Source organism: Microbacterium sp. UCD-TDU (genome assembly GCF_000340625.1).
In the GTDB taxonomy this organism is placed as follows: Bacteria; Actinomycetota; Actinomycetes; order Actinomycetales; family Microbacteriaceae; genus Microbacterium; species Microbacterium maritypicum.
In genome coordinates, this window is the sequence record NZ_AOSO01000005.1 from 56,540 (window position 1) to 111,603 (window position 55,064).

Genomic DNA, 55,064 nt, shown 5'->3' on the forward strand with positions numbered 1-55,064 from the left:
TATTTCGACTTCTCTGCCGAGCAGGAGCGCTTCCTCGAGGAGTTCGGCATCGTCAGCGGCACGTCGACCCACGAGGACCGACTGGCGACCATCCGCTCGGTGTACGAGACGACCGGTGAGGTCATCGACCCGCACACGGCCGACGGCGTCAAGGTCGCGCGCGAGTACGTCGAGCCGGGCGTACCGATGCTGGTGCTCGAGACCGCCAAGCCGGAGAAGTTCGCCGAGACCATCCACGAGGCCATCGGCGTCGAGCTCGGCTATGCGCCGGAGCTGCAGGAGATGCTCGATGCCCCGCAGCACGTGACCGAGATGGCCGACGACGAGCACGCGCTCCGCGCCTTCATCCAGACGAACGCGCTGCACTGATTCTGCGGTCGCCAGACCCACGCTTCGAATCGAGACCCACTCCCGCCGGCGTCGGCGCGAGTGGGTCTCGTCGTAGAACGTGGGTCTCAACGTCGACCGTGGGATTCGATGTAGGCGGCCAGCGGAGGAGGGAGAGGGTGAAGGGTGTGCGATCTGCACATCTACGGGGGATTCTCGTGCGATATGCACATGTCGGCTGCGCGGGAAGCGTCGCTACTGTGGCGCACAACCCGTTCCCTCCTCCCGAAGGATCCTCATGGCACGTACGGCGCACGCAGACGACTTCGCGCTCTCGCGAGTGACTCCCGAGGCCCGAAAGCCCTGGTTCGGAATCGCCGTGCAGCGATTCGGGCAGGTCTCGGCCCTCTCGCAGTTCCTCCTCGGCGCGACCCTCGGCTACAGCATGACTTTCGGCGAGGCCGTCCTCGCCTTCCTCTTCGGTTCGCTCATCCTCGAGGTGATCATGTGCGTGGTCGGCTTCATCGGGCAGCGGGAGGGGCTCAACACCGCCCTTCTGGCCCGCTGGACCGGCTTCGGCGAGATCGGAGCCTCGCTGGTCGGGCTCGCGATCGGCATCAGCCTGATCGGCTGGTTCGGAATCCAGTCGGCGATCTCCGCGCAGTCGCTGGACGCCCTCATGCCCGGTGCGCTGCCCGTGTGGGCCTGGAGTCTCATCTTCGGCCTCGCGGTCACGGCGATCGTGGCCTTCGGATTCGTCGGGATGCAGTGGCTCGCGAACATCACCGTGCCGCTGTTCCTGATCCTGGTCGGTTGGTCGGTCATCACCGAGCTGAGCCGGCACGACATCGGTGAGCTGCTCACGGGGCCCGCGCCCGGTCCGACCATGAGCGTGTGGGCTGGAACCGGCATCGTCGCCGGCGGCCTCATCGTCGGTGCGATCATCACGGGTGACATGACCCGCTTCAACCGCTCGCGCGCCGACGTCGTCAAGCAGACCGTGCTCGGTGTCTCGCTCGGCGAATTCGTGATCGGACTCGCCGGCGTACTGTTGGCCCACGCTGCCGCTACCGGAGACATCGTCGCGATCGTCACGTCGTCGGTCGGCTTCATCGGCTTGTTCATCGTGCTCACGGGCACGCTGAAGATCAACGACTGGAATCTGTACTCCTCGACCTTGGGCCTGGTGAACTTCATCTCCACCGCATTCGGCAAGAACCTGCACCGCGTCACCACGACGATCGTGCTGGGCGTCGTCGGATCCGTCCTCGCCGCGGTCGGCATCCTCGGACAGTTCACCGAGTTCCTGATCGTGCTGAGCGTCGCGTTCCCGCCGATCGCCGGCATCATGGTCGCCGAGTACTACGTGGTACGCCGCTGGCGTCCTGATCTGGACGCCACCCGCGAGGTCGGCACTCTCCCGGCGACCGCGCCGCGCATCGTCCCCGCGACGATCGTCGTCTGGCTGGTCTCCGCGCTGGTCGGCTACTTCGTCACCTGGGGCATCCCTTCGCTGCTCAGCCTCTTCCTGTCGATGGTGCTGTACATCGTGGCAGGAAAGCTCGGTTGGGTCCGCGGCGTCGGAGTGGCGACAACGCGGCAGGCGACCCCGGTCGAAGAAGCAGCGACGGCCTGAGCCGCCCGCGATACACATCCCTCCCAGGAAAGCGAGAATCATGCACATCGGTATCGACGTCGGCGGCACCAACACCGACGCAGTCCTCATGGACGGCACCCGCACTCTGGCGGGGGTGAAGCACTCGACCACCCCCGACGTCACCAGCGGCATCATCCAGGCGATCGAGGATCTGCGCACCGGTCACTCCTTCGAAGGCGCAGACATCGATGCCGTCATGATCGGCACGACGCACTTCATCAACGCGCTCGTGCAGGCGAGCCGACTCGCACCCGTCGCCGCCCTGCGGCTCGGCCTGCCCGCAACGCGGGCTCTGCCTCCGCTGATCGACTGGCCTGAGGTGCTCGTCGAGGCCACGCAGGCCCGCAGCTACCTCGCGCATGGCGGCTATGAGTTCGACGGCCGACCGATCTCTCCCCTCGACCCCGAGGAGATCCGGGCGCACGCCGAGGACATGAAGGTGCATGGCATCCGCTCGGTCGCCATCTCCTCGGTCTTCAGCCCGGTCAACCACGACCTCGAGGTGCGGGCGGCGGAGATCGTCGCCGAGGTGCTGGGGGCGGATGTCGCCATCTCGCTGTCCCACGAGATCGGACGCATCGGGCTCCTCGAGCGCGAGAACGCGACGATCATCAACGCCGCGCTGCGCGAACTCGCGTCCGAGATCGTCGACGGGCTCACCTCGGCCGTGCGCGCCCAGGGCATCGAGGCGCCGATCTTCCTCAGCCAGAACGACGGCACGCTCATGGACGAGGAGTACGTACGCCGTTATCCGGTTGCGACCTTCGCCTCGGGGCCGACGAACTCGATGCGCGGGGCCGCCGCCACGAGCGGCCTCGACGATTGCGCCGTGATCGACGTTGGCGGCACCACGGCCGACATCGGCCTGCTGATCAACGGCTTCCCGCGTGAGACGGCGAACGAGGTGAAGGTCGCGGGCATCCGCACGAACTTCCGGATGCCTGATGTGCTCTCGCTCGGCATCGGCGGCGGCAGCATCGTCGATGAGGAGACGGCCGAGGTCGGGCCGGCATCCGTCGGCTACAAGCTGAACACGGAGGCTCTGGTCTTCGGCGGATCGACCCTGACCGCCACCGACATCGCGGTTGCGGCAGGACGCGCACAGGTGGGAGATGCGAGCAAGGTCGCACACCTCGACCCGGTGTTCGTGGAGCGTGTGCTCGCCCGCATCGCTGAGCGCGTATCCGAAGCCGTCGACCGCATGCGGACCTCGCCCGAACCCATCGCAGTGGTCGCGGTCGGCGGCGGCTCCATCCTGCTCCCGGACGAGCTGCCGTTGTTCGGGACCGTGCACCGCCCTGAGAACTATGCGGTCGCGAATGCCATCGGTGCATCGATCGCGCAGGTCGGCGGAGAGATCGACAAGGTCTACGCGATCGAACCCGGCCGTCGCGAGGAGACGATCGCCGAAGTGCGGGCAGAAGCCGTCGACAAGGCGATCGCGGCGGGCGCCAAGCCCTCGACCGTGTCGATCATCGACTTCGACGAGGTGCCGATCCCCTACCTTCCCGGCAACGCGACGCGCATCCGCGTGAAGGCCGTCGGCGACCTCGACATGGGAGCGTGACATGAGCTGGACCATCACTCCCGCCCACATCGACGGGCTCGCGCGCGGCGCAGCCGTCCTCGGCACCGGTGGGGGAGGAGACCCCTACATCGGTGCGCTCCTGGCCCGTCGGGCACTCGTCTCCGGCGACGTCACGGTCGTCGGCCTCGATGAGGTGCCCGATGATGCACTCGTGCTGTTCGTCGCGATGATGGGTGCACCGACCGTCATGGTCGAGAAGCTGCCGAGCCTCGCGGAGGTGGTCGAACCGGTCAAGGCCCTCGGCATCCACCTCGGGCGCCCCGTCACCCACATCGCGTGCGCAGAGGTGGGCGGTGTGAATTCGACCATACCGATCGCCGCCGCCGCAGCGCTGGGGCTGCCCCTGATCGATGCCGACGGCATGGGGCGCGCGTTCCCCGAGCTGCAGATGGTGCTCCCGACCCTGTACGGCGTGACCGCATCGCCCCTCGCGTTCAGCGACGAGAAGGGGAACACCGGAGTGCTGCAGACGGTCGACAACTCATGGACCGAGCGCATCGCCCGCGTCGCCTGCGTCGAGATGGGCTGTTCGGTCATGATCTCCGGATTCTCGATGTCGGGCGCCGCGGCGCGCGAGTCGATGGTCTCGGGGTCGCTCTCCCGCTGTATCGAGATCGGCCAGCGCATCGCTGCGGCCCGGGATGCGAAGACGGACCCGGTCGCGGGGGTGGTCGACCTCCTCGGCGGGCGCGAGCTGTTCGACGGAAAGGTCGTCGACGTGCACCGTGCCACCACGACCGGCTTCGCTCGCGGACGTGCGCGTATCGACGGCGACGACGGTGCGACGCTGACTCTGCAGTTCCAGAACGAGCATCTGGTGGCGGAGGCCGACGGGGAGGTCCTCGCGACCACTCCCGACCTGATCATGGTGCTCGACGGCGAGTCCGGCGAGCCGATCACGACCGAGGCCCTGCGCTACGGGCAGCGGGTGCGGGTGATCGCAGCCCCGGCCGACGAGCGCTGGCACTCGGAGGCGGCGCTGGCGATGGTCGGCCCCGGCTACTTCGGATACGACATGGCGGCGCATCGCTTCGACGGCAGCGTCTCCGCGGGGACCATCCGGACGGGAGCCGCGGTATGAGCTGGCAGCTCACGGCCGCCGACCTCCCCGACCTCGCTCGCGGTGCGACGCTGCTCGGCACGGGCGGCGGAGGCGATCCCTACATCGGCAAGATGCTGGTCGAGCGTGTGCTGGGGAAGGGGAGCATCACGATCCTCGACCCGGACGAGCTCCCCGACGACCTGTTCGTGATCCCGACGGCGCAGATGGGCGCGCCCACCGTGATGGTCGAGAAGATCCCCGCCGGCACGGAGCCCACCCTGGCTCTGCGCACACTCGAGGAGCATCTCGGGCGGACGGCGGATGCGACGATGCCGATCGAGTGCGGCGGGATCAACTCGATGATCCCGCTCATCGTCGCGGCTGAGACCGGGCTGCCGGTGGTGGATGCCGACGGCATGGGGCGCGCCTTCCCCGAACTGTCGATGGAGACCTTCGCCGTGTACGGCGTTCATGGCTCGCCTCTCGCACTCGCCGGAGAACGGGGCGAGAAGGTCGTGATCGACACCGGCGACGACGACCGCCAGATGGAGTGGCTTGCCCGGGCTGTCACCATCCGCCTCGGGGGCGTCGGACACATCGCCGAGTACGCGATGACCGGAGCCGACGTGCGGCGCACGGCCGTGCCCCGCACGATCTCGATGGCACTCGCGCTCGGCCGCGCCATCCGTGTCGCCCGCGAGGAGCACCGCTCGCCGTTCGAGGCGATCGCCTCGACGCTGTCCACCACGCTCTACCCGCACCTGCGCGAGCTCTGCGTCGGCAAAGTCATCGATGTCGAGCGGCGTACGACCGAGGGGTTCGCGAAGGGGCGCGCTGTGATCGCACCGCTCGGGGCCGACGACGGCGATACGTTCGAGATCTCCTTCCAGAACGAGAACCTGACTGCTCGCCGGGGAGACACCCTCGTGGCGATCGTTCCGGACCTGATCTGCGTCGTCGACCACGAGACGGCCGAGCCGATCACGACAGAGGGGCTCCGTTACGGACAGCGCGTGCGGGTGCTCGGCATCTCCACCCCCGAGATGATGCGCACGCCCGCCGCGCTCGCCGCCTTCGGCCCCTCTGCCTTCGGTCTCGCGGCGGAGTTCGTCCCGATCGAGACGCTGGCCGTGGGTGAGGACGAATCTCCCTAGGCTGGAGGCATGAAGCTGCAGCGCGACGACCTCACCGCGCTCGCCCGCGGCTACGCGCTGCTCGGGTCAGGTGGCGGCGGCTCGACCACCATGCTCGAGCTGATGCTCGCCGGAGACGGGGAGTGGCCGATCGAGGTCTCGCCGATCTCGGCCCTGGATCCGGCCACACCCTGTCTCGGTGTCGCGTTCGTCGGCTCCACGATGCTGCTGGGCGAGCGGCTTCCGGGGGTGCACCCCTTCGCCAGGCTCCTCAGCGCGGTGGAACGATGGATCGGACATCCGGTCTCCGCCGTGTGCTCGCTCGAGGGCGGCGGGATGAACGGCCTCGCACCGCTGAGCCTGGCCGGATCTCACGTGGTCGTCGACGCGGACTGCACGGGACGCGCGGTGCCCGGACTCGACCAGATGTCGCTCTTCGTCGACCGGGTTCCGGGGCTCGTGTTCGCGTGTGACACAGGTGCCGATGGTGTTGCGCTCGTCGAGGCGCGTCGTGCCATCGACGCCGAGCGCGTCGTACGCTCGGCGATCATCCAGGCGGGTGGGGTCGGCTGCGCCGTGCTCGGCGGGTTCACGGTCGGCGATCTGAGAGAACACGCGATCGGCGGCCATCTCGCCCATGCCCTCGAGCTCGGCAGGGCGTATCTCGGCGCCATGATCGCGCCTCTTCCCCTGCTCGCCGATGCGCTGGGGGCGCAGCTGCTCGCTGAGGGCCGCATCGTCTCGATCTCGTCGTCGACGCAGGACCCGCACGTGAACGCGGTCGAGATCAGCGGGCTCGCGGGTGCCGTGCACCGGATCGTGACACGCTCGGAGACACTCGCCGTGCTCACAGACGGACGGCTGGTGGCATCCGCCCCGACGATCATCGTGGTCATCGATGCGGTCTCTCGGGAGATCCTCGAGGTCACCGAACTACGCCTCGCTCGCAACGTCGCGGTCCTCGCCGTCCCCGCGCCGCAGTGGTGGAACGACCGGCCTGAGCGACGTGCGAAAGTACTGCCGTCCGCCTACGGGCTCGACGATCTGGATGCCGCGTGAACGAGTGGCTGCAGCTGGGGGCGCTGCTTGCCCACGCCGAGAACGGCGGCCTTCGACGGGTGGCCGGGCCGGCGGATGCGGCGTGGGAAGCGGTGGCGGTGGGATCGGGTGAGGCCGAGGTCGCCGAGAGCGGCGCCGACCGGCTCGCGATCCTCACGGCGGGGCCTCCGACCTCGACCTGGCAGCAGGACGCGTTGCTGCGCCGATTGCGTGACCGTGGATACACAGGACTGGCTCTCGCCGGTGCCGACTCCTTCGATGCGGGGGCGTTCCGCCTGGCGGACCGGATCGGCCTCTGCCTGCTCGATGTCGAGCGGCCCATTCAACTCGCGAAGGCCTGCTGGATGCTGATCGAGGCTCGTGACGCGCTCACGCTGAGCCAGGTGCGCAAGGTCGCCCAGTCGTTCGAGTACGCCGCCGATGACCTGGCCGACCTGCTCGGTCACATCGCGGCGAACCTCGGCGTCGGCGCCGCACTGATCGATTCGTCGGGGGTGCTGCAGGAAGCGGGCGCCCATCTCGACGAGCGGCTTCATGCCGCGATCGGGTTCGACTCGTGGCTCGACCGGACGAGCATCGGCGACGCCGCGGCCGCATCGGTTCGTGTGGACAGCCCGGGGCGCAGCGGTCTGCGGCTCGTGCTCTTCGGCCGGGGCCTCGGCGAGGCACAGGTGCAATCGCTCTCGGTCGCGGCCGAAGTCGCGATGCCTGCAGTCGCAGCGCGCATCCTGATCGACGAGGTGGCGGCGGTGAACGACGTCGCGGTGTCTTCCGGACTCCTGCGCGACTTCGTCGATCTGCATGGCACGGCTGACGCCGATGTCGAACGGCGCATGATCGAACGCGGCTGGCGCACCGCGGGTCATCACCTCGGCTTCCGGATGGTCGCGAGGGGACGGCTCGATTCCTTCTCTCTGCTGCGCACGGTCAGCGCGGGACTCAGCGCGATCGACGGTGAAGCGCACGCGACGACGGCCGGTCGAGGACTGAGCGGGTGGCTGACCTTTCCCGAGTCGCCGGACCCGGACCGTGTGGAGAGGGCTGTCGCCGCCCTGCGTGAACTCCACCTGGGCGCGCTGCGCGACTTCGCGGTCGCGACCGGCGTCGGTTCCCTCCACGGCGGATCGGAAGGCCTCGCCACGACCCTGGACGAAGCGGGGGATGCCGCGCGCATCGCGGCCTCACGCTCCGCGACGGGATGGTTCGTTCGCGTCGACAGCCTCGGGCTGGAACAGCTCCTGCTCGCGTGGACGGGGAACGACACGTTCGTCCCCGCTGCGGAGTCCTTGCTCACGCCGCTGCGGGAAGGAGGAGGCGAGCTGCTCATCACGCTCTCCGCGTATCTCGACCATGAGTCGGGCATCGCCGCGACCGCGACCGCGTTGGGTCTGCACCGCAACACCGTGATGGTGCGGATCCGGCGCGTTCAGGAGCTTCTCGGGATCGACATGACCGATCCGGAGGCGCGGCTCGCCTTGCATCTTGCGTGTCGCGCGGTACAGCCTCGCTGAGCCGGACGAACCTCACTCGAGGTGGGGGGACGTCAGGCCGGGAGGGCTTTGACCGCGGCGCTGAGCACCTGCGGGACCGTCGGCACACCGGTCGCGCGGAACACCTCCGCACCGGCATCATCGCGGATGATCACGGTGGGCGTGAACGCGATGTCGAGCTTCTCTGCCGCATCCGGGTTCCGTGCCACGTCGATCTCGATGACCGTCGCTTCGGGGAGGAACCGCGCGGCCTCGGCCAGCACGGTCCGCGTGCGGGCGCAGGCGCCGCAGAACGACGACGACACCAGGGTCAGTTCCATGCACACCTCCTCGGACGCGGCTCGCACCACGCAGAGATGCAACCATCATCCTGCTCGCCCTGTTCCCCAGGGGGCAGAGCCGAGCGGGGGGATCGCTACTCTGCAGCGAGCCACTCCGCGAAGCTCTGACGTCCGAGCTCGGCGTCGGGGCCGGGGAGTGCCAGCCCTGCCCTCATGCCGGCCATCTGCGGCCCCGGCACGTTGATCGCCGGCACCCACCCGCGATACCCCTCGCGGCGGGCGTACGCGCGGATCATGTCCGCCAGCTCCTCCTCGCGAGGTCCGGCGAGGTCCCGCACACGGCCCTGCGGCTGCGCTGCAGCGAGGGCCGCGAGGCGTGCACCCACTTCGCGGGCGGCCACGGGCTGCGTCCTCGCTTTCGGGGCGAGGTGGAGCGGGCCCATCTTCGCCCGCGTGAACATCTGCGCCGCGAACTCGTGGAACTGCGTCGCTCGCAGGATCGTCCACGGAACGCGCGACGCCTCGACGACCTTCTCCTGAGCGATCTTGCCGGCGTAGTAGTCGTAGGGGATGCGGTCGATCCCCACGATCGACAGCAGGACGAGGTGCCCGGCCCCCGCGTCTGCGGCCGCCGCGGCCAGGTTTCCTGTCGCCGCGGTGAAGAACTCGATCGCTGCGCCGGCCTTGAGCGTCTCGATGCTCGCGACGTCGATCACGGCGTCTGTGCCGGCCAGGGCATAGTCCAGGCCCTCGCCGGTCACCAGGTCGACTCCCCGCGACCGGCTCAGGACGACGGCGTCGTGCCCTGCGGCCCGCACCGCCTCGACGGTGTGCCGACCCACGGTCCCCGTTCCCCCCGCGATAGCGATCCGCATGAGTGTTCTCCTTCGTCTCGGTACATCCTTCTCCTGTTTCGACGTCGACGCGACCGCTACGTGAGAGGCCGGCTCGCGCCGTGACCGTGACCTCGCCGCTGAGTACGATGGCGAGTGTGACCACACCGACCGTGCGCCCGGGTATCGCCGAGCGGCTTTCGCAGATGATCCGGATCCCGACGGTCTCGGCCGAGCTCGACGAGCGCGGCTCGGCTCCGTTCGAGGAGTTCGTCGCGCTCATCGCGGAGCTCTACCCGCTGACGCACGAGAAGCTGGCGCTCGAACGGCACACCGACTTCGGGCTGCTGTTCCACTGGCAGGGGACCGGTGCGGCCTCCGACCGCCCGGTGGTGCTGATGGCGCACTACGACGTCGTCCCGGTGGACGGGAGCGACGCGTGGACGCACCCGCCCTTTGCGGGAGTGATCGCCGACGGCTCGGTCTATGGGCGAGGGGCCCTCGACGACAAGGGCCCGCTGATCGTGGTGCTCGAGGCGGTCGAGAATCTGCTCGCCGACGGGTTCGTGCCTCCTCGGGACGTGTACCTCTCCTTCGGCGGCAACGAGGAGACCTATGGGCGCGCGGCCGAGGAGATCGCGCGCGTGCTGCGCGAGCGTGGCATCGTCCCCTGGCTCGTGCTCGACGAGGGGGGTGCCGTCGTCGACGCGCCCCTGCCGTTCGTCCCCGGTCGCGCAGCGATGATCGGTGTCGGCGAGAAGGGCGTGATGACGCTCCGGCTGACCGCGCGGGGTGACGGCGGACACGCTTCAGCGCCGCCACCGCTCACCGCGGTCCGGCGCATCGCCAGGGCGGTGGACCGGCTCGGACCCACCACCTTCCACCCTCGCGCCTCGAAGGCCATCCTGCGGATGCTGTCGCAGCTGGCCGCGCAGACTCCGGGCCCGGCCCGTCACCTGCTACGGCTGCTCGGCTCGGCGCCGCTGCTGACGGCGCAGGTCTTCGCCGCGCTCGGTGGCGAGCCGGCCGCCCTTGTTCGCACCACCGTCGCCCCGACCATGCAGTCCGGTGGCACGGCGGCGAACGTGTTACCGTCGCAAGCCTCTGCCACCGTCAATCTGCGCATCGCGCTCGGAGAGACGACGCAGCAGACCGTCTTCCGGGTGCGCAGGCGCATCCGCGATCCGCTGGTCGAGGTCGAGGTCATCGAGGCGAGCGAGCCCTCGCCGGAGTCGCCGACCGACAACGCCCCGTTCGCCCTGCTGGCCGAGGCCCTCGACGCGGCGTTCCCCGGCGTCCCCGCCGTGCCGTACGTGATGATGGCGGCCACCGATTCGCGGCATTTCCATCGCTTCTCGCCAGCCGTCTACCGCTTCGCGCCGCTGGACATGTCGAACGCGCAACGCGCGTCGATCCATGGCGTCGACGAGAGCGTGGAGATCGCCTCTCTCGAGCGCGGAGAGCGATTCCATCGGGCGCTGCTCGAACGGCTAAGGTGATCTCACCCTTCTCTCGGATCGTGCCGGGGGACCCGATGCAGAAGCAGGAGACGCGATGACGCGCACCCGCACCTTGGGCACTCTCGCCGTCGTGGTCGGCTTCCTCGCCTTCGTCGAGTTCACCAGTGGCGTGCTGCAGGGGTACTACACCCCGATGCTCACCGACATCGCCCGTCATCTGGGCATCCACGATGCCGACGTGAACTGGCTCGAGGGTGCGCAGCTCATGCTGTCGGCGCTCGTCGTGCCGGCTTTCGCAAAGCTCGGTGACATGGTCGGGCACAAGCGGATGCTGCTGATCTCGACCGCGGTCACCGCGGCCGCGGCCCTGGTCCTGCCCTTCACCGATTCGTTCCCGGTCTTCCTCGCGGCGTGGGCGCTGATGGGCTTCTACGTCGTCTGGCTCCCTCTCGAGATCGCCCTGATCTGGTCGAGGTCGCGCCGGATGGAGGGGCGCTCCTCGATCACTGCCAAGGCGGCGGGCCTTCTCGTCGCCGCGCTCGAAGGCGGTGCGATCATCGGTGCGCTCGTCGGCGGAGCGCTCATCGATGTGCTGCCCCTTACCATCGTGCTGTTGATCCCGGCCGTGCTGATCGTGGTGTGCTTCTTCGTGATCCTGTTCGGGGTCAAGGAGTCTCCCGATCCCACGGGCGGCATCTTCGACACGATCGGTCTCGTGCTCATCTCCCTCGCCCTCCTGTGCTTCACCGGCGGTCTCAGCCTGCTCCGCCTCGATGGCGGCCTGACCAATCCCTGGTCCTGGGCAGTCGTGATCCTCGGTGTCCTGCTCGTGATCCCGTTCGTGCTGTGGGAGCTGCGCTGCGCCGACCCGCTCATCGACGTGCGCATGTTCCGCTCGCCTGCGCTCGGCCCGGTCTTCCTCACAGCAGGCCTCTTCGGGGTCAGTGTGCTGGGCGCGCAGGCTCCGCTGTCGACGTTCGCCCGCACCGATCCGACGGTCTACGGATACGGTCTGGGCACGAGCGGGTTCGCGACCTCGCTGATCATCGGCGTCTACCTGATCGCCATGATCACGGGCGCTCTCCTGTTCTCGACGGTCGCGCGGTGGGCGACGCCTCGTCTGACCCTGATGGGTGCCTCGGTGCTGGTGGGCATCGGGTTCCTGTTGTTCCTGCCGTTCCACGACACCTACGCACAGGTGATCACGAACATGGTCGTCGTGGGACTGGGATCCGGCGCGCTGGTCGCAGCGCTCCCTGCTGCTGCGGCATCCGCGGCTCCGGCAACGCAGACGGGGGTGGCGACGGGGCTGACCAACTCGGTCAAGACCGTGGGCGGTGCGATCGCCTCGTGCGTGTTCGGCATCGCGCTGTTGCACGGAGTCGCGAGCACCGCGGGGGCGACCGAGGGGACCGCCGGTTCGCTCGCCGGCTACTTCACGGTGTGGATCGTCTGCGGAGTGACTGCGCTCGTCGCCGCCGTGATCCTCGTCTTCGTCCCGAAGACCGCGTTCACCGATCGGACGGCGGAGGCAGAGGCCGCTCCGGCGCTCTGATCCTCAGGCCCGCAGGTCGAGGGCGTGCACGATCTGCGGCCATGCGAGTGCACCGAGTTCCGCGTCTGCGGCGGGAGAGCCTCCCCGCGCCATCGTGACTCCTCCGGTCACGACCGATTCGCCGGGGAGCAGCAGCCGGTGCCCCGCGCCCGGGTGAGTGATCATCGTCGTCTCCAGACCCCTCGCCGTGCGGCGCTCGACGAGCTCGCGGGCGAATCGGGTGCTGGGCCAGACCCGGTCGTCGCCGCCGGCGATGAGCACGACGACGCCGTCGATGTCCTCCGACCGGATCGCGGCGGCTGCGGCGGCTGAAGGATCGCTATCGACGCTCGACTCGTACAGGGCGCGATACTCGGGCGGGTCGGTCGACGGCACCCACGACGGGGCGAACGGAACGAACGGCATCGGGGTACCCCGATGGGTCCAGTGCGACGACCAGGCCCCCTCTGAGTTGCCCGCCCAGACCACGGAGGACGGGGCGACGGCGACCGTCGCATCGATCGGGTGCAGGGACGCGGTCACGAGCGCCGCCTCCGCTCCGAACGATGTCCCGAAGATCGCCACGCGGTCGGAGTCACGACGCAGCAGCTCCACCTGATCGATGAAGGTCTCGATCGGCACCTCGTGCGGGGCAGGGCGCTGGCCGCTGCCGCCGAACCAGCGGATGGCCCTCACGCGGGCGCCGTGCCGTGCCAGCATCTGCGCCCGTCCGGCCTCCACACGCCCGCTGGATCCGGTGAGGAGCAGCACGGCTGTGCCGCAAGGAACTTCCGGAAAGGCATCGTGGCGGTCGGCCGGGTCCACCCCGATGCCGTGTCGAGGCGTCGTCATCACTCGCGGTCGAGGCCGAACGTGCGTTTGACCAGCGCCTGCACGTCGCGGTCGAGACCATCGATGCGGGTGTTCACGGAATCGAAGCGGGTGTTCACGGAATCGAAGCGGGTGTTCACGGAATCGAAGCGGGCGTTCATCTCGGTGCGCAGCCCGTCGATCTGGCCGTTCATCTCCGTGCGAAGGCCGCCGATCTCGCTGCGGAGGATCCGGACGAACAAGGTCGACACCACGGTGAGCGTGCTGAACATCAGCACGGTGAACGACCCGATCATGGTCCAGATCTGTGCGTCGTTCATGAATCCCACTCCCTCATCGTCGCATCGATTCGGCAAGCCTGCCAGAGCGTGGGAGGCGAAGATATCGGTCGTCTGAAAGATGCGCACACCGTGCTTTTCTGCGCGCTTGTGGAGGATAGGTCGCCCCGGCGTCACGCCTTCTCGCGGGGCGGGTTATGCATGAACTCGACTCGGATGCCGTCGACGTCTTCGACGAACGAGGCGTAGTAGCGCTCCGAGTAGCGCGGGTACTCCTTGGGCTCGCGGATCGCTGTCCACCCGGCCTCGAGCGCGACGGCATGAAGGTGCTCGACCTGCTCGCGCGTCGGCACCGCGAAGGCGATGTGCTGCCAGCCGATACGACCATGACGGTGCGGGGTGGAGTCGTCATCCCAGGTGTAGAGGATGATCTCGGTCTCGTCGCCGTTGTGCCACGAGATGGAGTGGTCGTCCGCACCCCCGCTCTCATATCCGAGAGCGGTGAGGACGGGGTGGAACTGCGCCCGGCCGCGCTCGAGGTCGCCGACGGTGATACCCAGGTGATCCAGAAGAGCCATACGCCGAGTCTTCCAGGTGCCGCCGACGTCGCACTAGTGCGTGCCGCGGCGGGCAGGCCGGTCAGGACCGCCGATATCTCGTGGAACGATGAAGGCATGACTCCTCGGGTTGTCGCTGTTCATTCGCACGCCTCGCACACCTTCAGCAAGCCGACTCGTGAGTCGATCACCCTCCTCGAGGGACTCGGCGTCGAAGGCGACGCGCACTGCGGCGCGACGGTGCAGCACCGTTCACGGGTAGCTGCAGACCCCTCGCAGCCGAATCTGCGACAGGTTCATCTGATCCCTGAAGAGCTGTTCGACGAACTGCGCACGAGCGGACACGATGTCGCACCCGGTCAGCTCGGCGAGAACATCACGACTCGGGGAGTCGACGTGCTGGCGCTTCCCGTCGGCGCTCGACTGCGCTTCGGCGATGCGGTGGTGACGATCACGGGCCTGCGCAACCCCTGCCAGCAGATCAACGGCTTTCAATCGGGCTTGCTCAAGCAACTGGTCAGGACCGATGACGAGGGCCGGGTCGTCCGACTCGCCGGGGTCATGGGCATCGTCTCCCGCGGTGGACCCGTGGTCGCCGGAGGCACGATCGAGGTCGAGCTCCCGCCGACGCCGCACTTCCCCCTCACGCGGGTCTGATCGCGGCCCAGAGGTGCGGCACGCCTCCACCCTGCCGGCGCGCCGCACGAACCGATTGACGAACACGCCCTAGTGCGGCGCGTGGTACTCGGCTTCGCCGCGCTTCCAGTAGCCCTTCACGACGGCGTTCGCGGTGTCGACACCCCAGCGCTCGAGCAGCGCCCGGCCGGGCTTGACGATCGACTGCTCGGCGGCGATGAAGACGAAGGGGTCGGGTCCGACCGCGTCTTCGGCGGTCAGCGTCTCGATGAGGGCGATGAGTGCGGAACCGGAGGGAGCCTCCCCGCGGTGCAGCCACTCGACGTCGACCGGTGCCTCAATGTCGATCTCGCGCCCCTGGTTCACGGTCTCCACCACGATGCGTGCCGGGGTGCCTACCGGGATAAGCGCGGCGAAGCGGCGGATGGCAGGGATGGCGGTCTCGTCGCCGACCAGCAGCCAGGAGCCGGGGTCGCCGGCCAGGACGGCCGATCCGCGCGGACCGCCGACGCCGATCGTGGATCCGAGCGGTGCCGTCGCAGCCCAGGGTGCCGCGACGCCCTGGTCGCCGTGCACGGCGAACTCGACATCGAGCCAGTCCTCGCCCCATGCGAGAGGGGTGTACTCGCGACTCGGGGATGCTCGCAGCTCTTCGACGGACCCGGTCGGGCCTGCGGGGAAGAACAGGCGCATGTGGTCGTCGGAGCCGGGGGAGTCGAAGCCCGCGAGGTCGGAACCGGTCAGCCGCACGCGCACGAAGTCCGGTGCCAGCCATTCGCGGGCACTCAGCGTGACGTTACGGAAGCGCAGCTCCAGGCCGCGACGCTCGATCGAGAAACCGGATTTCGTATCGCTCATAAAGTAAGGCTAACCTAAATGTGACGGGCGAAGGTGATCCCTGCTCGTCACCCCGGCGCCCATCGTGTGCGCACCGATCCCGCAGAACAGGAGTCTCTCCATGTCCGTGCCCAGAACCCTCACCGCCACGAGCGTCGCTCTCGTCGGCCTCCTCGCCCTCGCCGGGTGCGCTTCCGGCGGCTCGGCGGAACCGGAGAAGACCGAACCCGCGGCAGCATCCGTCACGATCGAGGACAACACCGGCACGCACGAGATCCCGACGCCTCCCGCGTCTGTGGTGGCTCTCGACAACCGCACATTCCAGACGCTCTCCGACTGGGGCGTCGAACTCTCCGCCGCCGCCGTCGCGCTCATGCCGGAGACCGTGTCGTACGTGAAGGACGACGCGATCGTCGACATCGGACTCCACAGCGAGCCCGACCTCGAAGCGGTCGTCGCCGTCGAGCCCGACCTGATCATCAGCGGCCAGCGGTTCACGCAGCACAACACGGCGATCGCGGACCTCGTGCCCGACGCCACGATCATCGACCTCGAGCCGCGCGAGGGCAAGCCCTTCGACGAGGAGCTCAAGCGTCAGGTCACCGTGCTCGGTGAGATCTTCGGCAAGCAGGACGAGGCCGACAAGCTCGTCGACGACTTCGATGCTGCCGTCGAGCGCGCCAAGGCCGCCTACGACGACGCCGACACCGTCATGGCCGTGAACACCTCCGGAGGCGAGATCGGCTACCTCGCCCCGACCGTCGGACGCTCGCTCGGACCGATCTACGACATCCTCGGGCTGACCCCCGCACTTGAGGTCGACGACGCGACCGACGACCACCAGGGCGACGAGATCTCGGTCGAGGCGATCGCCACCTCGAACCCCGACTGGATCCTCGTGCTCGACCGCGACGCCGTGTTCGCCGCCGAGACCCCCGACTACGTGCAGGCTGCCGAGATCCTCGAGAGCTCGGAGGCGCTTGCCGGCGTCACCGCCGTCAAGGAGAAGCAGCTCGTCTACATGCCCACCGACACCTACCTGAACGAGGGCATCCAGACGTACACGGCATTCCTCAACGACCTCGCAGACGCCCTCGAGAAGAGCGCGAAGAACTGAGGTACTGCGGCGGCATCCGGGTGACCCGGATGCCGCCGCATCGTCATCATGGTCTCCACCGACATCGCTTCGCCGCCCCGCAACGCCGGGCGGCTCTTCGACGTGAAACTGCTCATCGGCGTGCTCGTCGTCGCCGTGCTCCTCGTGATCTCGCTCTTCACCGGGGTGTACGACGTCACCGGCGCGGAAGACGGCGCGCAGATGTTCCAGATCACGCGCGTCCCCCGCACGATCGCCCTCGTCCTGGCCGGCGCCTCGATGGCCATGGCGGGTCTGGTGATGCAGCTGCTCACCCAGAACCGCTTCGTGGAGCCGACGACGACCGGAACGACCGAGTGGGCGGGGCTCGGACTCCTGTTGGTCATGATCCTCGTGCCGCAGCCGTCGCTCTCGCTGCGGATGGCCGGTGCGGTGCTCGCGGCCTTCGTCGGCACGATGGTGTTCTTCGCGTTCCTGCGCCGGGTCGCCCTCAAGTCCTCCCTCATCGTGCCGATCGTCGGGATCATGCTCGGCGCGGTCGTCGGCGCGCTGTCGACGTACCTCGCGCTGGCGACGAACTCGCTGCAGATCGTCGGCGTCTGGTTCGCCGGCAGCTTCACCTCGGTGATGCGCGGCCAGTACGAGATGCTCTGGATCGTGGCGGTGGTCGGCGTGATCGTGTTCATCGTGGCCGATCGACTCACCATCGCCGGCCTCGGCGAAGAGGTCGCCACCAACGTCGGCGTGAACTACAACAGGATCATCCTGCTCGGAACGGTGCTGATCGCGGTCACCACCGGTGTGGTCACCGTGGTCGTCGGCAATCTTCCCTTCCTCGGTCTCATCGTGCCGAACATCGTCTCGATGGTGCGCGGCGACGACCTGCGCAGCAACCTGCCGTGGGTGTGCCTGCTCGGCATCGCGATCGTCACGGTGTGCGACATCATCGGACGCACCATCATCATGCCGTTCGAGGTGCCGGTGTCACTGATCCTCGGGGTGGTCGGTGCCGTGGTGTTCGTGCTCCTCCTGCTCAGGCAGCGTCGACGTGGCTAGCGGTGTGATGAGCGAGGTGGCGACCACCGGGCCGTTGCGGTCGGCGGGCTCGTTCACGACCCCGCGTGCGCGCCGTCGCTACTTCGTCGTGCTCGGGACCCTTCTCGTCCTCGCCGTCGTCTCGGGCTTCGGCCTGCTGGCGTGGGCGAATCCGATGCCGGTCGGCTCCGCCGGGTTCTGGCGGATCGCCCAGCACCGGGCGACCGACGTCACGGTCATGGCGCTCGTCGCGGTCGCGCAGGCCACCGCCACGGTGAGCTTCCAGACCGTCACCAACAACCGCATCATCACCCCGTCGATCATGGGCTTCGAATCGCTGTACCGCGTGGTGCAGACCTCGACCGTGTACCTGTTCGGCGTGGCAGGGATCGTGGCGATCCAGGGCATCGGGCAGTTCGCGATCCAGGTCGCGATCATGGTCGCTCTCGCCGTCGCCCTCTACGGTTGGCTGCTGTCCGGTCGCTACGGCAATCTGCAGATCATGCTCCTGGTGGGCATCGTGATCGGGGGAGGCCTCGGGGCGATCTCCACCTTCATGCAGCGCCTGCTCACCCCCAGCGAGTTCGACGTGCTGGCCGCGCGCCTGTTCGGCAATGTCTCCAACGCCGACCCCTCGTACCTGCCGTTGGCGATCCCACTGGTCGTCGCGGCGTCTGCGCTGCTGTGGCTCCGCTCGCGTCGGCTCAACCTGATGGCGCTCGGGCCCGATGCCGCGCGCTCCCTCGGCGTCGATCATCGCCGTGAGCTGTTCATCGTGCTGTTCCTCGTCGCCGTGCTGATGGCGACGTCGACGGCTCTGGTGGGCCCGATGACGTTCCTCGGCTTCCTGGTGGCCACGCTCGCCTACCAGTTCGCCGACACGCACGACCATCGGCTGATCTTCCCCGTCGCGGTGCTCACGGCCTTCACGATCCTGGCCGGGGCCTACTTCGTGATGAAGAACGTCTTCTACGCGCAGGGGATGGTGTCGATCCTCATCGAGCTCGTCGGCGGCACCGTCTTCCTCATCGTCATCCTCAGAAAGGGCAGACTGTGATCGCTCTCGACGGCGTTCGCCGGGACTACAGCAGCGAGGTCGCGATCGGCCCCGTCGACCTCGAGATACCCGCCGGCGGCATCACCGCCCTCATCGGTCCGAACGGGGCGGGCAAGTCGACCCTGCTCACGATGATCGGGCGTCTCAGCGGAATGGACGCCGGTGCGATCGAGATCGCGGGACTCGATGTGGCCTCCACCAAGTCGAAGGACCTGGCGAAGGTCGTGTCCATCCTGCGTCAGGAGAACCACTTCGTCACGAGGCTCACCGTGCGCCAGCTCGTCGGCTTCGGGCGCTTCCCGCACTCGAAGGGGCGGCTGAATCGCGGTGACGAGGAGATCATCAGTCGGGCCATCGATTTCCTCGACCTCGGCGCCTTGGAGGGCCGCTATCTGGACGAGCTCTCCGGCGGTCAGCGCCAGCGCGCGTACGTCGCGATGGTCCTGGCGCAGGACACCGAGTTCGTCCTGCTGGACGAGCCGCTGAACAACCTCGACATGCGGCACGCCGTGCAGATGATGAAGCATCTTCGGCGGGCGGCGGAGGAGCTGGGGCGCACGATCGTCATCGTCCTGCACGACATCAACTTCGCCGGGCACTACGCCGACCACATCTGCGCGATGAAGGACGGTGCGGTGGTGGAGTTCGGGTCCCCCGCCGCGATCATGACGGATGAGGTGCTCACCCGCGTGTTCGACACTCCTGTGCGCGTCGTCGACGGTCCGTCCGGGCCGCTTGCCGTCTACTACTGAGCGGACCCTCAGAGCTCGATGCCGTGGTCTTCGTCGTTGACGCCGGCGTTGTTGCCCCGGCGCGACTCGTAGCCGAGGAACCAGCCGAGCCACACGATCGCGGCGAGCAGCACACCGAGCCAGACGTTCTGGAAGATCAGCCCGATCACGACGCCGACGATCAGCAGGCCGACGGTGACGAGGATGCGCAGCAGAGAACGTGACATGGCCTCAGCTTAGGCGGCGTCCTCAGTGCCCACGATGATCTTCGGGTGCGAGGCGGGGACCCCTTCGTGGCTCCTGCACACCGCTGGCGTGGATGAGGCGCACGACCCGTTGCCGCTGTCCGGCCCAGGGGGCGAGGAGCTCGACCATGCCGTCGTCGTCGGTGCGCTTTCCCGTCAGCGCGTAACCGACCTGGTGGGCGAGGTGATAGTCGCCGACGCTGACCGCATCCGGATCTCCGAGTGCGCGGATGCGGGTCTCCGCCGAGGTCCACACCCCCACGCCGGGAAGGCTCGTGAGCACGCGGTCGCGGTCGGCTCCTGTGACGGCGGCTCCCACAGCGCGGGCGATGCGGTCGCCGCGCTCGGCCGCGCGCACGATGGTGCGCGACTGGGGCGGTTCGACCCCGGCGCGGTGCCAGGCCCAGGAGGGGATGCGGAACCACTGCTCGGGCGAGGGAGCGGCGAACATCGGTCGCGGCGTCGGCCCCGGCGCCCGAGTGCCGAAGCGGGACACCAGCCAGCGCCACGCGCCGAAGGCCTGCATGCCGGTCACCTTCTGCTCGAGGATCGCGCACGCGAGCGCGTCGAACACCTCGTCGGTGCGGGTCAGGCGCAAGCCCGGGTGTCGTCGCGCGGACTCCGCGATGAGCGGGTGCAGCGCGGGATCGAAGTCTCCGGAATCGTCATGGGCACCGCAGAGCGCGGGCACGCTGTCGAGAGCGTGCTCGGTACCGGGACCCCAGGCCGAGGCTCGAACCTCGTCGCCTGACATGCGGACCGCGAGTGTCGTCGGGCCGTGCGGGGTACGCATGGCACGCCAGATCACCGTCCCGTCGATGATGGTCGTCGGATCGTTGCCGCCGCGGCGGAGCATGCCGACCGTGCGACGCAGGTCCAGCGGGTGCGGTGGTCGGTAGACGGTCTCTCGGCGAGTATCCGCGGACGCGGCATCGGCCGACGCGGGATGCTCGATGAGGGTCATGCGCCCACCCTACGCGCCGGTTCTGACACCGACTCCCGGCGACTCAGAAGCGGTCGGGCGAGGGGGTGCCGTGGCCGTAGCGGATGACGACGTCGGCGTGCCGGTCGAAGCGGTAGCCGATGCCGCGCACGGTGCGGACGATGTCTTCGTAGCGACCGAGCTTCGCGCGGAGGCGACGCACGTGCACGTCGATGGTGCGCTCGCCGGGAGTCTCGTCATCCTGTGCCTGCCAGAGGGCGGAGACCAGCTCGCTGCGCTCGATGGTGCGGCCCTCGCGGAGCACGAGGTACTGCAGCAGCTCGAACTCCTTGTACGTGAATGCGGCGGACTCGCCGTCGATCAGCACGCGCTTGCGGGAGATGTCGACGGTCACGCCGCTCTCCTCGTCGGTGGTGTCCTCCTCGGCGGCGGCCTTGGTGCGCGCGATGGCGCCCGGCTCCTGCAGCGCGAGGCGGACCACATCGAGGTCACGGCCGCCCGAGCCGTGCGGTGCGAGGGCGACGGTGGCGTGGGTCTCCGCTCCGGGCGCGAGCTCGGCGAGCGTGCGGCGCAGTGCGTCGACGAGGAGGGGGAGGCTGACCCCGGCCTCTGCGGCCTTGATCTCGTCCAACCCCACGTAGAGGGCGAAGCCACGGGGCGAGCGCACGGCGGGAAGGTCGGCTCCCGCTGCGGGGAGCGGTGCGGCGGGCTCCGGCTGGGTGCGGGTCGCGGCGGTGGTGGCGGGACGCTCGAGAAGTGCGGTGTTCGACATGATGATGAAGTCCTCAGGACGTGAGCCCGAATCGAACGGGGCTCTGATGCGTTGCATGAATGACCGGCGGAGCCGGGAAGCGAGCGAGGGTGGATGCTCGGAGACACTGACCTCGCAGATGGCGAGGAGCTCAGGTCAGGCGGGGTGGCTGTTCGTTCAGCGACACATTCGGCAACACATACCGACGCGACCGGGCATCATCATCCCGGCAGTCCTGTTCGCCTCCTGGGCGGACAAAGGGCTTGCGTTGGTGGTCATGGGGGGATTATGTCTGATCGTGACGCCCCATGTCAAAACGCCCGGGCGCTCGGAGCGGGCGTAACGTGGTTCGAATGACGATCTCGCACACTGTCGACGGCTTCATCCTGACCGACGAGAAGGACGCCTCGCGGTACACGCTCATGCGCGACGGCAAGCTCGTGAGCGTGCTCGACTACCGTGACGATGGCCGGACGATCGCGCTCACCAGGGCCTTCACCGTCCCGACTTTCCGCGGCAACGGCTACGCGGGGAAGGTCGTCGAAGGAGCTGTGGCCGACATCGAGGAGCGAGGTGATCGCAAGGTCGACGCCGTCTGCTGGTACGTCGCCGACTGGTTCTCCGCCCACCCGGAGCGTGCCGGTCTCCTGCGCACCCGCTGACTCTCCGGTCGTGTGACGAACTGTTACGGTCGCTCCCTGCGAGGATGACGTCATGAAACTCGCCGAAGCCCTCACCGCACGCGCCGATCTGCAGCGCCGCATCGAGCAGCTGCGGGCGCGCATCGTCGCGAACGCCCGTTACCAGGAGGGCGAGGAGCCGGCGGAGGATGCCGCCGCCCTGATCGTGGAGGCGGACGCCGCGCTGACGCAACTGCGCGACCTCATCCGGCGCATCAACGCCACCAACGCGCGTCTCGATCTGGGGGCCGACGGCACCATGACGGATGCTCTCGCCGCGCGGGACGTGCTGCGTCTGCGGCACTCCGTGCTGACCGATGCCGCGGCCGCGGCCTCCGGGTCCAACGACCAGTTCCTGCGCCAGATGCGATCGGAGCTGCGCCAGGTCGCGGCGCTCCCCGTGGCGCAGCTGCGCTCGCAGGCCGACGCCGTGGCCCAGGAGCTGCGCGAGCTCGACAACCGGATCCAGCAGGCGAACTGGTCGAACGATCTGGAGGAGGAGAGCGGAAGTCGGTAGTCACGAGGAAGCGGGCACAACCCCCAGCCGGCGGGGCAAGCCGGCACCTGTCGGGCGGAGGGCAGCCCCGATGTCGCATCGCGCAGCCCCGCACTCCGCACAGGTGAAGGTGCACAGCGCATCTCGCATCACCGCGTGCCGATCATCGTGACGAGGGTGGGTCAGGGGACCTTCCGCTTCTTCTTCGACCGGGGCGTCCGGGTGTGCTGCGGCACGCCTCGGACGGAATGTCGGAGGGGCTTCGTACCGTGTGAGTATGCGCATCCTGCACACCTCCGACTGGCACATCGGCCGGACGTTCCATGGCAACTCGACCATGGACGCTCTCGCCGAGGTTCTCGGAGCGCTCACCGCACAGGTTCGCGACAACGCGGTCGATGTCGTCGTCATCGCGGGAGACGTGTTCGATTCCGCCACTCCGTCCGGCGCCGCCTACACCCTGCTGGGCGATGCGCTGGTGGCCCTGCACGAGATGGGTGCCCGCGTCATCGTCACGAGCGGCAACCACGACTCGGCGGCACGGCTCGGCTTCCAGGCCCGTCTGCTCCGCGACGGCATCCACGTGTTGACCGACCCGCTGGCGGTCGGCGTCCCCGTCACCGTCGCCGATGCGCATGGCCCGGTGCACTTCTTCGGAATTCCCTATCTCGAGCCGGCGATCGTGCGCCAGCACTGGCCCGAGGGCGATGGCTCGGGGCGTCAGCTGCGCACGCAGGCGCAGACCATGGCGCATGCGATGGACCTGGTGCGCGCCGGGATGGCGCGGCACGAGGGGCGCTCGGTGGCGATCGCCCATTGCTTCGCCGCCGGTGTCGACGCGACGATCGGGCTCGAGCGCGAGGTGCGCCAGGGCGGCCTCGATGTCGTACCGCTGAGCGTGTTCGACGGTCCTGACTACGTGGCGCTCGGCCACATCCACGGGCGTCAGAAGCTCAGTGATCGGGTCCGCTACGCGGGGGCGCCTCTGCACTACAGCTTCGGAGAGCAGGACAAGCCTCGCGGGTCCTGGCTCGTCGACATCGATGCCGATGGACTCGCCGAGGTCGAGTGGCTCGAGCTGCCGGTGCCGCGCCGCCTGGTCACACTCACCGGCCCGCTCGACGAGCTCCTTTCCGCCGAGACGGTCGCCGCGCACGCAGACGACTGGGTCTGCGCCGTGTACACCGACGCCGTGCCGCAGACCGAGCCGATGCGCCGCCTCCGAGAGAGCTATCCCTACTGCGCCATGGTGCAGCATCAGCCCGAGGTCAGGGCTGAAGCAGACGAGCGCTCCTACGTGCAGCGTCTGCGCAACGCGGTGACCGACGCCGACCGCATCGATGCCTTCCTCGAACATGTGCGGGCGGGTCAGGGGCCGACGGAGGCCGAGCGCGGCCTGATCCGGGCGATCCTCGACGAGCGTGTGCGAGCCGAGGCGCTCGTCTAGATGCGTCTTCATCGCCTGGAAGTCGAGGGCTTCGGCCCCTTCCGCTCACGTCAGACGGTCGACTTCGACGCGTTCGCCGACGATGGCATCTTCCTGATCGCCGGACGGACCGGGGCGGGTAAATCCAGCATCCTCGACGCCGTCTGCTTCGGTCTCTACGGCGGAGTGCCACGATACGACGGCGGCGAGAAGCGCCTTCGGAGCGACCACTGCGAGCCCGACGATCCCTCAGAGGTGGTCGTCGAGTTCAGCACTCCCACCGGTCGGTTCCGGGTGACCCGTTCGCCCGAGTATCTGCGCCCGGCCAAGCGCGGCGGCGGCATGACCAAGCAGGCGTCGGCCGTGGCCCTCGACGAGTGGACGGATGCAGGGTGGGTCGGACGCGCCGCACGCGCGGTCGATGTCGCAGGCGAGCTCGACGAGATCCTCCAGCTCAGCCGGGAGCAGTTCCTGCAGGTGATCCTGCTCGCCCAGAACAGGTTCTCGGAGTTCCTGCTCGCGGGGAGTCGCGACCGCCAGGCGCTGCTGCGCAGGCTGTTCGGCACGCAGCGTTTCGAAGACGTGCAGGCGCGGTTCGATGAGCGTCGTCGGGAGGCGGAGCAGGCGCTCGGCACTCGGCTCGCGACCGTCGAGGCCCGCGTCGACGAGGCCGAGCGCCTTGTGGCCGCCGATGGGTTGTCGGGAGACGGCGATGACACAGAGCCCGAGGCTCCGCACATGTCGTCGTCGATCGACGAGCGTCTCGGCGCCCTCCGACGGGCGAAGGCCCGCGCCGACTATCGCGCAGAGCGTCGAGCATCGGAGCGCATCGACGCGGAGAAGCGATCGGCGGCAGCCGATGAGGCGCTCGCCGCGACGCGCGAGGAGCAGCGCGCGCAGCGTGAGCGCGACCGCGCCAGGGCTGCGCTCGAACGCCTCGACTCCGAGGTGCCGGTCATCGAGGAGGCCCGCGCGGAGCTCACCGCGGCGCGTGCCGCCGAAGCGCTCCGCTCGACGATCGCCGCCGCGGCACGCGCGAGTACGGCGTTGGCGAGCGCATCCCGAGACGAACAGAGCGCCCGCGCGGCAGGAGAGGCCCTCGGACTCGCTGTGGATGGCGACCTGGACGCGTGGACGGCTGAGCGCACCCGGGAGATCGGAGCCTGGCAGCGGGCGCGAGAATTCGAAGAGGCGGCGCCGGCACTCGACGCCGAAGTGCGATCGGCAGAGGCCGCGGTCGACGCAGCGACTCTGCGCATCGAAGCCGCGGACACGAAGCGCGCCGCACTTCCCGACGAGATCGCCGCGCTGACGACGAGACGAGACGAGACCCGGCGCCTCGCCGACCGAGTGGACGACCGACAGGCGGCCTTGGTGGCGGCAGACGCGCGTCGAGAGGCCGTGCGGGAGGCGGAGCGGCTGCGTGCCGCCGAGAGCGCACTCGACCTCGAGCTCACGCAGGCCACCGCGCTGCATGCGGCTGCGCAGTCGGCACTGTCTCAGCTGCGCCAGCGGCGAACCGACGGCATGGCCGGAGAACTCGCATCGACACTCCGACAGGAACATCCCTGCCCCGTCTGCGGCTCGCTCGATCACCCGGCACCGGCCACGCATTCCGACCCCGTCTCGCTCGAGGACATCGCCCTCGCGGAAGAGGCGCGAGATGCCGCGGCGCAGAAGGAGCGGCAGCTGGCGTCGACCTCCGCGACGCTGCGCGCCGAGTCGGCCGCCGCCACTGCCCGCGCCGACGGGCGGGACATCGAACAGGCCGAGAGCGAGTACGCCGACGCCGCTGCGGCCCTCTCGATCTCCCGTGCGGCCGTGGAAGACCTCACGGCGCTCGACATCCAGCTGGGCGAGCTCGTCGCCCGTGCCGAGCGGCTCGATGCCGAACGGGAAGAGGAGGCGCGAGCCCTTGCGGAAGCACGAGAACAGCACGCTCTGCTGCGGCAGCGGAGCGCCGAGGCACACGAACTGATCGTCGAGGCGCGGGGTGGATTCGACACCGTCGCCGCCCGGCTCGCCGACACGGAGTCGAGGATTGCCGCAGCACATGCGCTCATCCAGGCCCTCACGGAGCGCACGCGCAGGGCCGAGGCGCTCGTCGAGGCGGAGACGGAGCGGGACGCGGCGCTCGCAGAATCCGTGTTCGACGACGTGGCCGCCGCCGAGGGGGCGCTGCGTTCGATGGCGGAGCAGGAGGCCCTCGACGCGAGGATCGCCCGGCATGCCGTGCAGCGGGAGAAGGAACGGGCCGTCCTGTTCGATCTCGAACTGCGTACGCTGCCCGAGGAGCCGATCGACCTGGAGCCGGCTGAGCAGGCATCGGCCGTCTCCCGCAGCGCCTGGACGGCTGCCGTCGACGAAGCGGCGAGGGCCGCCGGCACGGCGGAACGGCTCGGAGGACTGATCGAGTCGGCCTCGACCGAGCATGCCCGCACCGCCGAAGACGCCGCGGAGTTCGAGGTGCTGCAGAACCTGGCCGACACGATCGCTGGCAGAGGCGCGAACACCCGCAAGATGACGCTCGAGACCTTCGTGCTCGCCGCCGAGCTCGAAGAGATCGTCGAGGCGGCCAACCGCCGGCTGCACGACATGTCGACGGGCCGCTACCAACTGCAGCATTCCGATGCACTGGCGGCTCGAGGTGCTGCGTCCGGCCTCGGCATCGTGGTCTCCGATGCCTTCACCGGTCAGACCCGACCGCCGCAGTCGCTGTCAGGGGGCGAGACGTTCCTCACATCCCTCGCCCTCGCTCTGGGACTGGCTGAGGTCGTCACCGCGCGCGCGGGCGGGATCCGGCTGGACACCCTCTTCATCGACGAGGGATTCGGCTCCCTCGATGGAGACACGCTCGACGTCGCGATGCGCACGCTCGACGAGCTGCGACAGGGAGGCCGGACTGTCGGGATCATCAGCCATGTCGAGGCGATGCAGGAACAGATTCCCGCTCAGCTCACGGTGCGAGCGTTGCCGAACGGGCCCAGCATCATCGAGGCCCGCTGAGTCAGGCCCTCTGAGTCAGTCGTGGCCCGCAGAGTGCGGGCCTGCTGAGTCGAAACGCGGGGACGGGCGCCCCCGCGTTCTCAGACGCCGTACTCGCCGCGGATGAATTCGCGCAGCTGCACGCTGCAGCGCGCGACGGCCTCGCGCCAATCCGTCAACGCCCCGTCTTCGGCCTGATCGGACACCGCGCGGAACACGCGGATCGGGACACCGAACTGTCCGGCGACCCAGATGTAGGCGTAGGTCTCCATGTCGACCAGGGCCGCGCCCGAGGGACGGATCACGGCGGTGACCTCGGCATCCTCGACGAAGTGGTCACCGGTGGCGATCAGCACCCCCTCGCGCCCGGTCGAGACACGTGCCGGCAGCGACACGTGCTGGCCCGAGATGCCGTCGAGATCGGTCACGTCATGCTGGAACGCGGTGCCGACTTCGTGGACGGTCGCCGCGAGGTCGGGATCGATCGCGCCGGCCGTGCCCACGACGACGATCTCGTCGTAGACCTTCGCGTCGAGCGCGCGGGTCAGCGCGTAGGTCGCCTGGAGCTTGCCGGGGCCGCTCACGAGACGGTCAAAGCCGTCGAGCTCCTCAGGGAATGCGGACAGTTCGGATTCGAGGGCAGCGAGCAGCAGTTTCACTGCCCCATTCTCTCAGGTCTTCGCTGGCAGGAGCATGCGCACGCCGCGGCGTCACCCGGGTGTAACACGAAAGGGCGATACTGATTCGAGGACAAGACGGAGGATGACATGTCGTTGCAGAAGCAGATCTCTGAAGACCTCGGCGTCCGGCCCGAGATCGACCCCGAGTCCGAGGTCGAGCGTCGGGTCGGATTCCTCGTCGACTACCTCCGAACGACCGGGGCGAAGGGCTACGTGCTCGGGATCTCCGGCGGGCAGGACTCCACGCTGGCCGGACGCCTCGCGCAGCTCGCCGTCGAGCGGGTGCGGGCGGAGGGCGGGGAGGCGAAGTTCCTCGCCGTGCGTCTGCCTTACCGTGTGCAGCACGATGCCGCAGACGCCGAGGCCGCCCTCGACTTCATCGCCCCGGACTCCTCGGTCGAGGTCAACATCCAGAACGGCGTCGACGGTGTCGAGGAAGACATCGAGTTCGCGGTCACGAGCGACATCAGCGACTTCAATCGGGGCAACATCAAGGCGCGTGTCCGCATGGTCACGCAGTACGCGCTCGCCGGCCATGACGGGATGCTGGTGATCGGCACGGACCACGCCGCCGAGGCTGTGACCGGCTTCTACACGAAGTTCGGCGACGGCGCGGCCGACATCCTCCCGCTCTCCGGGCTCAGCAAGCGGCAGGGGCGCTCGATGCTGCAGTTCCTCGACGCTCCGGATCGGCTGGCGTTCAAGGTGCCGACCGCCGACCTGCTCGACGGTCAACCGGGGCGCGCCGATGAGGATGAGCTCGGACTCACCTACGAGCAGATCGACGACTTCCTCGAAGGGCGTGACGTCGACCCCGAGGTCGCCGGCCGCATCGAGGCGAGGTATCTCGCGACGCAGCACAAGCGGCATCTACCGGTGACGCCCGACGACACCTGGTGGCGCTGACGCCGCTCGTCTCGACAGCGCACGCGTTCGCCCGTGTCAGATGCCGCGGATAGTGTCGAAGGATCCGACAGAACGGGAGCATCGTGCGGATCGACACTCAGGCGCAGCGCGTCATCTGGAGCGCGAGCGACCTCAAGGCGGCTGCCGAATGCGAGTTCGCATGGTGTCGGGCGATCGACGCGAAGCTGGGGAGGGTGCCGGCCGTCGAAGAGCCGGAAGACGCCACGCTGAAGCGTGCGGCGCAGCTCGGCGATGTGCACGAGCAGAACGTGCTCGCCCGCTACATCGACGATCTCGGTGACGAGAACGTCCACCGTGTCGAGAAGGTCTCGTCGGTCGACGCTGAAGCACTGGCCGCGGCGATCGATGAGACGGTGACCGCGCTGCGCTCAGACGCACAGGTCGTCTTCCAGGCCGCTTTCGCGACCGAGGAGTTCGTCGGCTTCGCCGATTTCCTCCGTAAAGACGATGACGGGCGCTGGCGGGTGCAGGACTCGAAGCTGGCACGCAAGGCGCGTGTCACCGCTCTCATGCAGCTTGCGGCATATGTCGACCAGCTCGATCGCCTGGGCGTCCCGCGCGCCGATGAGGTCGACCTCATCCTCGGCGACGGCACGCTCAGCACCCACGCCGTCGACGATCTCCTCCCGCTGTTCCAGGTGCGACGCGCGCGGCTGCGTGCGCTCATCGCCGATCGACGCATCTCCGACGGTGCGACGGGCGCTCCGCTGGCGTGGGGCGACGATCGCGGCGACCTCCAGGTCGTGGCCTGCGGGCGCTGCGCGACCTGCGAGGAGCAGGTGCTCGCGCACCGTGACCTTCTCATGGTCGCACGGATGCGACCGGTGCAGCGGGCACGGTTGCGGACCTCCGGCATCGAGACGATCGACGCACTGGCCGCGGCCGTCGAGGCGCCGGCGGGAATGAACGCCGACACCTTCGAGACCCTTCGCGCACAGGCCCGTCTGCAGTTGCAGGCGGACGCCGAGGGGGTGCCGACGTTCGACGTTCACTACGCGCAGGCGATCCACACTCTTCCGCTGCCCAGTCACGGCGACATCTTCTTCGACTTCGAGGGCGATCCGCTCTACACCGAGCCTGCGCCCGACGGCGAGGCCCACTGGGGGATCGACTACCTGTTCGGCTGGGTGGACAACGCCGACCAGTACTCGGCCCTGTGGGCGCACACGTTCGCCGATGAGAAGCGCGCGCTCGAGGACTTCCTCGACTTCGTGAACGCACGCAGGCTCGCGCACCCCGGCATGCACATCTACCACTACGCGCCGTACGAGACCTCGCACCTGGTGGCCATGGCGGCGAGGCACGGTGTGCGCGAGGGCGAGGTCGACCGGCTGCTGCGCGAGGGGGTGTTCGTCGACCTCTACCCGCTCGTGCTGCGCACGGTGCGGGTCGGCTCCCGCTCGTACTCGATCAAGAAGCTCGAACCGCTCTACATGGGCGAAGACGTGCGCACCAGCGACGTGCAGAAGGGCGATGACTCCATCGTGCAGTACGTCGCGGCCCGCGAGCTCGCGGCGGCGGGGGAGAGGTCCGAGGCAGACGCCGTCCTGGCCGACCTCGCCGACTACAACCGCTACGACTGCGTGTCGACGCGGCGGTTGCGCAACTGGCTCATCGACATCGCCCGACAGCAGGGCGTGACGCCCGCACCGCCCGACGACGCCGACGAGGTGATCTACGAGCCGTCGCCCCGCTCGGTCGCGCTCCTCGCCGACGCGGAATGCGCTGTCGAGGCCGGCGACGACGGGTTGGTGCACCGGATCGCCGCTGCAGCCATCGACTACTTCCCCCGCGAGGCGAAGAGCTTCTGGGTGTCGCACTTCCAGCGGCTGCGCGAACCGGTGACGATGTGGGACGGCACGCGAGACGTGGTGCGGATCGACCGTCCTTCATCGGTCGTGCGTCGGGAATGGAGCGTCGGCGAGGGGCGACGGGTGATGTCGCGCGACATCGAGATCCGCGGCGAGGTGTCCCCCGGCACGACGCTCGGCCCGGGGGCTCAACCGTTCGCGCTCTACGAGGTCCCGGCTCCCTTCGACACCGAGGTGCCGTCTCGCGCGGTCCATGTGCCGCATACGGTCACTGTCTCCGAGGTGCTCGACGACGGCTACCTCGTCACCGAGACGGCCGTGCAGGGCCAGACCTGGGACGAGCTGCCGCTCGCGCTCACACCGGCGGCGCCCCCGCGTGTGGTCTCGCTCCAGGGAGCCATCGACGAGTGGGCCGACGCCGTGCACCTGGCCGCTCCCGGTTTCCCGGAAGACGCCGCGACCGACATCCTGCGCCGCATCCCGCCGCGCACGGTGTCGGGACGCGCGCTGCCGGAAGCCGGTGATGACGCCGTCGATGCCATCGTGCGCGGTGTGCTCGATCTCGACCGCAGCTATCTGGCCGTGCAGGGTCCTCCCGGCACGGGCAAGACCTATACGGGGTCGCGAGTGATCGCACGCCTGGTGAACGCGCACGGCTTCAAGGTGGGTGTCGTCGCACAGTCGCACGCCATCATCGAGACGCTCCTGGCAAGGGTCGTCGCCGACGGCGTCTCGCCGGCACAGGTGGCGAAGGCGCCGAAGGATCCGGATGCGGAGCCGCCCTACACCGTGATCCCCAAGAGCGGTATGGCGTCGTTCCTCGCGGAGCACGCCGGCGAGGGGGCCGTCGTCGGCGGTACGGCGTGGGATTTCAGCAACACCCAGCGTGTCGACCGGGCAGGACTCGACCTCCTCGTGATCGATGAAGCGGGGCAGTTCTCGCTCGCCTCGACGATCGCGGTCGCGGCCGGGGCGAAGCGGCTGCTCCTCCTCGGCGATCCGCAGCAGCTCCCGCAGGTGAGTCAGGGAGCCCACCCCGAGCCGGTGGACACATCCGCCCTCGGCTGGGTGATGGACGGCGATCCGGTCGTGCGTCCCGAGTACGGCTACTTCCTCGCGCGATCGTGGCGGATGCATCCCTTCGTCGCCGCGCCCGTGTCGAAGCTCGCCTATGCCGGACAGCTCGCCTCGGCCCCCGGCACGGAGCTCCGATCGCTCGACGGCGTCGACCCGGGCCTTCACGTCATGCCTCTTCGTCATCGCGGCAACGCGACCCAATCGCCCGAGGAGGCCGCGGAGGTCGTGCGGCTCGTCGCCGATCTGGTCGGGCGCACGTTCACGGACCACGACCCCGGCGCCGCGAGGCGGCCTCTCGCGCAGTCCGACATCATCGTCGTCACCCCTTACAACGCGCAGCGTCAGCTTGTCCTCGATGCGCTCGCCGATGCCGGGTTCCCCGACGTCCCGGTGGGCACCGTCGATAACTTCCAGGGCAAGGAGGCTGTCGTCTCCATCACCTCGCTGGCCGCATCGAGTGGTCGGGATGCGCCACGCGGACCTGAATTCCTGCTGTTGCAGAATCGACTCAACGTGGCGATCTCCCGCGCCCAGGTCGTCGCCTACCTGATCCATTCGCCCGCGTTGCTGGACGACCTGCCGTACACGCCGGAGGGTGTGGCTCGCCTCAGCGCCTTCGCCCGTCTCGTCGGGGCAGCGGGATGAGCGCCCACACGGTCGACGAGATCCTGGCCGCCTCGGCCGCATGGGTCTGGTTTCCCCGCGACAGCGAGCACGAGCGCGAGCACCTGCTGCTCGTGCGTGATCCGGAGAGGTTCGGCGGCGGGGTGCGCGGCTCCCAGGTGGAATCGAGTCTCAGCCCCGCAGAGGTGGTCGATCATGCGCTGGAGCGGACGAGAGCGTGGGGCGCGCAGCGATTCACCTTCTGGACGAGCGCCGCCGACCGCCCCGACCTCGAGGAGGAACTGTGTCGCCGCGGCGCAGAACACATCGACACCGTGGCGGTGTTCGCTCGCCCCCTCGAGGGTGCAGCGGTCGACGTGCCGGCAGATGTGACCGTCGAGGTCGTGCGCACGCTGGAGCAGGTGCGCGCCGTGGACACCGTCAACGTGCCGGTGTGGGAGCAGCGACCGCTCGATGCGGAAGGTCTGCAGGCCGAGTTCGCCGAAGTGACCGCAGCACTCGAAGCACGCGAGGGGTTCCGGGTCCTCGCGCGGATCGGCGACCGCGCTGTCAGCACCGGAGGGTGCACCATCGACGACGGATTCGTCCGACTCTGGGGTGCGTCCACGCTTGCGACGGACCGCGGTCGTGGGGCGTATCGTGCGGTGCTCGCGGAGCGACTGCGTCGGAGTGCCACCTGGGGAGCGAAGACGGCCCTCGTGAAGGGGCGCATCTCGACATCGGCGCCCATCCTGGCGCGAGCCGGATTCACCCACTACGGCGACGAACGGGCGTACCGCCTGAATCCGGCGGCGTAGCGCCGAATCAGACGGTGCCGTAGAGCCTGTCGCCGGCGTCGCCGAGACCGGGAACGATGTAGCCCTTCTCGTCGAGTCGCTCGTCGAGTGCGCCGAGCACCAGCGTCACGTCGCGGTCGCCCGCCATGGCCTCGATCGCGGCGACGCCCTCGGGGGTTCCGAGCAGGCAGATCGCGGTCACGTCCTTCGCGCCGCGGTCGAACAGGAACTGGATCGCCGCGGCGAGCGAGCCACCGGTGGCCAGCATCGGGTCGATCGCGAAGCACTGGCGATCGCTCAGATCGTCGGGCAGGCGCTCGGCGTAGGTCGTCGGCTCGAACGTCGTCTCGTCGCGCACCATGCCGAGGAAGCCGACTTCGGCCGTCGGGAGCAGCTTCACGAGGCCTTCGAGCATGCCGAGACCGGCGCGCAGGATCGGCACCACGATCGGGCGGGGCTCCGAGATCTTCACACCCATCGTGGTCGTCACCGGTGTCGTGATCTCGATCGGGCTGACCTTCACGTTGCGAGTCGCCTCGTACGCGAGCAGCGTGACGAGCTCCTCTGTGAGCTGCCGGAAGACCGGCGACGGCGTGCGCGCGTCGCGCAGCACCGAGAGCTTGTGGGTGATGAGAGGGTGGTCGGCCACGTGAACACGCATGGATACAGGGTAATGCGCTGCGGGGCCAGGCACGACATCGGTTGCTCCGGCCGCGCACGGCGGCTGTCGTAGGCTCGACGCATGACCGCTGCCGACGACCTCGCGATGGCGCGCGCCCTCGTGCTCGCGGCCGAGGCTGCGGCGGCTTCGGAGATCCCCGTCGGCGCGGTGGTCCTCGACTCCTATGGGCGGATCATCGCCGAGGGGCGCAACACTCGCGAGGAGACCCACGATCCGACGGGTCACGCCGAGATCGAAGCGCTCCGACGTGCCGCGGCAGTGGTCGGTTCCTGGAATCTCGAGGGGCACACGCTCGTGGTGACTCTCGAACCGTGCGTCATGTGTGCCGGGGCGATCCTGCAGGCCCGTATCGGTCGCGTCGTGTTCGGTGCCTGGGACGACAAGGCGGGTGCGGCGGGCTCGATGTACGACGTATTGCGCGACCGGCGGCTGCCCTACCGTGCCGAGGTCATCGGCGGTGTCGCGGCCGATGCGGCGACGGCGCTCCTGCGCTCGTTCTTCGAGCAGCGGCGCTGAGCGCTCCCGCGGGTCAGTCCGAGGACTTGAGCACGAAGACGTCGGTCGAGGGCTCGGGATCGATCGCGGGGCGGTAGACGTCCGGCTCGATGTAGACGATCCGCGCCACCGGTACGGCCTCGCGGATGCGCGCCTCGATCGCGTCGATGTCGTCGGCGGCCTCGCGCAGCGGCTTGTCGGCGTTGAGGGCGATCTTCGCCGCGACCATCAGCTCGTCGGGGCCGAGGTAGAGGGTCTTCATGTGGATGATCTTCTCGATCTCATCACCCGCGTTGATCGCGTCCACGATGCGGTCGTGGTCGGCCTGGGTCGCGCCTTCTCCGACCAGGAGGCTCTTCGTCTCCACGCCCAGCACGATCGCGATCAGCACCAGCAGCACACCGATCATGACGGTGCCGAGCGCGTCGAACATCGGGTTGCCTGTGATGAGGGTGAGGCCGACGCCGAGCAGCGCGAACGTGAGGCCGGTGAGTGCGCCCACGTCTTCCAGCAGCACGACGGGAAGCTCCGGTGCCTTCGAGCGGCGAACGAACGACACCCACGACTGGCCCTTCTCGCGCACGAGGTTGCTCTCGCGCACGGCGGTGCGCAGCGAGAACGACTCGAGTCCGATGGCCACGACGAGCACCACGAGCGGCAGCCACCACCACGTCTTGTCGAGCTCGTGCGGGTTCGTGAGCTTCTCGACGCCCTCGTAGATCGCGAAGAGGCCACCGACCGAGAAGAGGATGATCGAGACGACGAAGGCGTACACGTAGCGCTCTCGGCCGTAGCCGAACGGGTGCGCTCGGTCGGCCTCGCGCCGGGCCTTGCGTCCGCCCAGCATCAGCAGCAGCTGGTTGCCCGAGTCGGCGACGGAGTGGATCGCCTCCGCGAGCATCGAGGCGGATCCGGAGAGAGCCCAGGCGATGAACTTCGCGAGGGCGATGCCCATGTTCGCCAGGAACGCCGCGACGATGGCCTTGTTGCCTCCGGATGCACTCATGGGACGAGTCTAGAACCGCCCGCCCGAGGATGTCGGAGTGCCCGCCGTAGGATGACGACATGGCTGACTCGCTTCCTTCCCTCGCTTTCCTCGGTGCCGGCTCGATGGGCGGTGCGATCCTGCGCGGAGTGGTCGCCTCGGGCATCCGGATCGACGGCGGGATCACCGCGACGAACCGCACCGCGGAGAAGGCAGAGGCGTTCGCCGACCTCGACGGCGTCACGAGCGTGGCCCTCGCCGAGCGTCCCGAGGGCAACGTCGAGGCAGCCGCGGGGGCGCGGATCGTGCTGGTCGGCGTGAAGCCGGCGATGGTGCCCGATCTGCTGCGCGAGATCGCCCCGCACCTCGCCGCCGACGCGATCGTGGTCAGTGTCGCCGCGGGCGTCACGTTGCAGACCTTCGCCGATGTGCTCGGTCCTGAAGCCCGAGTCATCCGCTCGATGCCCAACACTCCGTCGACCGTGCGCAAGGGCGTCACCGGTCTCGCCGCGGGCGCTGCGGTCCCGGACGAGGATCTCGCCCTCGTCCGCCGCCTCTTCGAGACCGTCGGGGCTGTCGTGGAGGTGCCGGAGTCTCAGATCGATGCGTTGTCGACGATCTCGGGCTCAGGGCCCGCCTATGTCTACCTCCTGATCGAGGAGTTCACGAAGGCCGCCGTCGGCATGGGATTCGCCGATGCCGATGCGCGGCTCATGGTCGAGCAGACGTTCATCGGGGCGACAGCCCTGCTCGATGCCTCGGGCGAGGAGCCGGCGGAGTTGCGCCGTCGCGTCACGAGCCCGAAGGGAACGACCGAGCGGGCGATCGCCGTGCTGCAGGACGCGCACCTCGATCGCACTTTCGCCCAGGCTGCGGACGCCGCACTCGCACGGGCCAGGGAGCTCGCCGCCGGAGCCTGAGCCATGCCACTGCGGATCGAGGGTGCGATCCGGTGATCGAGATCGTGCTCGACATCGACGCCTGACCCGGTCCGCCGCGGTCAGCTCTCGCTGGAGACGTCGGCGAGCACCTCGGGCCAGCGACGATCCAGGATCTTCCCGCCGAGCACGGTTCCACCCCAGAGCGCCAGACCGCCGAAGACGACGCCGCAGGCGAGGCTGATCCACCCCAGTCCGGGATTCCAGATCGCTGCGATGGCGAATCCGAGCGCCGGTGCACCGAGCGCGAGCGTGATCGGGCCGATGATGATCATCGCGAGCAGCGACTGCACACCGCCGGAGGATCCGCGTCCGAAGGGGTTGGCCTCCGGGGCCGGTGCCCGCCCGGGGAGGAAACTGCCCACCCAGGCGCCGGCGCCGGCGGCGATCGCGGTGAGGCCGAGCGACGCGCCGAGGCTGCCGGGCAGCAGGTTTGGCCGCCCAGCGAGCAGGCAGGTCGCCAGGCACAGCGCGACCGTGACCGGTATCGCGATCAGTCCGAAGCCGAGCAGGCGACCCGCGCGGTCGGCGGCCCCGGTGACTCCGGTGAGGATGTGCATGGCGACGGCGTCGTTGTCGTAGGCGATCGCCATCTGCACGATCGTTCCCGTGAGCAGGGCGTTGATCGCGGGGATCAGGGTGATCGCGGGCGCGAAGCCGATCGCCTCCTCCTGCAGGCCGTTCATGAGGGCGATGCCGATGAAGATCGCCGGCAGCAGCAGGAGCATCACGATGTTGACGAGCTGTCGCGGATCGCGGCGGAAGTAGCGCAGAGATCGTGCAGCGACCGCGCCTGTCGAGTTCGCCGGCAGCATCCGATCGAGCAGGCCACCGGAGCGCACCTGTCCGCCACCGCTGCTCTGGATCGGAGAGACGAGACGCGAGGCCAGAAGGCGCTGCGACGCGAACCAGAGGACGAACACCGTCGCGAGGGCGATCACCAGGCGAAGCGCCGCGGTGACGACGTCGCCCTGCGCGACCGATGCGGAAACCCCGAACACGGCGCCGACCGGTGTCCATCCGACGACGTCCGCGACCATGGAGAAGGCTCCGCCGACATCGGTCACCGTGGTGAGCGCACCGATCCCGAGGTTGAGGATCAGCCCGGACGAGGCGGCGAGCAGCACACCGAGAGTCAGCACCAGATCACGCGTGCTGCGACGCGCGAGCCAGCCCGCGAGCAGGCCGCTCACCACGCGCGCACCGAGTACGCAGGTGACGACGGCCACCGGGATCATGAGGAGGGCGGTGAACAGTGCCGGCAGGCTCACCGACCAGCCCACCAGCATCAGCAGCAGTGCGATCGTGGTGCCGATGCCACCGATGGTCGTGGCCCCCGCGACCACGAATCCCGGCAGCAGCGCGGGTGCAGTCACGGGCAGCAGTGCGAAGCGCTCGGGAGCGAGCGAGTCGTCGGCGCTGACCAGGATCGAGCCGATCCACCAGCCGATGACGATCGCGGAGCCGGTGAGCACGAGGGCGGTGACGGCACCTTCCGGTGCGGCGAATCGCAGAGCGACGAGGCCCGCGGTGAGACCCGCGAGGAGGCCGAGGGCGATCATCCCGGTGATGATGAGGGTGACGATCATCCAGGGGTTGCGGGACAGCTGATGACGCAGCTGCCGCCAGCGCAGGCTTACGAGGAGCGCAACCATGCGAGCGTCTCCGTCCCGAGATCGTGCGCCCCCACGAGCGTGAGGAATCGCTGCTGCAGCGAGAGGCCGGCGCGCACCTCGTCGAGCGGTCCGTGCGCGAGCAGACGGCCTTCGGCGACGATGGCGACCCTGTCGCACATCGACTCGACGAGCTCCATCACGTGGCTGGACAGCACGACCGTGCCGCCGCCGTCGACGAATGAGCGCAGGATCTGACGGATCGTCTCGCCCGATACCGGGTCGACCGCCTCCAGTGGCTCGTCGAGGATGAGCAGTCGAGGTGCGTGGATCAGTGCGCAGGCGAGCCCGATCTTCTTGCGCATGCCGGCGGAGTAGTCGACGACGAGCGTGTCCCGCGCATCGGCGAGCCCCAGCGCATCCAGGAGATCACCGGTCCGCGAGACGACCTCCGTCTCGGGCATGCCGCGCAGCAGCCCGGTGTAGCGCAGCAGCTCGGCACCGGTCAGCCTGTCGAGCATGCGGATGCCGTCGGCGAGCACCCCCATGCGCGCTTTCGCCTCAGCGGGGTTCTGCCACACGTCCGCGCCGAGCACCCAGGCGGTTCCCGCATCCGGACGCAGCAGGCCCGTGGCCATCGCGAGCGTCGTGGTCTTGCCGGCGCCGTTCGGACCGAGCAGGCCGAGCATGGATCCGGCGGGCACGTCGAGGGAGAGACCGTCGACGGCGACCTTCTGCCCGAACTGCTTGCGAAGCCCACGAAGGGCGAGGACGGGAGGGGCCGCTGTGGGGTCGGTCATGACTCCCATCCCACCACGGCTGCGAGGCCCCGCACATCCGCCGCGAGGGGGAGCCGGGAAACGAAGCCGGGACGGCGTCAGCGATCGAGGCCGGCGAAGCGCTCGATGTCGCTGTTGGTGCCCGAGACGATGATGAGGTCGTGGTTCGTGACGATCGTGTTCGCCTCGGCATAGCGGAACGGCTTGCCGGGGCTCTTCACGCCCACGACGGTGACCTTGTACTTCGAGCGCACGCCCGACTCGTTCAGGCCGACGCCGCGTATGAACTTCGGCGGGTACATCTTGGCGAGGACGAAGTCGTCGTCGAAGCGGATGAAGTCGAGCATCCGTCCGCTCACGAGGTGCGCCACGCGCTCGCCGGCCTCGCGCTCGGGATAGATGACGTGGTTGGCGCCGACGCGGGCGAGGATCTTGCCGTGCGACTGCGAGACGGCCTTGGCCCAGATCTGCGGCACCTTCAGGTCGACGAGGTTGGCCGTGATCAGCACCGATGCCTCGATCGAGGATCCCACCGCGACGACGGCGACCTGGAAGTCCTGCGCGCCGATCTGCCGGAGGGCATCGATGTTCTTCGCATCGGCCTGCACGGTGTGCGTGACGCGTTCGGACCACTTCTGCACGAGCTCGAGGTTGTCGTCGATCGCGAGCACCTCGCGGTCGAGGCGGTCGAGCTCTCCGGCGCAGGCGGCGCCGAACCGGCCGAGGCCGATGACGAGGACGGGAGCGTCGCCCCGGAGGACTTCAACCAACGATCGGCCTTTCCACGGGCAGTGAGTAGTACTGCGTTCGTGATGTCGCGGCGACTGCCGCGGCGAGAGTCACTGTACCAACGCGGCCCATGAAGATGGTCGCGGCCATGACGTACGACGCCGAATCGGGGAGCTCTGCGGTGAGCCCTGTCGACAGCCCCACAGTGCCGAACGCCGAGATGACATCGAACAGGACATGGCTGATGTCCGCCTTGGTGATCTGGGCGATCACGATCGTCGACAGGGCGACGATGGTCGCGCCCCATGCGACGACGCTGAGGGCGACGCGCTGCACATCGCTCGGGATGCGACGGCCGAAGGCCTCGACCGACTGGCGCCCCTTGGCCTCGGACCACACGGCGATCGCCAGCACCGCGAGAGTGGTCACCTTGATGCCGCCGGCGGTCGAGGCGGAGCCGCCGCCGACGAACATCAGCATGCTCGCGGCGAGCAGGGACGAGCCGTTCAGATCATCCATCTCGATCACGTTGAAGCCGCCGGAGCGGGTCATCGCCGAGAGGAAGAACGCCTGGAATGTGGTGTCGGTGGCATCCATCGACCCGAACGTCTTGGGGTTGTTGAACTCGAGGACCACGAACACGGCGGCACCCAGGATGAACAGCAGGATGGTGGTGACGAGCGTGAGCTTGGTGTGCAGTGACCAGCGCTTCACATGCCAGACGTGCTTGGCGAGGGTGTAGATGACAGGGAAGCCGATGCTCCCGAGGAAGACTCCCACCATGAGGAGCGAGAGCACGAGGTAGTCGTCGGCGAACACGGCGACGCCGCCGTCGTTCGGTGCGAACCCGGTGTTCGTGAACGCCATCGCCGCGAAGTAGGGGGCCTCCCAGAGTGCCGCGATCGGGTCGACCTCGGCCATCACGAGTGCGGGGTAGAGGAGTATCGCGAGCGAGGCCTCGATGATCAGCGCTGACACGGCGACCGTGGTCAGCAGCTGGCCGACCTCGCCGAGCCGCACGGTCTGGCTCTCGTTGACCACGCCGCCGTGCGCCCGCATCGGATTGGTGTCGCCGGCCGCCATCAGCTTGGCGCGCAGGCCGAGGCGCTTCGAGATCAGCATGCCCATGAGCGAGGCGAGGGTGAGGACACCCAGTGCGCCGATGTTCACGCCGAGGAACACCACGACATGACCGAACGGCGACCAGTAGTTGGCCATGTCGACGGTCGCGAGTCCGGTGACGCAGATGGTGGAGACGGCGGTGAAGAGGGCATCGCTCAGCGGCGTCACGGTTCCGCTCGCGGAGGCGATCGGCAAGGAGAGCAGCACGGTGAAGACCAGGATCAGCAGCGCGAAGATGACGATCGCGAAGCGTGACGGCGAAGAGGTGACGAGGTGCTTGACCCAACCGGCCGCGCTCTTGAGGCTCTGCCGCGGGGACGACGCCGAAACGATGCCCGACATCGCTGCCCCCTGTGGTTTCTCCTTCGGCCGCGCACAGCGGCCGCACGGCGCCTGTCGCCGAGCCTTCGTCATGGTACTCCGTGCCGGGGACGACTACCCTGAACTCATGACGGACATCTTCGACGTGATCGCAGACGGTACGAGGCGAGACATCCTCCAGCTCCTGCTGCGGCGCACGACCGAAGGAGAAGCGGGCACGAGCGTCAGCCAGATCGTCGCCGATCTGGGCATCAGCCAGCCCACCGTGTCCAAGCATCTGAAGGTGCTGCGCGACGCCGAGCTCGTCACCGTGCGCGAAGACGGCCAGCGCCGCTTCTACAGTCTCGCGGTCGAGCCGCTCGAGGCTGTGGACGACTGGCTGGTGCCGTTCCTGGTCGATGCTTTCGGCGACGGTGCCCCCGACATCGCCTACCCGGGCATCCCGCTCAACGAGAGCGCCGCCCATGCGGCCGAGGTCGTCGGTCGTGCGGCGGCATCCGCGAAGCACGTCGTCGCCACGGCCCTCAAGCGGCTCGGAGCCTGACAGCCGAGTGTCCAGCCCCTCGCTTACTGAAGCTTGTAGCTATTTAGCGAAGCTGTTAAATTGAAGGCATGAACCTTCTCCTGCGCACTCTCCGTGGCCGGATGCGGCGCCGTCTGCTGCTGACCTACCGGATCGATCCCGAGGTCGCGAGCGGGATCATCCCCGCCCCCTTCCGGCCCCAACTCGTCGACGGGAGCGCCGTCGGGGGAGTGTGCCTGATCGCGCTGACGGAGTTGCGTCCCGGCTGGGTGCGCCCGCGCTGGGGCATCTCCACGGAGAACGCCGCGCACCGACTCGCGGTCGAGTGGGACGAGGGCGGGGTGACGCGCACAGGTGTGTACGTCATCGAACGGCACTCCTCCGACATCGTTCCGGTCGTCGGGGGTGGCCGGTTCTTCCCGGGAATCCAGCGGCGCGCACGGTTCGAGATCGAGGAGATCGGCGCCAGATTCCGGGTCGGGATGGAGGCGTCCGACGCGAGCGTATTCGCTGACGTCGAGGTGACCGACGGATGGGAGAGCACGCTCTTTCCGACGGTCGAGGACGCCTCGCAGTTCTACCGGGCGGGCTCGATCGGCTGGTCGCCGCGGCGGAACGGCAGGGGAGCGGAGGCTGTGGAGCTGTCGACGACGCGGTGGGTCGCGGAGGCGGGGCGGGTGAACGAGGTCGGGTCGTCGTTCTTCGACGGGCTTCCTCGAGGGGCTGCGCAGATCGACAGTGCTCTCGTCATGCGCGACCTCCCCGTCAGCTGGCGCAGACCCGCAACGACTCGCCCCTGACGACAGGGGGGGGGGTTGTCGTCAGGGGCGAGGTGCGGGTCCCCACACCCGGGGCGGACTCGGCGGTGCCGCGCGAGCCCTGAGGTCACGATCGCAGAGCGGGATGAGCGAATGCCGCAGAACGTCTATGTCTGTGCTGGGACGGCTGCCCGACGGAGCGCCCTCACCGGCGTTGTCGTCCCACTGATCACACGAGCCACAGAGGTTTACACGCGTCCCAGCTACCCCATAGAGTGTGCTCATCGAGAAAGGGGTACGTGGGATGCCCGAAGTTCCTGACGTCCGATTCCTCACGGTTGCTGAGGTCGCAGAGCTGATGCGCGTGTCCAAGATGACCGTGTATCGGCTCGTTCACGCGGGCGAGCTGCCGGCCGTCCGTTTCGGGCGCAGCTATCGCGTGCCCGAGTCTGCCGTAGCCGACGCGCTGCAGCGCCCGATCGCCGACGTCGGCTGACGTCGGCGGCTGTCTCGAACTCCGTCGCCTCGGGCGAAGGATGCGTGACAGCCCATGCCTTCGGGTTTGCTAGACTGACCCGAGGCATTTTCCGTGCCCGTACCCGGGTGTCCGATTTCGGCGACACCCAGCCACTGACTTAGTGAGGTTTCCGTGGGTTCTGTCATCAAGAAGCGCCGCAAGCGCATGGCGAAGAAGAAGCACCGCAAGCTGCTTCGCAAGACTCGCCACCAGCGTCGCAACAAGAAGTAAGCGACCAGACACGAGCGCCTGTCTTCGGACGGGCGCTTTGTGTCTCCGGCCGCATCTCCGTCCGCCGAGAGGATGTCATGAAGTCGATCACCGTCACCGAGCTCGCCGAGCGCACCGGTATCCCGCTCATCGATGTGCGGGAGGTGGACGAGTTCGCCGCAGGCCACGTGCCCGGGGCCGTCAACATCCCGATGTCCGAGATCGGCAACCGGCTGGAAGAGCTCCCCGCGGAGGCGTTCGACGTCATCTGCCAGGCGGGTGGGCGGTCGGCGCGTGTGGTCGAGGCACTGGAGTCGCGCGGCTACGACGCCACGAACGTCGAAGGCGGGACCGGCGAGTGGATCGCCCAGGGGCGCCAGGTCGAGGTGCCGTCGGCGTGACCACGCTGACCCTGATCGGCAAGCCCGACTGTCACCTCTGCGACGTCGCCTCCGACGTCATCGATGCCGTCGTCGCCGAGCTGCCCGATGCTGCGGCCGAGCAGATCGAGATCGTCGAGGCCTCCATCCAGGACGACCCCGCGCTGTACGAGTTGTGGTGGGAGAAGATCCCGGTCGTGCTGATCGACGGCGAGCTGCACGCGCATTGGCGGGTGGCGCCTGATCGACTGCGCGAAGCACTCGAGAAGTCTCTTCGCGCAGACGCGCTGACCGGAACGAAGGAATCTCTGTGACCATCCGCCATGTCGTGACCTGGAAGCTCGCCGCCGAAGACGCCGCGGAGCGCGGTGCGCAGGCGGCTGAGGTCGCTCGCCGCCTGAACGCTCTCGACGGCGTCGTTCCGCAGCTCCTCTCCATCTCCGCGGGTGCGAACATCGCCTACCCGGAAGCGAACTGGGACGTCACTCTCGTCGCGGACTTCGCGTCGGTCGCGGCGATCGAGGAGTACCAGGTGCACCCCGCACACGCCGAGGTGGCCGCGTACATCCGCACCGTGGTCGCGTCTCGCGTCGCCGTCGACTTCGAGGTCTGAGACCGCGTCGCGCCGGCCCCGGAATTCGGTTTCTTCGCGTGACCGGGGCGTACTTGCAACACAAACGTAATGCGCGTCTATGCCGATGTCATTGGTCACGCGACGAGCCGCATGTTTAGATGAACTCCTATCCGTCAGCGGGCCTTCGTGCCCTCGACTCACAGGAGCCGACATGCCTCGTCGCAACCTCATCGCCGGTCTCGCCCTCGTGGCGACGGCCACCCTCGCGCTCGCCGGCTGCGCCACCGGATCGTCCGACGCGGGCAGCAGTGACGCTCCCGCCGCCGACGACAAGTACGGTCTCGTCGAGGCCGGAACGCTCACCGTGTGCTCAGATGTCCCCTACCCGCCGTTCGAGGTCGAGGACCCGTCCAGCGAGACCGGCTATTCCGGCTTCGACATCGATCTGCTCAGCGCGATCGCCGAGAAGATCGACCTGAAGCTCTCCGTACAGGACGTGGGCTTCGACGCCCTGCAGTCGGGCACCACGCTCGCCGCCGGCACGTGCGACATCGGCGCTTCCGCGATGACGATCACCGACGAGCGCAAGGCCAACCTCGACTTCTCCGACCCGTACGTCGACTCGCTGCAGTCGCTTCTCGTGCGTACCGACTCGGACATCAAGTCGATCGACGACCTCGACGGCAAGAACGTCGGTGTGCAGCAGGGAACGACCGGCGAGACCTACGCGGGCGAGAACGCTCCGGGCGCGCAGCTCGTGCAGTATCCCTCGGACGGTGAGCTGTGGCCGGCCATGCAGGCGGGTCAGATCGACGCGATCCTGCAGGACCAGCCCGTCAACTACGTGCATGAGCAGGATGACCCCGACTACAAGATCGTCGAGACGTACCCGACCGACGAGTCGTACGGCTTCGCCTTCGCCAAGGGGGAGAAGGACGAGCTGCGCGATGCCGTCAACAAGGCGCTCAAGGAGCTCCAGGACGACGGCGGCTACCAGAAGATCTACGACAAGTACCTCGCGGCCAAGTGACCGGCGGCGTCGGTAGAACGGGAGGACCTCGACGATGGCGTTGAGGCGTACCACCAAGAGCAAGCTGTATCGGTACTCGGTCTACGTCGTGCTGCTCGCGATCGCCGTCTGGGCGATCGCGAGCACCGACTGGGCGAAGATCGGGCCGCTGTTCTTCAATCCTGAGATCGCGGCGAAGATGTTCCCCGGGATCATCACGACCGCCCTGGTCAACACGCTGTGGTTCACGGCCGTGGCCTTCGCCGGCGGTCTGCTGCTCGGTGTCGTGCTGGCGCTGATGAAGCTGTCGACCATCGCACCGTTCCGGTGGCTCGCGACGGTGTGGATCGAGTTGTTCCGCGGGCTTCCCGCGATCCTCACGATCTTCGGCATCGCCTTCATCCTGCCGATCGCACTGGGCGTCCCCGGCACGAAGCTCGGTGGGCCGGTGGTGCTCGGACTCATCGGTCTCATCCTCGTCGCTTCGGCGTACATGGCCGAGACGATCCGTGCCGGTATCCAGGCCGTTCCCAAGGGGCAGACCGAGGCCGCGCGTTCGCTGGGCATGTCGCCCATGAAGACGACGTTCTGGATCATCGTGCCGCAGGGGTTCCGGATCATCATCCCGCCCCTGACGAACGAGTTCGTCCTGCTGCTGAAGGACACGTCGCTGCTGTTCGTGGCGGGTTCCTTCATCTGGTCGAAGGAGCTGACGAACTTCGCCCGTGATGCATCGACGCAGAACACCAACGCGACGCCGCTGATCATGGCGGCGATCCTCTACCTGATCGTGACGATCCCCCTCACGCGCTTCAGCGCGTATCTCGAGCGAAGGATGTCGAGGCAGCGATGATCACCGACCTGATTGATGTCCATGCCCCCGCGATCGATGTGCAGGGGCTCGTGAAGTCGTTCGGCGACAACGAGGTGCTCAAGGGCATCGACCTCACCGTCACCAAGGGCGAGGTCGTGTGCGTGATCGGACCCTCGGGCTCGGGGAAGTCGACGCTGCTGCGGTCGGTGAACCTGCTCGAGGAGCCGACCGGCGGCAAGGTGCTGATCGAGGGGATCGACATCACCGACCCCGACGTCGACATCGACCGGGTGCGCACCCGCATCGGCATGGTGTTCCAGAGCTTCAACCTCTTCCCGCACCTCGATGTGATGGGGAACCTCACGATCGCGCAGCAGCGCGTGAAGAAGCGCTCGAAGGCTGAGGCGGCGAGGGTCGCGAAGGAGATGCTCGCTCGCGTCGGGCTGGCGGAGAAGGCCGATGCCTACCCCGGGCATCTGTCGGGAGGACAGCAACAGCGTGTGGCGATCGCGCGTGCGCTGTGCATGAACCCCGACATGATGCTGTTCGACGAGCCGACATCGGCGCTCGACCCCGAACTGGTCGGCGAGGTGCTGCAGGTCATGCGTTCGCTCGCCGATGAGGGGATGACGATGCTCGTCGTCACGCACGAGATGGGCTTCGCGCGCGAGGTCGGATCTCGCCTGATCTTCATGGACGGTGGACACATCGTCGAGGAAGGCGACCCGCGCGAGGTTCTCGGCAACCCGCAGCACCCGCGCACGAAGGACTTCCTTTCGCGCGTGCTCTGATCCGAGATCGACGAGACCCCCTGTTGCAGACATCTGCGACAGGGGGTCTCGGCGTGAAGCGTGGCTACCGGTGAGGTCAGTCGGCTTCGACGACCTCGGCGTCTGCGGCGTTCCGGCGGACGGAGTCGATCCCGTTCAGTGCGGCGGACTTCGACGAGTAGCCCTCGCTGATCGCGATGACCTCGCCGTTGCCGGCCTTCAGGCGGAACCGGTACTCGCCGGACTTGTCGGTGTACAGCTCGAACGTGCCTGCCATGAGGCGTCCTTTCTCTCTCGGATGGAGGGAACCCCGCCCCTCGGGCCTCACGCTAGCGCTCGGCGAGGGTCCGGGGAAGAGCGGGGGTCAGCCGCGGGGATGAACCGCGACCGGCTCGGGGGCGATCGCGATGCGCACCCGATCACCGAACGCCGGGTGGGTGCCCGGGGCATGCTGCACGCGCACCAGCTCACCGGACTCGGTGCGCACGAGCGTGCGACGCATGCTCCCGAGGAAGGTGCTCTCCTCGACCAGGGCGTCGGCCGCGGCATCCTCCTCGGAAGCGAAGTAGACGTTCTCCGGTCGCAGGTACACATCGACCGGGCCGTCGGCCGGAGACTGCAGGGGAAGCCGCTGCCCCCACACCATGACGTGATCGCCCTCGGCGACCCCCGACACGACGCTGGACAGCCCGACGAAGGCGGCGACGCCGGCTGTGGAGGGCATCGTGTAGAGCTCCTCCGGCGATCCGATCTGCTCGACGCGGCCGGCGTTCATCACGGCGATCCGGTCGGAGACGGCCAGCGCCTCCTCCTGGTCGTGGGTGACGAAGACGGTCGTGATGCCGAGTCGCAGCTGGATGCGGCGGATCTCGTCGCGCACCTGGACCCGCACCTTCGCGTCGAGCGCGGAGAGCGGCTCGTCGAGCAGCAGCACCTTGGGCTCGGTCACCAGCGCACGTGCGAGCGCGACGCGCTGTTGCTGTCCGCCCGAGAGCTGGTGCGGGAACCGGTCGGCGAAGTCGGCGAGGCTGACCAGAGCGAGAGCATCGACGGCGCGGCGCGCCGCCTCGGCTTTGCCGATCCCGCGCCGGCGCAGGCCGAAGGCCGTGTTCTCAGCGACCCGCAGGTGCGGGAACAGTGAGTAGGACTGGAAGACCATCCCGATGTCGCGCTTGTTCGTGGGCACTCGCGAGACGTCGCCACCGCCCAGGAGCACGGCGCCCTCGTCGGCGCCCTCGAGGCCTGCGAGCACCCGCAGCAGAGTCGTCTTGCCGCAGCCGGAGGGGCCGAGGAGGGAGACGAACTCACCGGGAGCGATGTCGAGATCGACTCCGTGCAGCACCCGGTTGCCGGCGTAGCTCTTGACGATCCCCTGCAGCTCGACGCGAGTGCCCTCGCCCGCCTGGGCGAGCAGCAGGTTGTCCTTGGTGCGCGGCAGCGCGTGGTCGACGGTCATGAGCGGGCCTTTCCGTTGCCGCGGGCGACGCGGCCGATCAGGAGGAGCAGGAGGAACACGAACACCAGCGCGAGCAGGGTGAAGATGGCCGGCGCGTACGGATCCTGTTTGTTCACCACGACCATGGCGGTCTGGAACACCTGGCGGTTCAGGAGGGAGGCGATCGTGAACTCTCCGAGCACCACGGCGATGGAGATGAGGGAGGCGGCGAGCAGCCCCTGGCGGAGGTTCGGCGCGAGCACCTTCAGCACGACCGTCGGCCAGCTCGCGCCGAGCGATCGTGCGGCCTCGGAGAGGGTGCGCAGGTCGGCGGCGTCGATCGATGCCTGGATCGACCGGAACGCGAACGGCAGCACGGTGATCCCGTAGGCGAACGCGAGCGTCCAGGTGCCGGTGCCGAACGCACGGCCGATCTGCAGGTAGATCGGGGCCAGCCCGACCACGAGCACGATCGCCGGGATCGAGATGGGCAGCAGCACCGCGAATTCGAATGCGGGCTTGAGGTGCGGGAAGCGCAGGTTCACCAGGATCATCGTCGGCGCGAGCAGCAGCAGCACGATCGCGACGGTGACGACGGCGAGCACCAGGGAGTTGCCCAGACCCGTCCAGATCGGCTTGAGCGTCGCCGCGGCCGCGGGGTCGAACAACGCGATCCAGCGGGCGAACGACAACCCGCCTTCGGGGTCGCGGAGGGTGAAGAGGAACGTCGATACCAGGGGAACGGCGAAGAACGCACCGACCAGGATGCCGATGACCCAGCGGGTCGCGAGAGAGGGGCCGAGCCGGTTCACGACTGCCACCTCGCCGCTCGTCGCTGCACGAGGGAGTACAGGGCCATCACGATCCCGACGATCACGATCATCCCGAGCGCGAGAGCACCGGCGAGGTTCTCCCGTCCGAGCACGGTCTCGCTCGTGAGGGCCGTGCGGATCTGCAGCGGCACGATCTGCGCACCCTGGCTGGCGAGGGCGGCGGCAGTGGCGTACGAGGAGAACGCGTTTGCGAACAGCAGGAGCAGGCTGGCGAGGAACGAGGGCGCGAGCACGGGGATGCCGATGCGCAGCCAGAAGCTCGCACGGGTGCCGCCGAGGGTGAGGTTCGCCTCGGCCCACTGCGGCTTGAGCGCGGCGAGGGCGGGCATGAAGGTGATGACCATCAGTGGTATCTGGAAGTAGAAGTACGGGAGGACGAGGCCGGGCAGCTCGTAGAGCCACGTGCCGTTCTCGAAGATGTTGACGCCGAAGGACTCCTTCAGGAACACGGTGACGACGCCTTGGATGCCGATGGTCGCGATGAAGGCGAAGGCGAGCATGACGCCGCCGAACTGCGCGAGTACGCCGGCTGCGGCGTCCACTGCCGAGCGCGTTCGGCTCTCGGGGTCCAGGCCGAGCAGGGCGTAGCAGACGAGGGCGCCGACGATCGCGCCGACGACGGCGGTGAGCAGCGAGAGTCCGGCCGAGTTCGCGAACGTGTTCAGCACGACGGGATCGGCGAGGGCCGACAGGTTCGTCCAGGTGAAGGAGCCGTCCTTCGTGAAGAAGCCCGAACCGATCGACAGGATCGTCGGCACCGCCAGGAAGAGCACGACGTAGGCGGCGAAGGGGACGAGCCCGAGCCACGCGAAGGACGGAGCGGACCGCCGGGTCCTCGCGTGCGGCGAGGACCCGGCGGAGGTGGCGGGGGCGGATGCAGCAGCATCCGCCCCCGTTGCGGAAAGGGTGGTCACTGGACCGCCGAAGCCCACTTCTCGCCGAGCAGTGTGCCGGCGTTCGTCGACTGCTCCTCGGTCGGGACCACGGTCTCCTCAGGAGCCTCGGGGAGTGCGGCGGCGAGGTCGGCGTCGATCGTGCCGGCGTCGGTCATGGCCTCCATGCGCACCGGACGGGCGCCGCCCTTCAGCCAGAGGTTCTGCACCTCGTCGCTGTAGAGGAACTCCTGCCACAGACGTGCGGCAGCAGGGTGCGGGGCGTCGGCGTTGATGGCCTGGTTGTAGTACCCGGCGTAACCGGTGCCGTCGAACACGACGACCTTCCAGTCCTTGTTGTCCGCCGTGTGCGAGGCGTTCAGGTAGTCCCAGTCGAACACGACGGGGGTCTCGCCGCTCGCGATGGTCGCGGTCGTCACGTCGACCTTGAGCAGGTTGCCGGCCTTCTGCAGCTCGGAGAAGAAGTCGATGCCCGGCTGGAAGTCGTCGAGGGTGCCGTCGGACTGCACGGTGGCGAGTCCCACAGCCGCGAACGCGGCTCCGGCCTGGGTCGGGTCGCCGTTGATCGCGACCGCGCCCTTGTAGTCGGCCGAGAGAAGGTCGGAGAGCTCGGCGGGAGCGTCGAACTTCGACGAGTCGTAGCCGATCGACATGTATCCGCCGTAGTCGCCGACGAAGAGACCGGTGGGCTCCTTCAGCTCTGCGGGGATGTCATCCCAGGTCTGCACCTTGTAGGGAGCGAAGACGTCCGTGTTCTGCAGGGCGACGGTGAGGCCGATGTCGAACACGTCGGGCGCGGTGTCCAGGCCCTCGTTCGTCTTCGCGGCCTGGATCTCCTCGGCGCTCGAGACGTCGGGGGAGGCTTCGTTGATCGTGATCTCGGGGTACTTCTCGGCGAACAGATCGAGGATCTCGCCGTAGTTGGCCCAGTCGCGGGGCAGCGCGATGACGTTGAGCGAGCCCTCGGCCTTGGCCGCGGCCTCGAGATCGGCGAACGTGCCGAAGTCGGCGACCGAGGTCGCGGCGGAGGCGTCCACGTCGGAGCCGCCGGCGGCGGGCGCGTCGGTCGCGCCTGCGCAGGAGGTCAGCGCCAGTACGGCCGTGGTGGCGAGGGCGATGCCGGCGCCGATGCGCGCGCGGCGGGTGAAGCGAGCCATGAGTGTCCTCTCGGTGTCCGGCGCTGTGAGCCGGTTTCGGGTTGCGAGAGGACACTATGAGGCGGAGGTTGCCGCCGGTCGCGGGTCTGGTGAACGGATGGTGGCGAGGCGGTGGCCGAACAGGGCCACCGCGTCTCAGCCCTGCGGGACGCTGTACTTGAAGCCGCGGTGCGAGCCGACGTACCCCAGCCGCTCGTAGAAACGGTGCGCGTCGGTGCGGGAGGCGTCCGAGGTGAGCTGCACCATGCTCGCGCCGACCGCAGGGGCCGCCGCTTCCGATACCCAGCGCATCACGGCGGAGCCGATGCCCGACGAGCGCAGGCTGCTCTGCACGCGGACCGCCTCGACCAGCAGCCGTCGGGCGCCGCGACGTGCCATCCCGGGGATCGAGGTGAGCTGCAGCGTGCCGACGATCGCGCCGTCGAGCTCGACGACGAGCAGGTCGTTCGACGGTTCGGCCAGGATCTCGATGAGCCCCTGTCGATAGGCCGGCCGGTCCTCCTCGGAGGCCACATCGCCGCGGGCCGCGCTGATCGGGTCGTCGGCGAGCAGGGCGATCACGGCATCCGTGTCATCGACCGTGGCACGCCGCAGGAGCGCCGTCCCGATGCGCGATTCGAAAGAGTGGGGCAGCGGGAGGGCGTCGAGCATGGCTCCAGTTTGCCAGCGCACGGAGCGGATGCCGGAGCGGCGTCCACTCTCTGGAATCATGGCGAGGTGGATATCGGCGCCGTGCTCGGACTGGAACAGCTCACATGGGGGATGGTCCTGCTCGTCGTCGTCGCTGCGTTCTGCGCCGGCTGGATCGACGCCGTCGTCGGCGGGGGAGGACTGCTGCAGCTGCCCGCGCTGCTGCTGATCCCCGGCATCTCACCGGTGCAGGCTCTCGCGACGAACAAGCTCGCTTCGGTCTTCGGCACCGCGACCAGCAGCGCCACCTACTATCGGCGCGCGAAACCCGACATCCGCACCGCCGTGCCGATGGCGATCGTCGCACTGATCGGCTCGTTCGGGGGAGCGGCCGTCGCGACGGTGCTGCCGCCGGCCGCCTTCAAGCCGATCATCGTGATCGCCCTGCTCGTGGTGGCGTTGTTCACCGCGTTCCGGCCGCAGATGGGGGCGGCGACCCAGCTGCGGTTCCACGGGCACAAGCACCACATCATGGCGGGCGCGGCAGGACTCGGCATCGGCTTCTACGACGGGATGATCGGTCCGGGCACGGGTACCTTCCTCGTGATCACCCTCGTCGCACTGCTCGGCTACGACTTCCTGCAGGCCAGCGCCAAGGCCAAGATCGTCAACCTCGCCACGAACGCGGGCGCACTGATGCTGTTCATCCCGCACGGTGCCGTGCTGTGGCTGCTCGGCGGCATCCTCGCCGTCGCGAACGTCGCGGGCAGCTACCTGGGGTCGCGGATGGCGATCTCCCGCGGGACTACGTTCATCCGGGTCGTCTTCCTCGTGGTCGTGATCGTCCTGATCGGCAAGCTCGGCGTCGACGTCTGGAACGAGAACATCCTTCCCGCGTTCGCGTCACTCGGCTGAACGACCGAGAACGCCCGGGTCGCACGAGTCCGAGGACTGCGTGCGACCCGGGCGTGAGTCCGCGTGGTGGTGGGCGTCAGGCCTCGTCGTCTTCGGGCTCGTAGTCGACGCCGGCCTCGGCGCGCTGCGCGTCGGTGATGGGCGCCGGAGCGGAGGTGAGCGGGTCGAAGCCGTTGCCCGACTTCGGGAAGGCGATGACCTCGCGGATCGACTCGGTCTTGGTCAGGTGCTGCAGCACGCGATCCATGCCGAGCGCGATCCCGCCGTGGGGCGGGGCGCCGAACTTGAACGCGTCGAGGAGGAAGCCGAACTGCTCGTCGGCCTGCTCGTCGCTGATGCCCATGACCTCGAACACGCGCTTCTGCACGTCTTCGCGGTGGATGCGGATCGAGCCGCCACCGAGCTCAGAGCCGTTGCACACGATGTCGTACGCGTAGGCGAGGGCCGATCCGGGGTCGGTGTCGAACGTGTCCTGGAACTCGGGCTTGGGGCCGGTGAAGGCGTGGTGCACGGCCGTCCAGGCGCCCGCGCCGACGGCGACGTCACCGGAGGCTACGGCGTCGGCTGCCGGCTCGAACATCGGAGCGTCGACGACCCACGTGAAGGCGAATTCATCGGGGTTCAGGTAGCCGAGGCGGCGGCCGATCTCGACGCGCGCGGCACCGAGCAGCGCACGGCTCTCCTTGGTGGAACCGGCGGCGAAGAAGACGCAGTCGCCGGTCTCGGCACCGACGAGTTCGGCGAGTCCGGCCTGCTCGGCCTCGGACAGGTTCTTCGCGGCAGGGCCGCCGAGCGTGCCGTCCTCGTTGAACAACACGTAGGCGAGGCCGCGGGCGCCGCGCTGCTTGGCCCAGTCCTGCCAGGCGTCGAGCTGCTTGCGGGGCTGCGAGGCGCCACCGGGCATGCGCACCGCGCCGACGTACTCCGCCTGGAAGACGCGGAACGGGGTGTCCTTGAAGTACTCGGTCGCCTCGACGAGCTCGAGTCCGAAGCGCAGGTCGGGCTTGTCGGAGCCGTACTTGGCCATGGCGTCGGCGTAGGTCATGCGCGGCAGGGGCGTGGCCACCTCGACACCGATCGTCGCCCACATCGCCACGATGAGCGACTCCATGAGCGTGATCACGTCTTCCTGGTCGACGAAGCTCATCTCGATGTCGAGCTGCGTGAACTCGGGCTGACGGTCGGCGCGGAAGTCCTCGTCGCGGTAGCAGCGGGCGATCTGGAAGTACTTCTCGACGCCACCGACCATCAGCAGCTGCTTGAACAGCTGCGGCGACTGCGGCAGGGCGTACCAGCTGCCGGGGCTCAGGCGAGCCGGCACCAGGAAGTCGCGCGCGCCTTCGGGCGTGGAGCGCGTGAGGGTGGGCGTCTCGACCTCGGTGAAGTCGTCGGCGTGCAGCACGTCGCGGATCGCCTTGTAGACGTTCGAGCGCAGGCGCAGAGCGGATGCGGGGGCCGGACGACGCAGGTCGAGGTAGCGGTACTTGAGACGGGCTTCCTCGCCCACGGTCTCGGTGTCGGCGAGCGCCGTGGAGACCTGGAAGGGGAGGGGAGCGGACTCGTTCAGCACCTCGACGTCGGTCGCGATGAGCTCGATCTCGCCGGTGGGGAGGTTCGGGTTCGCGTTGCCCTCGGGGCGCAGCGACACCTCGCCGGTCACCTTCAACACGAACTCGTTGCGCAGCGGGTGCGCGATCTCCTCGTCGCGGATGACGACCTGAGCGATGCCGGAGGCGTCCCGCAGATCGATGAAAGCGACTCCTCCGTGGTCACGACGGCGATCGACCCAACCCGAGAGGGTGACGGTCTGACCGATGTGCTCGGCTCGCAGAGAGCCTGCCGAGTGGGTGCGAAGCACGGAGTATTCCTTCTGATCTGGGAAATGGGGAACCCGCCCATTCTACGGGGGCGGTCGGGAGGTCATCGGCCCCGTCGGCGGCGTCCGGGGCGGCATATCAGTAGGATCGCCACGACACAGCTCTTACACAGAAAGGATGCACCGTGGACAACAACGGCATCGCCGATCTCTACGCATCGATCTTCTCCGGTACTACGGGCCTGATCGCGCTCGTCTTCTACATCCTCGTCGCCATCGGGTTGTGGAAGGTGTTCACGAAGGCCGGATACCCCGGCATCCTCGCGATCATCCCGATCGTGAACCTCGTCTTCCTGGTGAAGATCGCCGGGATGTCCGGCTGGTTCGCACTGCTGTACCTCATCCCGGTCGCGAACCTGATCCTCGCGATCATCGTCGCGTTCAAGCTCGGTGAGCGCTTCAACAAGGGCGGGCTCTTCTCGTTCTTCCTGCTTTTCCTCTTCCCGTACATCGGGTACCTGATCCTCGGCTTCGGGGATTCGCGCTACAGCAAGGCGTGACATGACGGCGTCCCGGTTGCACCTCGTCCGACACGGCGAGGTGCACAATCCGGCCCGCGTGCTCTACGGTCGTCTTCCCGACTACCACCTGAGCACGGCGGGCCGGGGGATGGCCGCAGCGGCGGCCGACCACGTGGCCTCGCTCGAGCGTCCCCTGCGCGCGCTGTACTCCTCGCCGCTGGAGCGTGCGCAGGAGTCGGCCGAGCCGTTCGCGGAGCGCCTCGACCTCGTGCCCGAGGTCGACATCCGCCTGATCGAGCCGACCAACGTGTTCGAGGGGACGCAGATGCGCCGTTCCCTGATGAACCCGCTGAACTGGTGGCACCTGCGCCAGCCGTCCGTTCCCAGCTGGGGTGAGCCGTATTCCTCCATCGCGGAGCGGATGCTCGGCATCATGGACGAGGCGTGGGATGCGGCACCGGACGGCGACCTCGTGATGGTCTCGCACCAGGCGCCGATCTGGATCACCCACCTCCGGGTGGCGGGCCTGCCGTTGCGGCACGACCCGCGCACGCGTCGCTGCGCCCTGTCGAGCGTCACCTCGTTCGAGCGCGTCGGCGACGTCTGGCGCGAGGTCGCGTACGCCGAGCCCGCTGCGACGGGCGGCGCCGTGGACGTCGGCGCGGTCTGAGCCGGTCCTCGCGACGCGCCCCGCTCAGTGCTCGGCGGCCAGGAGCGACTGGATGATGCCGACCGCGGCCAGCTGACCGGCGGCGGCCGCCA

60 protein-coding genes (2 of these 60 running past the window's edge) are annotated in these 55,064 nt (G+C 68.5%); 36 read left to right on the forward strand and 24 right to left on the reverse strand.

Annotated features, from left to right (window positions below; translation table 11 throughout):
* From thrC to D514_RS20260, 7 genes are all read left to right on the forward strand, one after another.
* Positions 1-369, forward strand: partial view of a threonine synthase gene (thrC, locus tag D514_RS20230; RefSeq protein ID WP_017828081.1) — the 3' portion only. It extends 1,035 nt beyond the left edge of the window; only the last 369 of its 1,404 coding nucleotides appear in the window; the start codon falls outside the window, past its left edge; its stop codon occupies positions 367-369.
* A gap of 256 nt (positions 370-625) precedes the next feature.
* Positions 626-1,963: a cytosine permease gene (locus D514_RS20235; RefSeq protein WP_017828082.1), complete on the forward strand. Its 1,338-nt coding sequence runs from the start codon at positions 626-628 to the stop codon at positions 1,961-1,963.
* 40 nt (positions 1,964-2,003) lie between these two features.
* A complete protein-coding gene (locus tag D514_RS20240) occupies positions 2,004-3,551 on the forward strand; it encodes a hydantoinase/oxoprolinase N-terminal domain-containing protein (protein WP_017828083.1) in 1,548 nt (515 codons plus the stop codon).
* A 1-nt stretch (position 3,552) separates the two neighbouring features.
* Complete coding sequence (locus D514_RS20245; protein ID WP_017828084.1) at positions 3,553-4,653, forward strand: DUF917 domain-containing protein; 1,101 nt, start codon at positions 3,553-3,555, stop codon at positions 4,651-4,653.
* Positions 4,650-5,768: a DUF917 domain-containing protein gene (locus D514_RS20250; RefSeq protein ID WP_017828085.1), complete on the forward strand. Its 1,119-nt coding sequence runs from the start codon at positions 4,650-4,652 to the stop codon at positions 5,766-5,768. Before D514_RS20245 ends, D514_RS20250 begins: the two co-directional genes overlap by 4 nt.
* Positions 5,769-5,777: 9 nt before the next feature.
* Positions 5,778-6,806, forward strand: a complete 1,029-nt coding sequence (locus D514_RS20255; RefSeq protein WP_017828086.1) for a DUF917 family protein — start codon at positions 5,778-5,780, stop codon at positions 6,804-6,806.
* Entirely contained in the window at positions 6,803-8,317 is a 1,515-nt protein-coding gene (locus D514_RS20260) for a CdaR family transcriptional regulator (protein WP_017828087.1), read from the forward strand. Before D514_RS20255 ends, D514_RS20260 begins: the two co-directional genes overlap by 4 nt.
* 32 nt (positions 8,318-8,349) lie before the next feature.
* Here D514_RS20260 and D514_RS20265 read toward each other — a convergent pair whose 3' ends face one another.
* Both D514_RS20265 and D514_RS20270 read right to left on the reverse strand, forming a co-directional pair.
* Positions 8,350-8,616 (reverse strand): thioredoxin family protein, encoded by a 267-nt coding sequence (locus tag D514_RS20265; RefSeq protein ID WP_017828088.1) that lies wholly within the window; start codon positions 8,614-8,616, stop codon positions 8,350-8,352.
* 95 nt (positions 8,617-8,711) lie between these two features.
* Positions 8,712-9,452, reverse strand: coding sequence for an SDR family oxidoreductase (locus D514_RS20270; RefSeq protein ID WP_017828089.1), 741 nt, complete (start codon positions 9,450-9,452; stop codon positions 8,712-8,714).
* Positions 9,453-9,559: 107 nt separating this feature from the next.
* Here D514_RS20270 and D514_RS20275 point away from each other — a divergent pair, with 107 nt between their 5' ends.
* Positions 9,560-10,909, forward strand: coding sequence for a M20/M25/M40 family metallo-hydrolase (locus D514_RS20275; RefSeq protein ID WP_031205328.1), 1,350 nt, complete (start codon positions 9,560-9,562; stop codon positions 10,907-10,909).
* Positions 10,910-10,964: 55 nt separating this feature from the next.
* Positions 10,965-12,425, forward strand: coding sequence for an MFS transporter (locus D514_RS20280; protein WP_017828091.1), 1,461 nt, complete (start codon positions 10,965-10,967; stop codon positions 12,423-12,425).
* A gap of 3 nt (positions 12,426-12,428) precedes the next feature.
* Here the strand turns inward: D514_RS20280 and D514_RS20285 are convergent, their stop codons facing one another.
* The 3 genes from D514_RS20285 to D514_RS20295 form a co-directional block, all read right to left on the reverse strand.
* On the reverse strand, positions 12,429-13,256 hold the full coding sequence (locus D514_RS20285) for an acyl-CoA thioester hydrolase/BAAT C-terminal domain-containing protein (RefSeq protein WP_081603821.1): 828 nt from the start codon (positions 13,254-13,256) through the stop codon (positions 12,429-12,431).
* On the reverse strand, positions 13,256-13,555 hold the full coding sequence (locus D514_RS20290) for a hypothetical protein (protein ID WP_236610889.1): 300 nt from the start codon (positions 13,553-13,555) through the stop codon (positions 13,256-13,258). The genes D514_RS20285 and D514_RS20290 overlap by 1 nt, the downstream gene beginning before the upstream one ends.
* A 131-nt stretch (positions 13,556-13,686) precedes the next feature.
* Complete coding sequence (locus tag D514_RS20295; protein ID WP_017828094.1) at positions 13,687-14,091, reverse strand: VOC family protein; 405 nt, start codon at positions 14,089-14,091, stop codon at positions 13,687-13,689.
* A 96-nt stretch (positions 14,092-14,187) separates the two neighbouring features.
* Between D514_RS20295 and D514_RS20300 the strand changes: the two genes are divergently transcribed.
* Positions 14,188-14,727 carry an MOSC domain-containing protein gene (locus D514_RS20300; RefSeq protein WP_017828095.1) on the forward strand — a complete coding sequence of 180 codons (540 nt, stop codon included), beginning with the start codon at positions 14,188-14,190 and terminating at the stop codon, positions 14,725-14,727.
* 69 nt (positions 14,728-14,796) lie between these two features.
* On the opposite strand, the gene D514_RS20305 is transcribed toward D514_RS20300, so the two are convergent.
* Positions 14,797-15,564 (reverse strand): siderophore-interacting protein, encoded by a 768-nt coding sequence (locus tag D514_RS20305; protein WP_017828096.1) that lies wholly within the window; start codon positions 15,562-15,564, stop codon positions 14,797-14,799.
* A gap of 100 nt (positions 15,565-15,664) precedes the next feature.
* On the opposite strand from D514_RS20305, the gene D514_RS20310 reads away from it, so the two are divergent.
* The 4 genes from D514_RS20310 to D514_RS20325 are packed head-to-tail and all read left to right on the forward strand — an operon-like array spanning position 15,665 to position 19,483.
* Positions 15,665-16,660, forward strand: a complete 996-nt coding sequence (locus D514_RS20310; RefSeq protein WP_017828097.1) for a siderophore ABC transporter substrate-binding protein — start codon at positions 15,665-15,667, stop codon at positions 16,658-16,660.
* 48 nt (positions 16,661-16,708) lie between these two features.
* Positions 16,709-17,695: an ABC transporter permease gene (locus D514_RS20315; protein ID WP_017828098.1), complete on the forward strand. Its 987-nt coding sequence runs from the start codon at positions 16,709-16,711 to the stop codon at positions 17,693-17,695.
* Between the two features lie 7 nt (positions 17,696-17,702).
* Positions 17,703-18,731, forward strand: a complete 1,029-nt coding sequence (locus D514_RS20320; protein WP_017828099.1) for an iron chelate uptake ABC transporter family permease subunit — start codon at positions 17,703-17,705, stop codon at positions 18,729-18,731.
* A complete protein-coding gene (locus tag D514_RS20325; protein ID WP_017828100.1) occupies positions 18,728-19,483 on the forward strand; it encodes an ABC transporter ATP-binding protein in 756 nt (251 codons plus the stop codon). The genes D514_RS20320 and D514_RS20325 overlap by 4 nt, the downstream gene beginning before the upstream one ends.
* 8 nt (positions 19,484-19,491) lie before the next feature.
* Here the strand turns inward: D514_RS20325 and D514_RS20330 are convergent, their stop codons facing one another.
* From D514_RS20330 to D514_RS20340, 3 genes are read right to left on the reverse strand one after another with little or no spacing between them, the layout of a single operon-like run.
* Positions 19,492-19,689: a hypothetical protein gene (locus D514_RS20330; protein WP_017828101.1), complete on the reverse strand. Its 198-nt coding sequence runs from the start codon at positions 19,687-19,689 to the stop codon at positions 19,492-19,494.
* A gap of 22 nt (positions 19,690-19,711) precedes the next feature.
* A complete protein-coding gene (locus D514_RS20335) occupies positions 19,712-20,671 on the reverse strand; it encodes a DNA-3-methyladenine glycosylase (protein WP_017828102.1) in 960 nt (319 codons plus the stop codon).
* A 43-nt stretch (positions 20,672-20,714) separates the two neighbouring features.
* Complete coding sequence (locus D514_RS20340; protein WP_017828103.1) at positions 20,715-21,422, reverse strand: winged helix-turn-helix domain-containing protein; 708 nt, start codon at positions 21,420-21,422, stop codon at positions 20,715-20,717.
* Positions 21,423-21,754: 332 nt separating this feature from the next.
* On the opposite strand from D514_RS20340, the gene D514_RS20350 reads away from it, so the two are divergent.
* The 4 genes from D514_RS20350 to D514_RS20365 all read left to right on the forward strand — a co-directional run bounded on the left by D514_RS20350 (position 21,755) and on the right by D514_RS20365 (position 27,009).
* The gene (locus D514_RS20350) at positions 21,755-22,063 is read left to right on the forward strand and encodes a GNAT family N-acetyltransferase (RefSeq protein WP_017828105.1); all 309 of its coding nucleotides are present in this window, start codon (positions 21,755-21,757) and stop codon (positions 22,061-22,063) included.
* Between the two features lie 52 nt (positions 22,064-22,115).
* A complete protein-coding gene (locus tag D514_RS20355) occupies positions 22,116-22,598 on the forward strand; it encodes a DIP1984 family protein (RefSeq protein WP_017828106.1) in 483 nt (160 codons plus the stop codon).
* A 256-nt stretch (positions 22,599-22,854) separates the two neighbouring features.
* A complete protein-coding gene (locus tag D514_RS20360) occupies positions 22,855-24,024 on the forward strand; it encodes an exonuclease SbcCD subunit D (RefSeq protein WP_017828107.1) in 1,170 nt (389 codons plus the stop codon).
* Positions 24,025-27,009, forward strand: coding sequence for an AAA family ATPase (locus D514_RS20365; RefSeq protein ID WP_017828108.1), 2,985 nt, complete (start codon positions 24,025-24,027; stop codon positions 27,007-27,009).
* Positions 27,010-27,089: 80 nt separating this feature from the next.
* Here the strand turns inward: D514_RS20365 and D514_RS20370 are convergent, their stop codons facing one another.
* The gene (locus D514_RS20370) at positions 27,090-27,647 is read right to left on the reverse strand and encodes a hypothetical protein (protein ID WP_017828109.1); all 558 of its coding nucleotides are present in this window, start codon (positions 27,645-27,647) and stop codon (positions 27,090-27,092) included.
* Positions 27,648-27,755: 108 nt separating this feature from the next.
* Between D514_RS20370 and nadE the strand changes: the two genes are divergently transcribed.
* The 3 genes from nadE to D514_RS20385 all read left to right on the forward strand — a co-directional run bounded on the left by nadE (position 27,756) and on the right by D514_RS20385 (position 32,904).
* Positions 27,756-28,574 (forward strand): ammonia-dependent NAD(+) synthetase, encoded by an 819-nt coding sequence (gene nadE, locus D514_RS20375; RefSeq protein ID WP_017828110.1) that lies wholly within the window; start codon positions 27,756-27,758, stop codon positions 28,572-28,574.
* A gap of 83 nt (positions 28,575-28,657) precedes the next feature.
* Positions 28,658-32,128 carry a bifunctional RecB family nuclease/DEAD/DEAH box helicase gene (locus tag D514_RS20380; RefSeq protein WP_017828111.1) on the forward strand — a complete coding sequence of 1,157 codons (3,471 nt, stop codon included), beginning with the start codon at positions 28,658-28,660 and terminating at the stop codon, positions 32,126-32,128.
* Positions 32,125-32,904 (forward strand): hypothetical protein, encoded by a 780-nt coding sequence (locus D514_RS20385; RefSeq protein ID WP_017828112.1) that lies wholly within the window; start codon positions 32,125-32,127, stop codon positions 32,902-32,904. The genes D514_RS20380 and D514_RS20385 overlap by 4 nt, the downstream gene beginning before the upstream one ends.
* Positions 32,905-32,911: 7 nt before the next feature.
* Here the strand turns inward: D514_RS20385 and upp are convergent, their stop codons facing one another.
* Entirely contained in the window at positions 32,912-33,544 is a 633-nt protein-coding gene (gene upp, locus D514_RS20390) for a uracil phosphoribosyltransferase (protein WP_017828113.1), read from the reverse strand.
* 81 nt (positions 33,545-33,625) lie between these two features.
* Here upp and tadA point away from each other — a divergent pair, with 81 nt between their 5' ends.
* On the forward strand, positions 33,626-34,081 hold the full coding sequence (gene tadA / locus D514_RS20395) for a tRNA adenosine(34) deaminase TadA (RefSeq protein WP_017828114.1): 456 nt from the start codon (positions 33,626-33,628) through the stop codon (positions 34,079-34,081).
* A gap of 13 nt (positions 34,082-34,094) precedes the next feature.
* Here tadA and D514_RS20400 read toward each other — a convergent pair whose 3' ends face one another.
* Positions 34,095-35,066: a cation diffusion facilitator family transporter gene (locus D514_RS20400; protein ID WP_017828115.1), complete on the reverse strand. Its 972-nt coding sequence runs from the start codon at positions 35,064-35,066 to the stop codon at positions 34,095-34,097.
* Between the two features lie 59 nt (positions 35,067-35,125).
* Here D514_RS20400 and proC point away from each other — a divergent pair, with 59 nt between their 5' ends.
* Positions 35,126-35,965, forward strand: a complete 840-nt coding sequence (gene proC, locus D514_RS20405) for a pyrroline-5-carboxylate reductase (RefSeq protein WP_017828116.1) — start codon at positions 35,126-35,128, stop codon at positions 35,963-35,965.
* 80 nt (positions 35,966-36,045) lie between these two features.
* Here proC and D514_RS20410 read toward each other — a convergent pair whose 3' ends face one another.
* The 4 genes from D514_RS20410 to D514_RS20425 all read right to left on the reverse strand — a co-directional run bounded on the left by D514_RS20410 (position 36,046) and on the right by D514_RS20425 (position 40,568).
* Positions 36,046-37,638, reverse strand: coding sequence for a hypothetical protein (locus D514_RS20410; protein WP_017828117.1), 1,593 nt, complete (start codon positions 37,636-37,638; stop codon positions 36,046-36,048).
* Positions 37,620-38,396: an ABC transporter ATP-binding protein gene (locus D514_RS20415; RefSeq protein ID WP_017828118.1), complete on the reverse strand. Its 777-nt coding sequence runs from the start codon at positions 38,394-38,396 to the stop codon at positions 37,620-37,622. Before D514_RS20415 ends, D514_RS20410 begins: the two co-directional genes overlap by 19 nt.
* Before the next feature lie 77 nt (positions 38,397-38,473).
* Positions 38,474-39,145, reverse strand: coding sequence for a TrkA family potassium uptake protein (locus tag D514_RS20420; protein ID WP_017828119.1), 672 nt, complete (start codon positions 39,143-39,145; stop codon positions 38,474-38,476).
* Positions 39,138-40,568 carry a TrkH family potassium uptake protein gene (locus D514_RS20425; protein WP_017828120.1) on the reverse strand — a complete coding sequence of 477 codons (1,431 nt, stop codon included), beginning with the start codon at positions 40,566-40,568 and terminating at the stop codon, positions 39,138-39,140. The genes D514_RS20420 and D514_RS20425 overlap by 8 nt, the downstream gene beginning before the upstream one ends.
* 106 nt (positions 40,569-40,674) lie before the next feature.
* On the opposite strand from D514_RS20425, the gene D514_RS20430 reads away from it, so the two are divergent.
* From D514_RS20430 to D514_RS20470, 10 genes are all read left to right on the forward strand, one after another.
* Positions 40,675-41,091, forward strand: coding sequence for a helix-turn-helix transcriptional regulator (locus D514_RS20430; RefSeq protein ID WP_031205331.1), 417 nt, complete (start codon positions 40,675-40,677; stop codon positions 41,089-41,091).
* A gap of 68 nt (positions 41,092-41,159) precedes the next feature.
* Positions 41,160-41,870 (forward strand): DUF2071 domain-containing protein, encoded by a 711-nt coding sequence (locus tag D514_RS20435; RefSeq protein ID WP_017828122.1) that lies wholly within the window; start codon positions 41,160-41,162, stop codon positions 41,868-41,870.
* Between the two features lie 262 nt (positions 41,871-42,132).
* The gene (locus D514_RS20440; RefSeq protein ID WP_017204627.1) at positions 42,133-42,324 is read left to right on the forward strand and encodes a helix-turn-helix domain-containing protein; all 192 of its coding nucleotides are present in this window, start codon (positions 42,133-42,135) and stop codon (positions 42,322-42,324) included.
* Positions 42,325-42,477: 153 nt separating this feature from the next.
* Complete coding sequence (locus D514_RS38325) at positions 42,478-42,576, forward strand: AURKAIP1/COX24 domain-containing protein (protein WP_003792170.1); 99 nt, start codon at positions 42,478-42,480, stop codon at positions 42,574-42,576.
* 77 nt (positions 42,577-42,653) lie between these two features.
* Complete coding sequence (locus D514_RS20445; RefSeq protein WP_017828123.1) at positions 42,654-42,956, forward strand: rhodanese-like domain-containing protein; 303 nt, start codon at positions 42,654-42,656, stop codon at positions 42,954-42,956.
* Positions 42,953-43,249: a glutaredoxin family protein gene (locus tag D514_RS20450; RefSeq protein WP_017828124.1), complete on the forward strand. Its 297-nt coding sequence runs from the start codon at positions 42,953-42,955 to the stop codon at positions 43,247-43,249. Before D514_RS20445 ends, D514_RS20450 begins: the two co-directional genes overlap by 4 nt.
* Entirely contained in the window at positions 43,246-43,548 is a 303-nt protein-coding gene (locus tag D514_RS20455; RefSeq protein ID WP_017828125.1) for a Dabb family protein, read from the forward strand. Before D514_RS20450 ends, D514_RS20455 begins: the two co-directional genes overlap by 4 nt.
* Before the next feature lie 172 nt (positions 43,549-43,720).
* Positions 43,721-44,539, forward strand: a complete 819-nt coding sequence (locus D514_RS20460; RefSeq protein WP_017828126.1) for a basic amino acid ABC transporter substrate-binding protein — start codon at positions 43,721-43,723, stop codon at positions 44,537-44,539.
* A 34-nt stretch (positions 44,540-44,573) separates the two neighbouring features.
* Entirely contained in the window at positions 44,574-45,371 is a 798-nt protein-coding gene (locus tag D514_RS20465; RefSeq protein WP_017828127.1) for an amino acid ABC transporter permease, read from the forward strand.
* Positions 45,368-46,123 carry an amino acid ABC transporter ATP-binding protein gene (locus D514_RS20470; protein ID WP_017828128.1) on the forward strand — a complete coding sequence of 252 codons (756 nt, stop codon included), beginning with the start codon at positions 45,368-45,370 and terminating at the stop codon, positions 46,121-46,123. Before D514_RS20465 ends, D514_RS20470 begins: the two co-directional genes overlap by 4 nt.
* 76 nt (positions 46,124-46,199) lie before the next feature.
* On the opposite strand, the gene D514_RS20475 is transcribed toward D514_RS20470, so the two are convergent.
* The 6 genes from D514_RS20475 to D514_RS20500 all read right to left on the reverse strand — a co-directional run bounded on the left by D514_RS20475 (position 46,200) and on the right by D514_RS20500 (position 51,071).
* Positions 46,200-46,379 (reverse strand): YegP family protein, encoded by a 180-nt coding sequence (locus tag D514_RS20475; protein WP_017828129.1) that lies wholly within the window; start codon positions 46,377-46,379, stop codon positions 46,200-46,202.
* 87 nt (positions 46,380-46,466) lie between these two features.
* Complete coding sequence (locus D514_RS20480) at positions 46,467-47,558, reverse strand: ABC transporter ATP-binding protein (protein ID WP_017828130.1); 1,092 nt, start codon at positions 47,556-47,558, stop codon at positions 46,467-46,469.
* Positions 47,555-48,358: an ABC transporter permease gene (locus D514_RS20485; RefSeq protein WP_017828131.1), complete on the reverse strand. Its 804-nt coding sequence runs from the start codon at positions 48,356-48,358 to the stop codon at positions 47,555-47,557. The genes D514_RS20480 and D514_RS20485 overlap by 4 nt, the downstream gene beginning before the upstream one ends.
* The gene (locus D514_RS20490) at positions 48,346-49,284 is read right to left on the reverse strand and encodes an ABC transporter permease subunit (protein WP_186004799.1); all 939 of its coding nucleotides are present in this window, start codon (positions 49,282-49,284) and stop codon (positions 48,346-48,348) included. The genes D514_RS20485 and D514_RS20490 overlap by 13 nt, the downstream gene beginning before the upstream one ends.
* Entirely contained in the window at positions 49,281-50,420 is a 1,140-nt protein-coding gene (locus D514_RS20495; protein WP_017828133.1) for an ABC transporter substrate-binding protein, read from the reverse strand. The genes D514_RS20490 and D514_RS20495 overlap by 4 nt, the downstream gene beginning before the upstream one ends.
* A gap of 135 nt (positions 50,421-50,555) precedes the next feature.
* On the reverse strand, positions 50,556-51,071 hold the full coding sequence (locus D514_RS20500; protein ID WP_017828134.1) for a GNAT family N-acetyltransferase: 516 nt from the start codon (positions 51,069-51,071) through the stop codon (positions 50,556-50,558).
* A gap of 111 nt (positions 51,072-51,182) precedes the next feature.
* Here D514_RS20500 and D514_RS20505 point away from each other — a divergent pair, with 111 nt between their 5' ends.
* The gene (locus tag D514_RS20505) at positions 51,183-51,965 is read left to right on the forward strand and encodes a TSUP family transporter (RefSeq protein ID WP_031205338.1); all 783 of its coding nucleotides are present in this window, start codon (positions 51,183-51,185) and stop codon (positions 51,963-51,965) included.
* 76 nt (positions 51,966-52,041) lie between these two features.
* On the opposite strand, the gene aspS is transcribed toward D514_RS20505, so the two are convergent.
* Positions 52,042-53,823: an aspartate--tRNA ligase gene (gene aspS, locus D514_RS20510; RefSeq protein ID WP_017828136.1), complete on the reverse strand. Its 1,782-nt coding sequence runs from the start codon at positions 53,821-53,823 to the stop codon at positions 52,042-52,044.
* A gap of 143 nt (positions 53,824-53,966) precedes the next feature.
* Between aspS and D514_RS20515 the strand changes: the two genes are divergently transcribed.
* Both D514_RS20515 and D514_RS20520 read left to right on the forward strand, forming a co-directional pair.
* Positions 53,967-54,341, forward strand: coding sequence for a DUF5684 domain-containing protein (locus D514_RS20515; protein ID WP_017828137.1), 375 nt, complete (start codon positions 53,967-53,969; stop codon positions 54,339-54,341).
* A gap of 1 nt (position 54,342) precedes the next feature.
* Positions 54,343-54,972 carry a histidine phosphatase family protein gene (locus D514_RS20520; RefSeq protein WP_017828138.1) on the forward strand — a complete coding sequence of 210 codons (630 nt, stop codon included), beginning with the start codon at positions 54,343-54,345 and terminating at the stop codon, positions 54,970-54,972.
* Between the two features lie 24 nt (positions 54,973-54,996).
* On the opposite strand, the gene D514_RS20525 is transcribed toward D514_RS20520, so the two are convergent.
* Positions 54,997-55,064: the 3' portion of an NAD(P)/FAD-dependent oxidoreductase gene (locus tag D514_RS20525; protein ID WP_236610890.1), read on the reverse strand. The gene runs 889 nt beyond the window's last position; the window shows 68 of its 957 coding nt (coding positions 890-957); its start codon lies off the right edge, out of view — the gene reads right to left on this strand; it ends in the stop codon at positions 54,997-54,999.

What these genes read in the sequence shown, in the direction of transcription:
- D514_RS20235 (WP_017828082.1), top strand. Translation starts at nt 626, where the DNA reads ATGGCACGTACGGCGCACGCAGACGACTTCGCGCTCTCGCGAGTGACT.
- D514_RS20240 (WP_017828083.1), top strand. Translation starts at nt 2,004, where the DNA reads ATGCACATCGGTATCGACGTCGGCGGCACCAACACCGACGCAGTCCTC.
- D514_RS20245 (WP_017828084.1), top strand. Translation starts at nt 3,553, where the DNA reads ATGAGCTGGACCATCACTCCCGCCCACATCGACGGGCTCGCGCGCGGC.
- D514_RS20250 (WP_017828085.1), top strand. Translation starts at nt 4,650, where the DNA reads ATGAGCTGGCAGCTCACGGCCGCCGACCTCCCCGACCTCGCTCGCGGT.
- D514_RS20255 (WP_017828086.1), top strand. Translation starts at nt 5,778, where the DNA reads ATGAAGCTGCAGCGCGACGACCTCACCGCGCTCGCCCGCGGCTACGCG.
- D514_RS20265 (WP_017828088.1), bottom strand. Translation starts at nt 8,616, where the DNA reads ATGGAACTGACCCTGGTGTCGTCGTCGTTCTGCGGCGCCTGCGCCCGC.
- D514_RS20270 (WP_017828089.1), bottom strand. Translation starts at nt 9,452, where the DNA reads ATGCGGATCGCTATCGCGGGGGGAACGGGGACCGTGGGTCGGCACACC.
- D514_RS20275 (WP_031205328.1), top strand. Translation starts at nt 9,560, where the DNA reads ATGGCGAGTGTGACCACACCGACCGTGCGCCCGGGTATCGCCGAGCGG.
- D514_RS20280 (WP_017828091.1), top strand. Translation starts at nt 10,965, where the DNA reads ATGACGCGCACCCGCACCTTGGGCACTCTCGCCGTCGTGGTCGGCTTC.
- D514_RS20285 (WP_081603821.1), bottom strand. Translation starts at nt 13,256, where the DNA reads ATGACGACGCCTCGACACGGCATCGGGGTGGACCCGGCCGACCGCCAC.
- D514_RS20290 (WP_236610889.1), bottom strand. Translation starts at nt 13,555, where the DNA reads ATGAACGACGCACAGATCTGGACCATGATCGGGTCGTTCACCGTGCTG.
- D514_RS20295 (WP_017828094.1), bottom strand. Translation starts at nt 14,091, where the DNA reads ATGGCTCTTCTGGATCACCTGGGTATCACCGTCGGCGACCTCGAGCGC.
- D514_RS20300 (WP_017828095.1), top strand. Translation starts at nt 14,188, where the DNA reads ATGACTCCTCGGGTTGTCGCTGTTCATTCGCACGCCTCGCACACCTTC.
- D514_RS20305 (WP_017828096.1), bottom strand. Translation starts at nt 15,564, where the DNA reads ATGAGCGATACGAAATCCGGTTTCTCGATCGAGCGTCGCGGCCTGGAG.
- D514_RS20310 (WP_017828097.1), top strand. Translation starts at nt 15,665, where the DNA reads ATGTCCGTGCCCAGAACCCTCACCGCCACGAGCGTCGCTCTCGTCGGC.
- D514_RS20315 (WP_017828098.1), top strand. Translation starts at nt 16,709, where the DNA reads ATGGTCTCCACCGACATCGCTTCGCCGCCCCGCAACGCCGGGCGGCTC.
- D514_RS20320 (WP_017828099.1), top strand. Translation starts at nt 17,703, where the DNA reads ATGAGCGAGGTGGCGACCACCGGGCCGTTGCGGTCGGCGGGCTCGTTC.
- D514_RS20330 (WP_017828101.1), bottom strand. Translation starts at nt 19,689, where the DNA reads ATGTCACGTTCTCTGCTGCGCATCCTCGTCACCGTCGGCCTGCTGATC.
- D514_RS20335 (WP_017828102.1), bottom strand. Translation starts at nt 20,671, where the DNA reads ATGACCCTCATCGAGCATCCCGCGTCGGCCGATGCCGCGTCCGCGGAT.
- D514_RS20340 (WP_017828103.1), bottom strand. Translation starts at nt 21,422, where the DNA reads ATGTCGAACACCGCACTTCTCGAGCGTCCCGCCACCACCGCCGCGACC.
- D514_RS20350 (WP_017828105.1), top strand. Translation starts at nt 21,755, where the DNA reads ATGACGATCTCGCACACTGTCGACGGCTTCATCCTGACCGACGAGAAG.
- D514_RS20355 (WP_017828106.1), top strand. Translation starts at nt 22,116, where the DNA reads ATGAAACTCGCCGAAGCCCTCACCGCACGCGCCGATCTGCAGCGCCGC.
- D514_RS20360 (WP_017828107.1), top strand. Translation starts at nt 22,855, where the DNA reads ATGCGCATCCTGCACACCTCCGACTGGCACATCGGCCGGACGTTCCAT.
- D514_RS20365 (WP_017828108.1), top strand. Translation starts at nt 24,025, where the DNA reads ATGCGTCTTCATCGCCTGGAAGTCGAGGGCTTCGGCCCCTTCCGCTCA.
- nadE (WP_017828110.1), top strand. Translation starts at nt 27,756, where the DNA reads ATGTCGTTGCAGAAGCAGATCTCTGAAGACCTCGGCGTCCGGCCCGAG.
- D514_RS20385 (WP_017828112.1), top strand. Translation starts at nt 32,125, where the DNA reads ATGAGCGCCCACACGGTCGACGAGATCCTGGCCGCCTCGGCCGCATGG.
- upp (WP_017828113.1), bottom strand. Translation starts at nt 33,544, where the DNA reads ATGCGTGTTCACGTGGCCGACCACCCTCTCATCACCCACAAGCTCTCG.
- tadA (WP_017828114.1), top strand. Translation starts at nt 33,626, where the DNA reads ATGACCGCTGCCGACGACCTCGCGATGGCGCGCGCCCTCGTGCTCGCG.
- D514_RS20400 (WP_017828115.1), bottom strand. Translation starts at nt 35,066, where the DNA reads ATGAGTGCATCCGGAGGCAACAAGGCCATCGTCGCGGCGTTCCTGGCG.
- proC (WP_017828116.1), top strand. Translation starts at nt 35,126, where the DNA reads ATGGCTGACTCGCTTCCTTCCCTCGCTTTCCTCGGTGCCGGCTCGATG.
- D514_RS20410 (WP_017828117.1), bottom strand. Translation starts at nt 37,638, where the DNA reads ATGGTTGCGCTCCTCGTAAGCCTGCGCTGGCGGCAGCTGCGTCATCAG.
- D514_RS20415 (WP_017828118.1), bottom strand. Translation starts at nt 38,396, where the DNA reads ATGACCGACCCCACAGCGGCCCCTCCCGTCCTCGCCCTTCGTGGGCTT.
- D514_RS20425 (WP_017828120.1), bottom strand. Translation starts at nt 40,568, where the DNA reads ATGTCGGGCATCGTTTCGGCGTCGTCCCCGCGGCAGAGCCTCAAGAGC.
- D514_RS20430 (WP_031205331.1), top strand. Translation starts at nt 40,675, where the DNA reads ATGACGGACATCTTCGACGTGATCGCAGACGGTACGAGGCGAGACATC.
- D514_RS20435 (WP_017828122.1), top strand. Translation starts at nt 41,160, where the DNA reads ATGAACCTTCTCCTGCGCACTCTCCGTGGCCGGATGCGGCGCCGTCTG.
- D514_RS20440 (WP_017204627.1), top strand. Translation starts at nt 42,133, where the DNA reads ATGCCCGAAGTTCCTGACGTCCGATTCCTCACGGTTGCTGAGGTCGCA.
- D514_RS20445 (WP_017828123.1), top strand. Translation starts at nt 42,654, where the DNA reads ATGAAGTCGATCACCGTCACCGAGCTCGCCGAGCGCACCGGTATCCCG.
- D514_RS20460 (WP_017828126.1), top strand. Translation starts at nt 43,721, where the DNA reads ATGCCTCGTCGCAACCTCATCGCCGGTCTCGCCCTCGTGGCGACGGCC.
- D514_RS20465 (WP_017828127.1), top strand. Translation starts at nt 44,574, where the DNA reads ATGGCGTTGAGGCGTACCACCAAGAGCAAGCTGTATCGGTACTCGGTC.
- D514_RS20470 (WP_017828128.1), top strand. Translation starts at nt 45,368, where the DNA reads ATGATCACCGACCTGATTGATGTCCATGCCCCCGCGATCGATGTGCAG.
- D514_RS20475 (WP_017828129.1), bottom strand. Translation starts at nt 46,379, where the DNA reads ATGGCAGGCACGTTCGAGCTGTACACCGACAAGTCCGGCGAGTACCGG.
- D514_RS20480 (WP_017828130.1), bottom strand. Translation starts at nt 47,558, where the DNA reads ATGACCGTCGACCACGCGCTGCCGCGCACCAAGGACAACCTGCTGCTC.
- D514_RS20495 (WP_017828133.1), bottom strand. Translation starts at nt 50,420, where the DNA reads ATGGCTCGCTTCACCCGCCGCGCGCGCATCGGCGCCGGCATCGCCCTC.
- D514_RS20500 (WP_017828134.1), bottom strand. Translation starts at nt 51,071, where the DNA reads ATGCTCGACGCCCTCCCGCTGCCCCACTCTTTCGAATCGCGCATCGGG.
- D514_RS20505 (WP_031205338.1), top strand. Translation starts at nt 51,183, where the DNA reads ATGGTCCTGCTCGTCGTCGTCGCTGCGTTCTGCGCCGGCTGGATCGAC.
- D514_RS20520 (WP_017828138.1), top strand. Translation starts at nt 54,343, where the DNA reads ATGACGGCGTCCCGGTTGCACCTCGTCCGACACGGCGAGGTGCACAAT.